The organism is Micromonospora sp. M42 (genome assembly GCF_000568915.1).
In the GTDB taxonomy this organism is placed as follows: Bacteria; Actinomycetota; Actinomycetes; order Mycobacteriales; family Micromonosporaceae; genus Micromonospora; species Micromonospora chalcea.
Genome location: NZ_KK037233.1, coordinates 3,881,791 through 3,933,866 on the forward strand (window position 1 = coordinate 3,881,791; position 52,076 = coordinate 3,933,866).

50 protein-coding genes, 1 tRNA gene and 1 pseudogene are annotated in these 52,076 nt (G+C 72.4%); 24 read left to right on the forward strand and 28 right to left on the reverse strand.

Annotated elements, in window-relative coordinates; translation table 11 throughout:
* Positions 1–413: 413 nt before the first annotated feature.
* From MCBG_RS17740 to ligD (MCBG_RS17750), 3 genes are all read right to left on the reverse strand, one after another.
* A complete protein-coding gene (locus tag MCBG_RS17740) occupies positions 414–1,127 on the reverse strand; it encodes a TIGR03089 family protein (RefSeq protein WP_043327184.1) in 714 nt (237 codons plus the stop codon).
* A gap of 77 nt (positions 1,128–1,204) precedes the next feature.
* Entirely contained in the window at positions 1,205–2,119 is a 915-nt protein-coding gene (gene ligD / locus MCBG_RS17745) for a non-homologous end-joining DNA ligase (RefSeq protein ID WP_043327186.1), read from the reverse strand.
* Positions 2,109–3,047, reverse strand: a complete 939-nt coding sequence (gene ligD, locus MCBG_RS17750; RefSeq protein ID WP_043327188.1) for a non-homologous end-joining DNA ligase — start codon at positions 3,045–3,047, stop codon at positions 2,109–2,111. Before ligD (MCBG_RS17750) ends, ligD (MCBG_RS17745) begins: the two co-directional genes overlap by 11 nt.
* Positions 3,048–3,133: 86 nt before the next feature.
* Between ligD (MCBG_RS17750) and MCBG_RS17755 the strand changes: the two genes are divergently transcribed.
* Entirely contained in the window at positions 3,134–4,153 is a 1,020-nt protein-coding gene (locus MCBG_RS17755; protein ID WP_043327190.1) for a non-homologous end joining protein Ku, read from the forward strand.
* Positions 4,154–4,203: 50 nt separating this feature from the next.
* On the opposite strand, the gene MCBG_RS17760 is transcribed toward MCBG_RS17755, so the two are convergent.
* Positions 4,204–4,596 carry a PPOX class F420-dependent oxidoreductase gene (locus MCBG_RS17760; protein WP_043327192.1) on the reverse strand — a complete coding sequence of 131 codons (393 nt, stop codon included), beginning with the start codon at positions 4,594–4,596 and terminating at the stop codon, positions 4,204–4,206.
* 63 nt (positions 4,597–4,659) lie between these two features.
* On the opposite strand from MCBG_RS17760, the gene MCBG_RS17765 reads away from it, so the two are divergent.
* The 5 genes from MCBG_RS17765 (at position 4,660) to MCBG_RS17785 (ending at position 9,371) form a co-directional block, all read left to right on the forward strand.
* On the forward strand, positions 4,660–5,415 hold the full coding sequence (locus MCBG_RS17765) for an FKBP-type peptidyl-prolyl cis-trans isomerase (RefSeq protein WP_043327194.1): 756 nt from the start codon (positions 4,660–4,662) through the stop codon (positions 5,413–5,415).
* Positions 5,416–5,554: 139 nt separating this feature from the next.
* Positions 5,555–6,403: an SCO6745 family protein gene (locus MCBG_RS17770; protein WP_198033349.1), complete on the forward strand. Its 849-nt coding sequence runs from the start codon at positions 5,555–5,557 to the stop codon at positions 6,401–6,403.
* A gap of 31 nt (positions 6,404–6,434) precedes the next feature.
* Entirely contained in the window at positions 6,435–7,088 is a 654-nt protein-coding gene (locus MCBG_RS17775; protein WP_043327198.1) for an HAD family hydrolase, read from the forward strand.
* Between the two features lie 41 nt (positions 7,089–7,129).
* Positions 7,130–8,266, forward strand: a complete 1,137-nt coding sequence (locus tag MCBG_RS17780) for a glutathione-independent formaldehyde dehydrogenase (protein WP_043327200.1) — start codon at positions 7,130–7,132, stop codon at positions 8,264–8,266.
* A 91-nt stretch (positions 8,267–8,357) separates the two neighbouring features.
* Positions 8,358–9,371, forward strand: a complete 1,014-nt coding sequence (locus tag MCBG_RS17785) for an NADPH:quinone reductase (protein ID WP_043327202.1) — start codon at positions 8,358–8,360, stop codon at positions 9,369–9,371.
* Positions 9,372–9,551: 180 nt separating this feature from the next.
* Here MCBG_RS17785 and MCBG_RS17790 read toward each other — a convergent pair whose 3' ends face one another.
* A complete protein-coding gene (locus tag MCBG_RS17790) occupies positions 9,552–11,186 on the reverse strand; it encodes a fatty acid--CoA ligase (protein WP_181373743.1) in 1,635 nt (544 codons plus the stop codon).
* 100 nt (positions 11,187–11,286) lie between these two features.
* Here MCBG_RS17790 and MCBG_RS17795 point away from each other — a divergent pair, with 100 nt between their 5' ends.
* Positions 11,287–11,778, forward strand: a complete 492-nt coding sequence (locus MCBG_RS17795) for an NUDIX domain-containing protein (protein WP_030503787.1) — start codon at positions 11,287–11,289, stop codon at positions 11,776–11,778.
* A gap of 7 nt (positions 11,779–11,785) precedes the next feature.
* Here the strand turns inward: MCBG_RS17795 and MCBG_RS17800 are convergent, their stop codons facing one another.
* Together MCBG_RS17800 and MCBG_RS17805 are read right to left on the reverse strand one after the other, a co-directional pair.
* Positions 11,786–13,453 carry an MDR family MFS transporter gene (locus MCBG_RS17800; protein ID WP_043327206.1) on the reverse strand — a complete coding sequence of 556 codons (1,668 nt, stop codon included), beginning with the start codon at positions 13,451–13,453 and terminating at the stop codon, positions 11,786–11,788.
* A gap of 56 nt (positions 13,454–13,509) precedes the next feature.
* Complete coding sequence (locus MCBG_RS17805) at positions 13,510–14,064, reverse strand: type 1 glutamine amidotransferase domain-containing protein (RefSeq protein ID WP_043327208.1); 555 nt, start codon at positions 14,062–14,064, stop codon at positions 13,510–13,512.
* 119 nt (positions 14,065–14,183) lie between these two features.
* Between MCBG_RS17805 and rfaE2 the strand changes: the two genes are divergently transcribed.
* Together rfaE2 and MCBG_RS17815 are read left to right on the forward strand one after the other, a co-directional pair.
* Positions 14,184–16,049, forward strand: coding sequence for a D-glycero-beta-D-manno-heptose 1-phosphate adenylyltransferase (gene rfaE2 / locus MCBG_RS17810; RefSeq protein WP_069088078.1), 1,866 nt, complete (start codon positions 14,184–14,186; stop codon positions 16,047–16,049).
* Positions 16,046–16,918, forward strand: coding sequence for a glycosyltransferase family 2 protein (locus MCBG_RS17815; RefSeq protein WP_043327209.1), 873 nt, complete (start codon positions 16,046–16,048; stop codon positions 16,916–16,918). Before rfaE2 ends, MCBG_RS17815 begins: the two co-directional genes overlap by 4 nt.
* On the opposite strand, the gene MCBG_RS17820 is transcribed toward MCBG_RS17815, so the two are convergent.
* Genes MCBG_RS17820 through MCBG_RS17830 form a run of 3 tightly spaced genes read right to left on the reverse strand, consistent with a single transcriptional unit; the run spans position 16,893 to position 19,100 of the window.
* Positions 16,893–18,053: a glycosyltransferase family 9 protein gene (locus tag MCBG_RS17820; protein ID WP_051611273.1), complete on the reverse strand. Its 1,161-nt coding sequence runs from the start codon at positions 18,051–18,053 to the stop codon at positions 16,893–16,895. The two genes, MCBG_RS17815 and MCBG_RS17820, sit on opposite strands and share 26 nt — an antisense overlap.
* Before the next feature lie 7 nt (positions 18,054–18,060).
* The gene (locus MCBG_RS17825; RefSeq protein WP_043327210.1) at positions 18,061–18,597 is read right to left on the reverse strand and encodes an Hsp20/alpha crystallin family protein; all 537 of its coding nucleotides are present in this window, start codon (positions 18,595–18,597) and stop codon (positions 18,061–18,063) included.
* Positions 18,594–19,100, reverse strand: coding sequence for a DUF2231 domain-containing protein (locus MCBG_RS17830; RefSeq protein WP_030503780.1), 507 nt, complete (start codon positions 19,098–19,100; stop codon positions 18,594–18,596). The genes MCBG_RS17825 and MCBG_RS17830 overlap by 4 nt, the downstream gene beginning before the upstream one ends.
* Positions 19,101–19,267: 167 nt before the next feature.
* On the opposite strand from MCBG_RS17830, the gene MCBG_RS17835 reads away from it, so the two are divergent.
* Both MCBG_RS17835 and MCBG_RS17840 read left to right on the forward strand, forming a co-directional pair.
* On the forward strand, positions 19,268–19,888 hold the full coding sequence (locus MCBG_RS17835; protein ID WP_030503779.1) for a pyridoxamine 5'-phosphate oxidase family protein: 621 nt from the start codon (positions 19,268–19,270) through the stop codon (positions 19,886–19,888).
* A 499-nt stretch (positions 19,889–20,387) separates the two neighbouring features.
* On the forward strand, positions 20,388–21,212 hold the full coding sequence (locus MCBG_RS17840; RefSeq protein ID WP_043327212.1) for a TrmH family RNA methyltransferase: 825 nt from the start codon (positions 20,388–20,390) through the stop codon (positions 21,210–21,212).
* 15 nt (positions 21,213–21,227) lie between these two features.
* Here the strand turns inward: MCBG_RS17840 and MCBG_RS17845 are convergent, their stop codons facing one another.
* Entirely contained in the window at positions 21,228–21,590 is a 363-nt protein-coding gene (locus tag MCBG_RS17845) for a winged helix-turn-helix transcriptional regulator (RefSeq protein ID WP_043327213.1), read from the reverse strand.
* A gap of 97 nt (positions 21,591–21,687) precedes the next feature.
* Between MCBG_RS17845 and MCBG_RS17850 the strand changes: the two genes are divergently transcribed.
* The 6 genes from MCBG_RS17850 (at position 21,688) to MCBG_RS32570 (ending at position 26,707) form a co-directional block, all read left to right on the forward strand.
* Complete coding sequence (locus MCBG_RS17850; RefSeq protein WP_043327215.1) at positions 21,688–22,569, forward strand: NAD(P)-dependent oxidoreductase; 882 nt, start codon at positions 21,688–21,690, stop codon at positions 22,567–22,569.
* Positions 22,570–22,593: 24 nt separating this feature from the next.
* Complete coding sequence (locus MCBG_RS17855; protein ID WP_223201259.1) at positions 22,594–23,343, forward strand: hypothetical protein; 750 nt, start codon at positions 22,594–22,596, stop codon at positions 23,341–23,343.
* Positions 23,344–23,685: 342 nt separating this feature from the next.
* Positions 23,686–24,090: a hypothetical protein gene (locus tag MCBG_RS17860; RefSeq protein WP_043327217.1), complete on the forward strand. Its 405-nt coding sequence runs from the start codon at positions 23,686–23,688 to the stop codon at positions 24,088–24,090.
* A gap of 117 nt (positions 24,091–24,207) precedes the next feature.
* Positions 24,208–25,323 carry an acyltransferase family protein gene (locus MCBG_RS17865; protein ID WP_043330717.1) on the forward strand — a complete coding sequence of 372 codons (1,116 nt, stop codon included), beginning with the start codon at positions 24,208–24,210 and terminating at the stop codon, positions 25,321–25,323.
* 35 nt (positions 25,324–25,358) lie between these two features.
* Complete coding sequence (locus MCBG_RS17870; protein WP_043327218.1) at positions 25,359–25,928, forward strand: RNA polymerase sigma factor; 570 nt, start codon at positions 25,359–25,361, stop codon at positions 25,926–25,928.
* A complete protein-coding gene (locus tag MCBG_RS32570; protein WP_069088066.1) occupies positions 25,925–26,707 on the forward strand; it encodes a hypothetical protein in 783 nt (260 codons plus the stop codon). The genes MCBG_RS17870 and MCBG_RS32570 overlap by 4 nt, the downstream gene beginning before the upstream one ends.
* A 44-nt stretch (positions 26,708–26,751) precedes the next feature.
* Here the strand turns inward: MCBG_RS32570 and MCBG_RS17880 are convergent, their stop codons facing one another.
* Positions 26,752–27,072: a hypothetical protein gene (locus tag MCBG_RS17880; protein WP_030503768.1), complete on the reverse strand. Its 321-nt coding sequence runs from the start codon at positions 27,070–27,072 to the stop codon at positions 26,752–26,754.
* A gap of 124 nt (positions 27,073–27,196) precedes the next feature.
* Positions 27,197–27,270 (reverse strand) — tRNA-Thr (locus tag MCBG_RS17885).
* Between the two features lie 134 nt (positions 27,271–27,404).
* On the opposite strand from MCBG_RS17885, the gene MCBG_RS17890 reads away from it, so the two are divergent.
* The gene (locus tag MCBG_RS17890) at positions 27,405–29,135 is read left to right on the forward strand and encodes a metallophosphoesterase family protein (protein WP_043327222.1); all 1,731 of its coding nucleotides are present in this window, start codon (positions 27,405–27,407) and stop codon (positions 29,133–29,135) included.
* A gap of 30 nt (positions 29,136–29,165) precedes the next feature.
* Here the strand turns inward: MCBG_RS17890 and MCBG_RS17895 are convergent, their stop codons facing one another.
* The 6 genes from MCBG_RS17895 to tmk form a co-directional block, all read right to left on the reverse strand.
* On the reverse strand, positions 29,166–30,008 hold the full coding sequence (locus MCBG_RS17895) for a PSP1 domain-containing protein (RefSeq protein WP_043327224.1): 843 nt from the start codon (positions 30,006–30,008) through the stop codon (positions 29,166–29,168).
* Between the two features lie 259 nt (positions 30,009–30,267).
* On the reverse strand, positions 30,268–30,936 hold the full coding sequence (locus MCBG_RS17900) for a hypothetical protein (RefSeq protein WP_043327226.1): 669 nt from the start codon (positions 30,934–30,936) through the stop codon (positions 30,268–30,270).
* The gene (locus MCBG_RS17905; RefSeq protein ID WP_030503764.1) at positions 30,936–31,241 is read right to left on the reverse strand and encodes a hypothetical protein; all 306 of its coding nucleotides are present in this window, start codon (positions 31,239–31,241) and stop codon (positions 30,936–30,938) included. The genes MCBG_RS17900 and MCBG_RS17905 overlap by 1 nt, the downstream gene beginning before the upstream one ends.
* A gap of 1 nt (position 31,242) precedes the next feature.
* Positions 31,243–31,572, reverse strand: a complete 330-nt coding sequence (locus tag MCBG_RS17910; RefSeq protein WP_013473591.1) for a YbaB/EbfC family nucleoid-associated protein — start codon at positions 31,570–31,572, stop codon at positions 31,243–31,245.
* Between the two features lie 135 nt (positions 31,573–31,707).
* Entirely contained in the window at positions 31,708–33,006 is a 1,299-nt protein-coding gene (locus tag MCBG_RS17915) for a DNA polymerase III subunit delta' (protein WP_043327228.1), read from the reverse strand.
* Entirely contained in the window at positions 33,003–35,228 is a 2,226-nt protein-coding gene (gene tmk / locus MCBG_RS17920; protein ID WP_223201260.1) for a dTMP kinase, read from the reverse strand. The genes MCBG_RS17915 and tmk overlap by 4 nt, the downstream gene beginning before the upstream one ends.
* A 148-nt stretch (positions 35,229–35,376) precedes the next feature.
* On the opposite strand from tmk, the gene MCBG_RS17925 reads away from it, so the two are divergent.
* Complete coding sequence (locus MCBG_RS17925) at positions 35,377–36,585, forward strand: amino acid deaminase/aldolase (RefSeq protein ID WP_043327230.1); 1,209 nt, start codon at positions 35,377–35,379, stop codon at positions 36,583–36,585.
* Positions 36,586–36,649: 64 nt separating this feature from the next.
* Here MCBG_RS17925 and MCBG_RS17930 read toward each other — a convergent pair whose 3' ends face one another.
* Positions 36,650–37,225 carry a TetR/AcrR family transcriptional regulator gene (locus tag MCBG_RS17930; RefSeq protein ID WP_030503760.1) on the reverse strand — a complete coding sequence of 192 codons (576 nt, stop codon included), beginning with the start codon at positions 37,223–37,225 and terminating at the stop codon, positions 36,650–36,652.
* 219 nt (positions 37,226–37,444) lie between these two features.
* On the opposite strand from MCBG_RS17930, the gene MCBG_RS17935 reads away from it, so the two are divergent.
* Both MCBG_RS17935 and MCBG_RS17940 read left to right on the forward strand, forming a co-directional pair.
* On the forward strand, positions 37,445–38,761 hold the full coding sequence (locus MCBG_RS17935) for a D-arabinono-1,4-lactone oxidase (protein WP_043327232.1): 1,317 nt from the start codon (positions 37,445–37,447) through the stop codon (positions 38,759–38,761).
* Positions 38,762–38,872: 111 nt separating this feature from the next.
* Entirely contained in the window at positions 38,873–39,793 is a 921-nt protein-coding gene (locus MCBG_RS17940) for a DUF559 domain-containing protein (protein WP_043330719.1), read from the forward strand.
* 46 nt (positions 39,794–39,839) lie between these two features.
* Here the strand turns inward: MCBG_RS17940 and topA are convergent, their stop codons facing one another.
* From topA to MCBG_RS17970, 6 genes are all read right to left on the reverse strand, one after another.
* Positions 39,840–42,665: a type I DNA topoisomerase gene (gene topA / locus MCBG_RS17945; protein ID WP_043327234.1), complete on the reverse strand. Its 2,826-nt coding sequence runs from the start codon at positions 42,663–42,665 to the stop codon at positions 39,840–39,842.
* Positions 42,666–42,934: 269 nt separating this feature from the next.
* Complete coding sequence (locus MCBG_RS17950; RefSeq protein WP_043327236.1) at positions 42,935–43,543, reverse strand: hypothetical protein; 609 nt, start codon at positions 43,541–43,543, stop codon at positions 42,935–42,937.
* Positions 43,534–44,076, reverse strand: coding sequence for a hypothetical protein (locus MCBG_RS17955; RefSeq protein ID WP_043327238.1), 543 nt, complete (start codon positions 44,074–44,076; stop codon positions 43,534–43,536). Before MCBG_RS17955 ends, MCBG_RS17950 begins: the two co-directional genes overlap by 10 nt.
* A gap of 102 nt (positions 44,077–44,178) precedes the next feature.
* Positions 44,179–46,527, reverse strand: a complete 2,349-nt coding sequence (locus MCBG_RS17960) for a sodium-translocating pyrophosphatase (RefSeq protein WP_043327240.1) — start codon at positions 46,525–46,527, stop codon at positions 44,179–44,181.
* 305 nt (positions 46,528–46,832) lie between these two features.
* Positions 46,833–47,270 carry an ATP-binding protein gene (locus MCBG_RS17965; protein ID WP_043327241.1) on the reverse strand — a complete coding sequence of 146 codons (438 nt, stop codon included), beginning with the start codon at positions 47,268–47,270 and terminating at the stop codon, positions 46,833–46,835.
* Positions 47,270–47,620, reverse strand: a complete 351-nt coding sequence (locus MCBG_RS17970; RefSeq protein ID WP_013283649.1) for an STAS domain-containing protein — start codon at positions 47,618–47,620, stop codon at positions 47,270–47,272. The genes MCBG_RS17965 and MCBG_RS17970 overlap by 1 nt, the downstream gene beginning before the upstream one ends.
* A 133-nt stretch (positions 47,621–47,753) precedes the next feature.
* Here MCBG_RS17970 and MCBG_RS17975 point away from each other — a divergent pair, with 133 nt between their 5' ends.
* From MCBG_RS17975 to MCBG_RS17985, 3 genes are all read left to right on the forward strand, one after another.
* On the forward strand, positions 47,754–50,249 hold the full coding sequence (locus MCBG_RS17975; protein WP_043330721.1) for a DEAD/DEAH box helicase: 2,496 nt from the start codon (positions 47,754–47,756) through the stop codon (positions 50,247–50,249).
* Between the two features lie 243 nt (positions 50,250–50,492).
* On the forward strand, positions 50,493–50,699 hold the full coding sequence (locus tag MCBG_RS17980; protein ID WP_043327245.1) for a hypothetical protein: 207 nt from the start codon (positions 50,493–50,495) through the stop codon (positions 50,697–50,699).
* 141 nt (positions 50,700–50,840) lie between these two features.
* Positions 50,841–51,419 (forward strand): LURP-one-related/scramblase family protein, encoded by a 579-nt coding sequence (locus tag MCBG_RS17985; protein WP_043327247.1) that lies wholly within the window; start codon positions 50,841–50,843, stop codon positions 51,417–51,419.
* Between the two features lie 72 nt (positions 51,420–51,491).
* Here MCBG_RS17985 and MCBG_RS17990 read toward each other — a convergent pair whose 3' ends face one another.
* Positions 51,492–51,875, reverse strand: a complete 384-nt coding sequence (locus MCBG_RS17990; protein ID WP_083296979.1) for an Rv3654c family TadE-like protein — start codon at positions 51,873–51,875, stop codon at positions 51,492–51,494.
* Positions 51,872–52,076 (reverse strand): annotated as a pseudogene (locus MCBG_RS17995) (mucin-associated surface protein); the annotation flags it as partial. The pseudogene MCBG_RS17995 and the gene MCBG_RS17990, both read right to left, overlap by 4 nt.

A 52,076-nucleotide genomic window follows, 5' to 3' on the forward strand; every position in this document is an offset into this window, starting at 1 on the left:
CCGACCCCACGGCCCAGCACTCCGACGCAGTAGGCCAAACCCCGTCCCTCACGGTCAACCGGATTCCCCACCCACCCACCCACCCGCCCACCCCCCGCGTCGATCTTGGAGTTGTGGCGCCTCAGATGCCCGCTTCGCGGCTTACGCGAGGCACCACAACTCCAAGATCGGCGCGAGCGCGTGGGCAGCGCAGAAGAGGGCCGCGCGACTACCCCGCGCGCCCGCAACATGAGACGAGCGTTTCGCTCGCTGGGACTCGCGGAGATCTTGGAAGGAGAGGGCCCTCATGACGACCGCTTCCTTCCAAGATCTCTGCGTGGATCGACGCGAAACGCCAGGAGTGCCGTTGATCATGCAGTTGCGGCCCGGGCAAGAGCCGCAAAACGGGCACCCGAGGGGCCGCGACTGCAAGATCAGCGAGGCGAGGAGGCGGAGGCGGAGTTGGCGTGGATCAGGACCGTGGCACCCGCGGAGAGGGGGGCCAAGAGCCACTTCAGGGGCTGCTCGTCCTCGGTCGGGTCCACCCGGAGGCGGTCGCCGGGGTGCAGATCGAGCTGGGTGGCGATCTCGGCGGCCAGGCGACGCCAGGCCCCGAAGCTGGTGCCGTCCGCCGTGGCCGGCCCGGACGGGTCGACTGCCGTGTAGTCCGGCGGGTCGGTGGGGTGCCGCAGCACCTCGGCCGACCAGTCCAGCCAGCCCGGCGGCACCTCGCCGAGCGGCCCCGGACCGGTGCCCACCAGATAGCGGTGCGTCCCCTCGGGTACGTCCTCCAGCCAGTCGTCGAGGCGTTCCGGCGTCACGAACACCGCGTCGTACGGCCGGTCCGCGCCCGGTTCCAGCACCGGCAGGCCGGCCAGCGCGCGGGGACGGAACGACACCGTCAACCCGACCGACCAGGCCCCGAGCAGCACCGCCGCGGTACGCCAGTGCGGCGGCAGCAGCACCGCCACCCGGTCACCGGGGCGCAGCCCGCACCCGTCGCGGAGCAGCCCGGCGCTGCGGGCCGTCCACTCGCCGAGCTGCGCGGCGGTCAGGTCGGTGCGTTCGCCCGTCCCGTCGTCGTGGTAGCTGAGCAGCGGGTACCCGACCGCGTCGGGCGCGACGGCGACGGCTGCCTGGTGGGCCATGCGCGAAACTCCTGTCTGCCGGTCCGCTCACCCTAACCGTCCGAGCCGCCCGTCCGGAGCAACCGAAGCAGCCCGGATCAGCGCACGGGCAGCTCTGGACCACCGTCGAGCAGCGGCGCCAGCAGGTCACCCTGCTTCTCCACCCGCTTGAGCACCTCCCCGGCGGTGTACGGCCGCGTCGACGGCCGCTTCCCGGCCGCCCCGGCCTCCACCTCGTCCCAGGTCAGCGGCGTCGACACGGCCGGCACCGGCTGGGCCCGCAGCGAGTACGGCGCCACTGTCGTCTTCGCCGCGTTGTTCTGGCTCCAGTCGATGAAGACCTTGCCGGGCCGAAGGTTCTTCGCCATCTTCGACACGACCAGCTTCGGGTGCGCCTGCTCCAGTTCCTGCGCGATCCGCTTGGCGTAGTCGGAGACGATCTCGGCGTCCTGCGTACCGGCGATCGGGCAGCACAGCTGCATGCCCTTCTTCCCGGACGTCTTCGGGAACGAGGAGATCCCGTCGGAAGCCAGCCGGTCGCGCATCAGCAGCGCCACCTGGCAGCACTGCTTGAGCGCGGCCGGGGCGCCCGGATCCAGGTCGACCACCATCATGTCCGGGTGCGCGCCGATCTTCCACTGCGGAGTGTGCAGCTCCAACGCGGCGAGATTCGCCAGCCACACCAGCGTGGGCAGCTCGTCGCAGACCACGTAGTCGATGGTTTCCCGCCCCTTCGTAGAGCCGGGGGCGGGCAGGTTCTCGGTGCGTACCCAGCCGGGGGTCGCGGCGGGTGCGTTCTTCTCGAAGAACGAGCCGCCGTCGACGCCGTTGGGAAACCGGATCCGGGTGAGCGCGCGGTCGTGCAGGTGCGGCAGCAGCACCGGGGCGATCCGGGTGTAGTAGTCGATCACCTCGCCCTTGGTGAAGCCGGCCTGCGGGAAGAGCACCTTGTCCAGGTTGGACAGCTCCAGCGAGCGCCCCTCGACCTCGACCTTGAGCCGGTCAGCCGGCATCGTCGACCTCCTCGGGCGGCTTGTCCGGGCGCAGGCGCAGGATGCGCGGGAAGCGCAGCCTCCCGTCCGGCGTGCGCTGGCCGTACTTGACCTCCACCACGATCCGGGGAGTTACCCAGATCGCGCCGCGGGCATCCTCGCGCGGCACCCCGGCGGCGAACGGCGACGCGGTGGCCCGCAGCGGTTCCAGCTCACGCAGCAGTTCCCGTTCGATGGCCGCGCCGATCCCGCCGCCGACCCGCCCCCGGTAGATCAGCCGCCCGTCCGGGCCGGGCACGCCGACGAGCAGACCGCCGACGCGCCGCGCGCCGGGCCGCCAGCCGCCGACCACGAAGTCGCCGGTGACCTCCAGCTTGACCTTCACCCAGTCCGGGGAGCGCACGCCGGGCCGGTAGAGCGAGTCGACCCGCTTGGCCATCACCCCCTCCAGCCCGTGCTCGCCGGCCGCCGCGTAGGTGGCCGGGCCGTCGCCGAAGACCGGCGGCACCGCCCACCGGGCGGCGCCGAGCCCGAGCGACTCCAGCGCCGCCCGCCGCTCCCGCCACGGCCGGGCGGTCAGGTCCTCGCCGTCGAGCCGCAACAGGTCGAAGATCATGTACGTGACGGGCACGGTCGCCGCCAGCCGAGCCGCCTTGGCCGGGTTGCGCACGTGCATCCGTTCGGCGAGCGCGGTGAACGAGGGCTGCCCGTCGGTGAAGAGGACCACCTCGCCGTCGAGCAGCGCGTCACCTACCTGCTCGGCCAGGTTGAGCAGTTCCGGGTACGCGGTGGTGATCTCGACGCCGGAGCGGGCGTAGAAGTGCCGGTCGCCGCGGGAGATGTCGGCGAGCGCGCGGACGCCGTCCCACTTGAACTCGTACGACCAGGCAGCGCCGGCCGGGAGCTGCCCGGTCGTCGCGAGCATCGGCTTCAACGGCGCGCCGGGCACGTTCCGACTGTAGTTGGGTGCGGAAGCGCGTGCGTCCCGTTCGATCGTTTGCGATTCTGGTGGTCAACCGGGGAGAGGAGCGCGAAATGCGGGCGATCTGGAAAGGAGCGGTGTCGTTCGGCCTGGTGTCGATCGGGGTGAAGGTCTACTCGGCCACCGAGGAGAAGGACATCCGTTTCCACCAGGTGCACCGTGAGGACGGCGGCCGGATCCGCTACAAGCGCACCTGCTCGGTCTGCGGCGAGGAGGTCACCTACGACGACATCGCCAAGGGGTACGACATCGGTGGTGGCGAGATGGTCATCCTCACCGACGAGGACTTCGCCGACCTGCCGTTGAGCACCTCGCACGCGATCGACGTGCTGGAGTTCGTACCGGCCGAGCAGGTCGATCCGATCCTCTACAACAAGGCGTACTTCCTGGAGCCGGAGGGCTCGGCGACGAAGCCGTACGTGCTGCTGCGCGACGCGCTGTCCGACTCGGAGCGGGTGGCGATCGTCAAGGTGGCGCTGCGCCAGCGGGAGCAGCTCGCGACGCTGCGGGTCCGCGAGGGCGTGCTGCTGCTCAACACCATGCTGTGGCCGGACGAGATCCGCCGGCCCGACTTCGGTTTCCTGGACGAGGACCTGAAGGTACGCCCGCCGGAGCTGGCGATGGCCAGTTCACTGATCGACTCGATGGCCGGCGAGTTCGAGCCGGACGCCTTCACCGACGACTACCGGGCGGCGTTGCAGGAGGTCATCGACGCGAAGGTCGAGGGCCGCGAGGTGGTGCAGCCGGAGGAGGAAGAGGCCGCGCCGGCCGCCGCGGTGGACCTGATGGCCGCGCTGAAGGCGTCCGTGGAGCGGGCCCGGGCGGCCCGGGGCGAGGCGCCGTCCGGCGGTGGGGCCGAGCCGACGCCGATCTCGTCGGCCCGATCGGCGAAGAAGGCCGCGAAGAAGGCCCCGGCCCGGAAGCCGGCCGAGAAGAAGGCCGAGCCGGCGAAGAAGACGGCCGCCAAGAAGACCCCCGCGAAGAAGACGGCGGAGAAGAAGACCGAACCGGCCAAGAAGACCGCCGCCAAGAAGACGACGGCGAAGAAGGCCGCCGCGAAGAAGAGCGCCTGACGCGCGTACGGCCGGGGCCCCGCCCTCGGTGGAGGGCGGGGCCGGGCCGCTCAGCCTCGCCCGAGCTTCTCGGTCGGGGTGACCCGGACGATGACGCGCTCCTCGCCGGGGCGCCGCCACGGGTACGTGTCCTGGCCGAGGTACTTCTTCGCCAGCCGGTCGATGTGCTCGTCGGCGCCCTCGGTGACGAACTCGACGGTGCCCTTGATCCAGAGCGTGCGGAAGTCGTCGGCCTTGTCCGCCACCGACACCGCGACCACCGGGTTGCGGGCCATGTTCAGGTACTTCTGCCGCCCCTTGGCCGTGTTGAACACGATGTGCTCGCCGTCGGTGTCGACCCAGACCGGGGTGACGTGCGGGGTGCCGTCGGCCTCGATCGTCGCCACGTGCGCGAGCTGCGGCTCGCCGAGCAGGGCCAGGTCTTCTTCGCTGAGGATCGCCATGCCCGAAACGTACCCTGTGCGGTGCCCCCGTATCGGTCTCCGTGTCCTGATCGGTGCGGGCGTATGGGCACGCTGGGGCTCCGGGCGGGTACCGTGTGCGCTGGCCTCGGCGGCGGCCCGCCGGGGGCGCACCCACCCACCCTGCAGGGAGTCGACGTGAGCGAGCGTGTGGAGAACCGGTCGGAGGGCCAGGCCGCCCCGGCCACCAAGGCAGGGCGGCGGCTGGCCGCCCAGCTGGCCGAGAAGAAGGCCGCCGAGGCGCGTCGCCGCCGGCAGTCGATGCTCGGCGCGGCTGTCGGCGTGCTCGCCGTGGTGGCCCTGGTCGGTGGCCTGGTCTGGCTGAACAGCGGGGACGACGACAAGGCGGCCACCGCCGGCTCCTCGGCCAGCCCCACCGCCCCGGTCGAGCCCACCGAGATGCCCGCTCCGGAGCTGCCCGCCGGCATCGACCCGGCGCTGAAGACCAAGCCGACAGTGCAGGCCGGCACCGGCGAGCTGACCAAGCTCACCGTCACCACGCTGGTGAAGGGCACCGGGCCGGCGGTGAAGGCCGGGCAGAACATCACCACCAACTACGTGGGCGTGTTCTACTCCGACGGCAAGCAGTTCGACGCGTCCTGGGACAACGGCCAGCCGGCCACCTTCCAGATCGGCGTGGGCCAGGTCATCAAGGGCTGGGACCAGGGCCTGGTCGGCGTGCCGGTGGGCAGCCGGGTGCAGCTGGACCTGCCGGCCGATCTGGCGTACGGCAACGACGCCGCCGGTGGCCGCCCGGCCGGGCCGCTGCGCTTCGTCGTCGACGTGCTGGCTGCGCAGTAGCTCACTCCAGGCTTCCGTCCGGTCACCCTGCGGCAGTAGGTTCATGGTCACCGCGGGCGGCACGTCCGTCCGCGGTGATCTGCTCACCGACGCGGAGGTGCACGTGGCGGCGCTGGACGGGGCCGGGGCGACCCGGCAGATGTGGACGCTGTACGAGCCGGTCCACGCGGTGACCTACTTCCACCCGCGGGCCCGCACCGCGTTTGAGGCGGTCGGGCTGCGCGGCTACTGGCGCGGCTACTTCGCGGGGCGGGCCGCGCCGCTCGGCGCGGTCGACGCGCCCGCCGTGACCGCGGCGTTCTTCAGCTTCGCGCCGGCCATGGTGGCCCGCGCGCTGCCGTCGGTGTGGCGTCTGGCCACCCCGGAGGAGGCGCTGCGGGCGCGGCTCACCGGTGGTGTGCAGGCGCTCGCCGAGTTCACCTACGAGCTGCCCGAGTCGCATCTGGTCGAGGCCGCCGACCTGCTGGAGGAGGCGGCCGCGCGGGTGGACGTCGCCGGCCGGGTGCTCGGCGCGGTGAACGCCGCCCTGCCCCGGGGCGAGTACCCGCTGGCCCGGCTCTGGCAGGCCGCCACCACGCTGCGCGAGCACCGCGGTGACGGCCACGTGGCGGCGCTGGTGACGACCGGGCTGGAACCGGCCGAGGTGGTGGCCTGGCGGTGCCGGGTCGACCAGTCCCGCGAGTTCCACCAGCCCGCCCGGGGCTGGACCGACGAGCAGTGGACCGCGGCCGAGGAGCGGCTGGTGGAGAAGGGCTGGCTGACCGCCGACCGGACGGCCACGCCGTACGCCACGGAGACGTTCCGCGCGGTCGAGGAGGCCACCGACCGGGCCGCTGCGGGGCCGTGGCGGGCGCTGGGCGCGGAACGTACCGCCCGGCTGCGGGACCTGCTGGAGCCGATCGCTACCCGCTGCCGCACGATCATCCCGGCCAAGGCGCCGATCGGCCTGCCGGCGCAGCGGTCGGTCGGAGCCGCGCTGCCACGGTGAGCCGGGCCGCCGGCTGGGGCAGGATGGCGGCATGGTGGACGCGGTGCTTTTCGACCTGGACGGCGTGATCGTGGACTCCGAGCCGGTCTGGGAGGAGGTCCGGCGCGCGTACGTGGCCGAGCACGGCGGCGTCTGGCAGCCGGACACGCAGCGCCGGCTGATGGGCATGAGCACCGGCGAGTGGGCCGAGTACCTCAGCGGTGAGCTGGGCGTCGGCAGGTCGGCCGAGCAGGTCGCCACCGAGGTGGTGACCGAGATGGCCCGCCGGTACGCGCAACACGTACCGCTGATCGACGGCGCCGACGAGGTCGTGCGCCGCATCGCCGCGCGGTGGCCGCTCGGGCTGGCCAGCTCCTCCCCGACCCGGCTGATCGCGGCGGCGCTGGACGCGACGGGCCTGGCCGGCTCGTTCGGCGCGACGCTGTCGACGGAGGAGACCGCCCGGGGCAAGCCCGCGCCGGACGTGTGGCTCGCAGTGGCCGGGCGGCTGGGCGTCGACCCGGCCCGCTGCGTGGCCGTGGAGGACTCGTCGAACGGGGTCCGTTCGGCAGCTGCCGCCGGGTGCCGGGTGGTGGCGGTGCCGCACGGGTCGTACCCGCTCGATCCGGACGCCGAGGCGCTCGCGACCGTGCTGCTCCCCTCGATCGGCGCGCTCACGCCCGCTGTGGTGGCGGGGATCGACTGAACCACCCACCCGCCGCCACCACCCGGCCTACGGTCGGTGACATGAGGGCTGTGGTGTACGAGGGGCCGCACGAGGTGGCCGTCAACGAGGTCGACGACCCGCGGATCGAGGATCCGAACGACGTGGTCGTCCAGGTCACGACGACCGCGATCTGCGGTTCGGACCTGCACATGTACGAGGGACGGACGGCCGCCGAACCGGGCATCGTGTTCGGCCACGAGAACATGGGCGTGATCGTCGAGACCGGGCCGGGCGTGACGAGCCTGCGCGTGGGCGACCGGGTCTCGATGCCGTTCAATGTGGCGTGCGGGTTCTGCCGCAACTGCCGGGAGCAGCGCACCGGGTTCTGCCTGACGGTGAACCCGGGCTTCGCCGGCGGCGCGTACGGCTATGTGTCGATGGGGCCGTACCGGGGTGGGCAGGCGGAGTACCTGCGGGTGCCGTTCGCCGACTTCAACTGCCTGAAGCTGCCGCCGGGCACCGAACACGAGAACGACTACGCGATGCTCGCCGACATCTTCCCGACCGGCTACCACGGGGTGGCGATGACCGGGCTGCGGCCGGGCGAGAACCTGACCGTGATGGGCGGCGGGCCGGTCGGGCTGATGGCGGCGTACTCGGCGGTGCTGATCGGGGCGTCCGAGGTGTTCGTGGTGGACCGGGTGCCGGACCGGCTGCGGCTGGCCGAGTCGATCGGCGCCACCCCGATCGACTTCAGCGCGGGCGACCCGGTCGAGCAGATCCGGGACCGGACCGCCGGGGTGGGGACCGATCACGGCGTGGACGCGGTGGGATACCAAGCGTCCGCGCCCAGCGGCGAGGAGCAGCCGGCGCTGGTGCTGAACACGCTCGTGGAGGTGGTGCGCGCGACCGGGGCGATCGGCGTGGTCGGGCTCTACCTCTCGGCGGACCCGGGCGCCCCGGACGAGCACTCCGCCCGGGGTGAGCTGCTGTTCAAGGTGGGCAAGCTGTTCGAGAAGGGCCTGCGGATCGGCACCGGGCAGGCGAACGTGAAGACCTACAATGCGTACCTGCGAAACCTGATCATGGCGGGGCGGGCGACCCCGAGCTTCGTGGTGAGCAAGGAGTTGCCGCTGGACGCGGCGCCGGAGGCGTACCAGCGCTTCGACCGCCGCGAGCCGGGCTACTCGAAGGTCGTGCTCAAGCCGGCCGCCTGACGAGCCGTCGTACGGTGGCCGGGTGCGCCCTGGGCCGCATGTTCGGGCGGCTGCCGGGTAGCGCACCCGGAAGGACGGCGGAGGGACGGCGATGAAGGCGATCGTGTACGAGCGCAGCGGGGACGCCTCGGTGCTCCAGGTGGTCGAGCGGCCCGTGCCGGAGCCCGGCCCCGGCGAGGTGCTGGTGCGGATGGCCGTGTCGGGGGTGAACCCGACCGACTGGAAGGCCCGCCAGGCGTGGCCGCTGCCGGCCGGCTGGCAGATTCCGCACCAGGACGGCGCCGGGGTGGTCGAGGCGGTCGGTGAGGGCGTGGACCGGACGCTGATCGGCGAGCGGGTCTGGGTGTGGGAGGCGGCGTGGCAGCGGCCGTGGGGCACCGCCGCGGAGTACACGCTGGTTCCGGTCCGGCACGCGGTGCCGCTCGGTCCGGCGTCGTTCGATCTGGGGGCGGCGCTCGGCATCCCGTTCATGACGGCGCACCGCTGCCTGACCGCCGGTGAGTACATGCCGGACAAGCTGCACGCGGGCGCGCTGAGCGACCATGTGGTGCTGGTGCAGGGCGGCGCGGGCGCGGTGGGCAACGCGGCGATCCAGCTCGCGAGCTGGGCCGACGCCTGTGTCATCGCGACTGTGAGCAGCCCGGAGAAGGCGCAGCTCGCGGCGGCGGCCGGGGCCGACTTCGTGATCAACTATCGCGAGCAGGACGTGGTCGAGGAGGTCCGCAAGGTCGCGCCCGACGGGGTGCACACGATCGTCGAGGTCTCCGCCGCCCGCAACGCCGCCGCCGACGTGCGGATGCTGCGTACCGGCGGGGCGGTCTGCGTGTACGCAGACGACGGCGGCGACGAGATCACGTTGCCGATCCGGCCGCTGATGGTTCCGAACGCGCGCTGGCAGTTCGTGCTGATCTACACCGCGCCGAAGGTCGCCAAGGCGCAGGCGGTCACCGACATCGCGGCGGCGGTGGCGCAGGGCGCGATCCGGGTCGGTGAGGACGCCGGGCTGCCGCTGCACCGGTATCCGCTGGCGGACGCCGCTGCCGCCCAGCAGGCGGTGCAGGACAGCGTGGTGGGCAAGGTGCTGGTCACCACCGCGGACGAGTAGGTGACCGGATTTCCCCGACAGCCGGACAGACGCGAACAAGTTTCGCAACAATGACGGTGCGGGTCAGCCCGTAACGGACGGGCGGCCCCGGCGCGGTGCGAACGCCGGGGCCGCCCTCTGGGAGGAATGCCCGTTGGAAACGTGTTCCTGCCCGTGTAGGCGACGGTACGCCCCGAAACGTTACGACGCGGTCAGTTCCCGTACGTCGAGCCCGCCGTCGGCGTACCGCGAGCGCACCACCTTCTTGTCGAACTTGCCGACGCTGGTCTTGGGCACGGCGTCGATGAACGCCCAGCGTTCCGGCAACTGCCAGCGGGCCACCGAGCCGGCCAGGAAGTCCCGCAGCTCCTCGGCGGTCACCGAGGCGCCCTCGCGAACCACGACGGTGGCCAGCGGACGCTCGTCCCAGCGCTCGTCCGGTACGCCCACCACGCACGCCTCCAGCACCGCCGGGTGCGCCATCAGGGCGTTCTCCAGCTCGACCGAGGAGATCCACTCCCCGCCCGACTTGATCACGTCCTTGGCGCGGTCGGTGAGCGTGATGTAGCCGTCCGGCGAGAGCGTGCCGACGTCACCGGTCCGCAGCCAGCCGTCCCGGAACTTCTCCTCCTCCGGCACGTCGTCGCCGATGTACCGGGCGGTCACCCACGGCCCGCGCACCTCCAGCTCGCCCACCGACGTCCCGTCCGCGGGCAGCGGCTCACCGGCCGGACCGACGATCCGCGCGGTCACGCCCGCCGGTACGCGGCCCTGCGTGTAGCGGTAACGCCAGGCGTCGTCGCCGGTCGCGCCGGCCGGCGCCCGGGACACCGAGCCCAGCGGCGACATCTCGGTCATGCCCCAGGCGTGGATGACGTCGATGCCGTAGCGGTCGTGGAAGGCGTGCATCAGCGCCGGCGGGCACGCCGACCCGCCCACGATGACCTCCTTCAGTGAGGAGAGGTCCACCTCGTGCGCGTCCAGGTAGGCCAGCAGGTCGGTCCAGATGGTCGGCACCGCCCCGGCCAGCGTGGGGCGCTCGGCGGCGATCATCGCGGCGATCGGCTCGGCCTGGAGGAACCGGTCCGGCATGATCAGCGAGGCGCCGGAGAGGAAGGCCGCGTACGGCAGGCCCCAGGACATGGCGTGGAACATCGGCACGATGGCCAGCTCGCGGTCGTTCGGCCCGAGCCCGAAGCCCTCCGGCATGCAGACCTGGAGCGAGTGCAGGTAGATCGAGCGGTGCGAGTAGGCGACGCCCTTGGGGTGGCCGGTGGTGCCCGAGGTGTAGCAGAGCGCGGCCGCGTCCCGCTCGTCCACCTCCGGCCAGTCGAAGTGGTCGGGGCGGTCGGCCAGCAGCGCGTCCCAGTGGTGCACGGTGATCCGGTCACCGGCGGCGGCCAGCAGCGGGGCCGGGTCGCCGCCGCCGACCACCACCACGTGCGCGACGGTCGTCATCTCGCCGATCACCCGGGCGAGCAGCGGGATGAGCGTGGTGTCGACGAGCACCACGCGGTCCTCGGCGTGGTTGGCGATGTAGGCGACCTGGTCGGGGAAGAGCCGGATGTTGAGCGTGTGCAGCACCGCCCCCATGCTCGGCACGGCGAAGTACGCCACCAGGTGCTCGTTGTTGTTCCACATGAACGTCGCGACCCGCTCGTCGCTGGTCACGCCGCACTCGTCGCGCAGCGCGTGGGCCAGCCGGGCGGCGGCGCGGCCGACCTCCGCGTACGTCATCCGGCGCGGTTCGGCGCCGGTCCAGGTGACCACCTCCGCCGCGCCGTGCACGGTGGAGCCGTGTTCGAGGATCCGGGCGACCTGGAGGGGGGCGTCCATCATCGTGCTACGCATGGGTAACAACGTAGTGGCGGCGGTCACATCTACGGAACCCCCCGGAACCACCGAGGTGATCACGGATGATGCGTAGATTGTCCGGGTGAGCATCTCGTGGGCCGACTCGTACGTGGGGCAGCTCCGCGCCCTGGCCGGTGACCGCACCCTGATGTTCGTCGGCGCCCGCGCCGTGGTGCGCGACAACGCCGCCCGGGTGCTGCTGATCCAGCGCTCCGACAACGGCCAGTGGGCGCTGCCGGCCGGCGCCATGGAACTGGGCGAGTCGATCGCCGACTGCGCGGTTCGCGAGGTGCGGGAGGAGACCGGCCTGCGGGCGCTGCGGGTCAGCGCGTTCGCGCTCTACACCGGCCCGGACCGCACCCACACCAACATGTACGGGCACACGTACCAGGTCTTCACCACCGCGTTCCGCGTCGACGAGTGGGACGGCGAGCTGGACCGGTTCACCGACGAGACCACCGACGCCGCCTTCTTCCGTCCGGCGGACTTCCCGCACCCGCTCTCGTCGAGCGTCCACGAGACACTCGCCGACCTGGACGTGTTCGAGCAGACCAACCGGCTCATCCTCAAGTAGCCGCCGGTCACAGCATCGTCTGCGACTTCGCCTCCATGTCGGCGGCGGCCTCCTCCTTCGACTCCTTCGTCAGCGGCTTGCCGCCGGGCGCGGGGGCCTTGCCGCCGATCGGGTCGGCGCCGCCGGTGGCGCCCTGCGGACCGGTGCCGCGCAACTGGTGGTTCGGCATGGCCAGCGTGACCAGCACCGCGACGATCGCGATCAGCCCGGTGGTCAGGAAGACCAGGTGCAGCGACTCGACGAACGAGGCCTGGACGGCGGCGCGTACCGGGGCGGGCAGGGCCAGGATGGCCGCCGGGTCGTTGATCGAGAAGTTCCCGCCTGCAGACACCGCGGCCCGCTGCTCCGGTGGGAGCTGCGCGAGCGCGCCCGGCAGCCGGCCGGCCAGCTCGGTGGTGAGCCGGGACGACAGCACCGCGCCCAGGATGGCCACGCCGAACGAGCCGCCGAGCGACCGGAAGAACGTGGCCGAGGACGTGCCCGCGCCCAGGTCGCGCACGCTCACCGCGTTCTGCACGGCGAGGATCAGCGACTGCATGCACAGGCCCAGCCCGATCCCGATCACCACCATGTAGCCGAACGCGGCCCAGAGCGAGGTGGCCACCCGCAGCTGCTGGAACAGCAGCATGCCGACCACCAGCACGGCCGCGCCCGCCACCGGGAACCACTTGTACCTGCCGATCCGGCTCATCGCCCGGCCGGTGACGATCGAGGTGATGATGACGCCGGCCATCATCGGCAGCATCAGCAGACCGCTGCGCGTCGGCGAGGCGCCCTTGACGATCTGGAGGTAGAGCGGGATGAAGATGATCGACCCGAACATCACCAGACCGAGGACGAAACCCGCCGCGTTCGCCAGCGCGAACGTGGCGCTGCGGAACAGCCGCAGCGGCAGGATCGGCTCCTTGGTCCGCGCCTCCTGGACGACGAACAGCACGCCCAGCACCGCGCCCGCGGCGAACAGGCCGACGATCACGCCGGAGCCCCAGGCGTACTCGGCGCCGCCCCAGCTCAGCGCCAGCAGCAGGCAGCTCACGCCGGCCACCAGCAGCGCCGCGCCGATCCAGTCGACCGTGTGCTCCCGCCGCTCGAACGGCACCAGCCGCATCACGTGCCAGCAGACCACGATGGCGAGGATCGCCAGCGGCACGTTGATGTAGAAGATCCACCGCCAGTTGGTCTCCGCGAAGTAACCGCCGACGAGCGGCCCGGCCACCGAGGAGACGCCGAACACCGCGCCGAACAACCCCTGGTAGCGACCGCGCTCCCGGGGCGAGACCACGTCCGAGATGATGGTGAACGCCAGCGTCATCAGCCCACCCGCGCCGAGACCCTGCACGCCGCGCGTGACGATCAGCTGGGTCATGTCCTGCGACAGCCCGGCCAGCAGCGAGCCGAGCAGGAACATGCCGATCGAGAACAGGAAGACCGGCCGGCGTCCGTACAGGTCGGCCATCTTGCCGTACAGCGGCGTCGAGGCGGTCGACGCCAGCAGGTACGCGGTGACCACCCACGAGTAGTGGTTGATGCCGCCCAGCTCCCCCACGATCGTCGGCAGGGCGGTGCCGACGATGGTCTGGTCGAGCGCCGCCAGCAGCATCCCGGTCATCAGACCGAACATCAGCAGGCGGATCTGGCGGACGGGCAGCGCGGGCGGGGCGGTCTGGGCGGTCATCCCGCTTCCTATCCCACCGGGGGCGGATCATGCCCCCGGTGGGCCTGTGACTTTCCTCAGGCGGCGTGCCGGCCCTCGGCGAACTCCTCCACGATCTTGGCGCAGAACGCCGGCAGGTCGTCCGGCTTGCGGCTGCTGACCAGCCCGTTGTCGGTGACGACCTCCTTGTCGACCCAGTTCGCGCCGGCGTTTGTGAGGTCGGTGCGCAGGCTCGGCCAGGAGGTGATGGTCCGGCCCCGCACCACGTCCGCCTCGACCAGCGTCCACGGGCCGTGGCAGATCACGCCGACCGGCTTGCCGGCGTCGAAGAACGACTTCACGAACCGGACCGCGTCCGGGTCCGCGCGCAGGAAGTCCGGGTTCGCCACGCCACCGGGCAGGACCAGACCGTCGTACGCGCCGGCGTCCGCTTCCTTGACGGTGACGTCGACCCGGTACTGCTTGCCGTGGTCCAGGTGGTTGAAGGCCTGGATCGAGCCGGAGTCGAGGGAGACCAGCTCGACCTGCGCGCCGGCGTTCTCCACCGCCTCCCGGGGCTGGGTGTACTCGACCTCCTCGACGCCGTCGGCGGCCAGGAAGGCGATGCGCTTGCCCTGAAGTGTCGCTGCCATGCTCTTCTCTCCTCTCCGGGGTATGTCTGCACCGTTCCCCCGGCCGATGCGGCGAAACCGGGCGCACCGGGTGGCCCGCGTCGCGTTTGGCCCGACGGCGCGGGGGGATCCGCAGAGGCATGGCAGGAGCAGCAGCGGAAGAGCGCCGGCTGGCCACCGTGGTGGCGAGCTGGCAGCAGCGTCCCGTGCTGGTCGTCGGGGACGCCATGCTGGACGAGTGGCGGTTCGCCGAGTCGGAGCGGCTCTGCCGTGAGGCGCCCGCGCCGGTCCTCACCCTGCGGCGGCGGATCTCCGCGGCCGGGGGCGCCGCCAACACGGCGGTCAACGTGGCGGCGCTCGGTGGACGGGCGGCGCTCGTCGCCCCGGTCGGCGCCGACGTGGCCGGTGACGAGCTGCACGACTGCCTGGACCGCGCCGCGGTCTGGGACCGTACGGTGAGCCAGCCCGGCCGGCCCACGCCGGTGAAGCGGCGGATGCTCGCCGGCAACCAGATCCTGCTCCGTGAGGACTCCGGCGGCCCGGAGGACGCGCTGGACGACGACGGGGTGGCACGGCTGCTGACCGCCCTGCACTGCGCCACCGAGGAGCTGCGCGCGGTGGCCCCGGGACAGCCGCTCACGCTCGTGGTCTGCGACTACGGCCTGGGCGCCCTGCCCTCGGCGGTACGCGCCTGGCTGGTCGCCAACCGGGACCGCTACGGCACCGTGGCGCTGGACGCGCACGACCTGGCCGACTGGCGTGGACTGAACCCGACTGTGGTGACGCCGAGCTTCGCCGAGGCCACCCGGCTGCTGGCCCGCGCCGCCGCCGGTTTCGCACACGGCGAGCGCAACGCCGTACCCAATGGGGGTGACCTGCACCTGGACCACCCGGCGGAGGCCGACGGCCCGTCCGAGCTGATGGTCGGCGCGGCGCCCGGCGGGTCCGGCGACCGCGCGCCGGGCAGCCCGCACCCGACCTCGGGCGCGCCCGCCGCAGCGACGTCCGGCGGCTCGACCGGCCCGACCGGCGAGCCGACGCCCGGCGAGGAGCGGGTGGCGCTCACCGGGGACGGGCTCAGCGTCACCGGCACCGGCGTGACGGTGAGCGCGACCGCCGGCACCGGCGTGGACCGGGCCGTGCTCGCCGAGTCGCGCCTGCCCGAGCTGCGCGCCCACACCGGCGCGGACGTGGTGGCGGTGACCCTGGACACCGAGGGCGCGGTGGTCGGCGGCGCCGAGGGCGAGCCCCGGCGCAGCCACAGCACCCCGGTCCCGGCCAGTCACGCGGTGGGCGCCGGGGACGCGTACCTGGCGGCCATGACGCTGGCGCTCGCCGCCGACGCCGGCCTGCCCACCGCCGCCCAGCTCGCGCAGCTCGCCGCCACCATCACGGTCGCCGACACCGGCACCTGCGTGTGCCGCCGCGAGGACCTCCTCGCCGCGCTCGGCACCGGCCCGGACGACGGCGGGCACCCGGCGCTGGTCGGCGCCGACGAACTGGCCGCGCTGGTGGACGAGCACCGGCAGGCCGGCCGGTCGGTGGTGTTCACAAACGGCTGCTTCGACGTGCTGCACCCGGGGCACGTCCGCTACCTGACCCAGGCCCGCGCGCTCGGTGACCTGCTGATCGTGGCGGTCAACTCGGACGGCAGCGTCCGCCGGCTCAAGGGCGCGGACCGGCCGGTCAACCCGGTCGAGGACCGGATCGCGTTGCTGGCGGCGCTGGCCTGCGTCGACCACGTGGTGGTCTTCGAGGAGGACTCGCCGGCCCGGCTGATCGAGGCGGTCCGCCCCGACGTCTACGTCAAGGGCGGCGACTACCCGCCGGAGATGGTGCCGGAGGCGCCGCTGGTGCGGCGGCTGGGCGGGCAGGTGCGCACGCTCGGGTACGTGCCGGACCGCTCCACCTCGGCGATCATCGACCGCATCCGCGCCCAGTCGCTCATGAGCGAACGCACCGAGCGGAGCGAGGACAGCCCCGTGGGCGAGGGCAGGCCGGCGTGACGCGACCGCTCGACCCGGGCACGCCCGGGCAGTTCCGGCAGCGCCGCCGCCTCGACGTGCTGATCCCCACCCGCAACCGGCCCGCCGAACTGGCTGTCACGCTGTCCGGGCTGGCCGCGCAGGAGGGCGTACCCGGGTTCGGGGTGGTGGTCAGCGACCAGTCCGACGGCGAGCCCGCGTACGCGCATCCGGCCGCCGCCACCATGGTCCGGGCGCTGCGGCACCGGGGGCATCCGGTGCTGCTGACCCGGCGGCTGCCCCGTCGCGGCCTGGCCGAACACCGGTGCTACCTGCTGGCCCAGTCGGCGGCCGACGCGGTGCTCTGCCTCGACGACGACGTGTGGCTGGAGCCGGGCACGCTGTCCCGGCTGATGACCGCGCTGGACGAGCTGGGCTGCGGGTTCGTCGGCAACGCGGTGCACGGGCTCTCCTACGCCGACGACGTCCGCCCGGAAACGCACCAGCACTACGAGGAGTGGGCCGGACGGCCGGTGCCGGAACGCATCATGCCGGGCACGCCGGAGTGGCATCGGGCGTCGATCCACCCGGCCGCGAACCTGCTGCACGTCACCGAGAAGCTGAACCTGCCGCCCGGGCAGTGGCGGGCGTACAAGGTCTCCTGGATCGGCGGCTGCGTGCTCTACGACCGGACGAAGCTGGTCGAGTCCGGTGGCTTCGACTTCTGGGAGCGGCTGCCCGACCGGCACCAGGGCGAGGACGTCGCCGCCCAGCTCGCCGTGCTGGAGCGCCACGGCGGCGCCGGCGTGCTGCCCAGCGGGGCCTACCACCTGGAGTCGCCGACCACAGTCACCGAGCGGGACGTGGAGGCGTGGGAAGTGGTGCTCAGCGAGTCGACGGCGGAGGTGTGAGCAGCTCGCGGGCCGCCTCGATCACCTCGGCCGCCGGCACGTCGGCCACGAACGACACCCGGTGCGGGCACTCCCCGTCGCCGGGCCGGTGCGGGTAGATCCCGGGTGTGCAGTCGACGCCGCAGACCGGGCAGTGGGTGGTCCAGGCGGCGATCGGGCGGTGCCGCCCACGCAGCGGCGACGCCCCGTTGATCAGGTTGCCGACCCAGAACACCCCGACGGTCGGCGCGCCCACGGCGGCGGCCAGGTGCAGCGGGCCGGTGTCGTTGGAGACCACGAGCGCGCAGTCCGCGTACGCGGCGGCCAGCGCGCCGAGGCTGAGCGTGCCGACCTGCGGACGCACCGGCACGCCGGCCGCCGCCACCACAGCGTCCACCGTCTCCTGCTCGGCGGGGGTGCCGGTGACAAGCACCTCGTACCCGTCGCCGGTGAGCGCGCGGGCGACCTCGGCGAAGCATTCCGGCGGCCAGCGGCGTCGCGTGTCGGTGGCGCCCGGGTGCAGCGCCACCCGGGGCTGGGTGGGCGGGCCGAGCACGGCGGCGGCCTCGGCCCGGTCGGCGGCGGTGACCGCCAGCGACGGGGTGATCGTGGTGGCGGGCGCGCCGACCAGCGCGGCGACCTCCAGGTAGCGGATCACCTCGTGCTGGTAGTAGACGTAGCGCAGCCAGCGGTCGAGCGGCGGCGCGCCCTCGGCCCGCAGGCCGGCGGTGACCCGCGCGCCCAGGCCCGCCACCAGCGGGTTGGAGTTCGCGCCACCGCCGTGCACCTGCAACGCCAGGTCGAACCGCTCGGCGCGGGCCGCGGCCAGGAAGCCCGGCACGTCGCCCGGCGACTCGCCCGGGCCCGGATCGCGGATGCCGGGCGCCGCCGGCACCACCAGCACCCGGTCCACCGGGCCGGGCCGGTCGCGCCAGAGCGCCGCGTGCCACGGCGCGCCGAGCAGCACGATCTCCGCCGACGGGTACGCCGACCGCAGCGCGTCCAGCGCCGGCAGCACGAAGATGAAGTCGCCGAGCGCGTTGGCGCGCAGCACGGCGATCCGCTCGACGTCGGGCACACGCTCGCCGACCGGGCCGAGCAGCGACGGCTCCGGGTCGCGGCGCGGCGGGTCGGAGTCGCCCGACGGGCTGGTCACGCGGCCCCTACGGCCTGTCGATCTCGTCGAGCGCGGTGTCCGGGTGGTGCAGCTCCCGGTCCGCGGCCGGGTCGGCCGGCATCGGCGTACGGTCGACGCCCGCGCGCGGGCCGGTGCGGCCGACGGTGATGGTGCGCGGCGCGGGCCGGGCCGCCCGGGGCAACCGCACCCGCAGCAGGCCGTGGTCCATCACCGCGTCGATCCGGTCCGGGTCCACCCGGGACGGCAGGTCGACGCGGTACTCGAAGCCGCGCGTGGTGAACCCGCCCGGGATGCCGTGGTCGGCGTTGACCTCGGCTTCCGACCGGGCGCGTACGCACAGCTCCCGGTCGTCCAGCTCGACGGCCACCTCCTCCGGCGCCACACCGGGGAGCCGGACGACCACCTCCCAGCCGTCCGCCGTCTCGGCCAGATCCACGTCCTGGCTGCCGGAGCGTCCGCCGACCAGCCGGCTCAGCTCGGAGCGCAGCGACTGGAGCTCGCCCATCGGGTCCCAGCCCTGCTGGCGGCCACGCCAGCCCCGTCCGCTGCCCTGTTCCGTCATCGCGCGTCTCCGATCCGCTGGGTCGCCGAGGGGGGTCGCAGCGAGCTGGGCGCGTTGAGATCGTGCTCCGGGTCGACGCCGACGCCGAGGCGGTCCACCAGTTCACCGCCGAGCCACGCGCTGACGCCGAGGATCGCCAGGGCGACCACCTCGATGGCGACGAGCGCGCCCCCGGCCGCCCGCGAGTCGGCGTTGAGCCGGACCACCCAGACCGCGGCGAACAGCAGGATCACCGCCACGTTGGCGGCGGCGTGGGTGACACCGACCCGCTTGGCGCGGGTGCCGGCCGGCAGGGCGAGCAGGTCGAACGCCCCGGCCGCCGCGGCCAGCAGGCCGCCGATCAGACCGACGGTGATGTTCCAGTACGCGACTTCGGCCAGGAAGCCGGGCCCGCCCACGGTGTCCACCACGTCGAAGATCACGGCGGTCACGAAGAGCGCCACCGGAAACATCACGAGCATCGGGTGCACGGGATGGCCGAGCACCTTGAGCCGGCTCTCCATCTCGGCCTCCATCCGTCACGTCCGGCCGCACGCTGCGAACCGGTCCCTACCCGCCGGCCCCGGGGGCAAACCCGACGCTCGACGCGCTCTCCTAGGCTGACCATGGCGGAACGCGGCCCGTCGCGGGCCGGAACCGTCGTGACGATCAACGGACGGGGGAGGAAGACGTGACGACCCGGGAGATCACCAGCGAGGCCGAACTACGCGAGCTGATCGGCACGCCGATGCCGCGCGCTGCCGCCAAGGACCGCCGTACGCTGCACGAACGCGACCGGGAGTGGCTCGCCGCGTCACCGTTCTGCCTGATCGCCACCGCTGGCGCGGACGGCACCTGCGACGTCTCCCCCAAGGGTGACCCGCCCGGCTTCGCGCTGGTGCTCGACGACACCACGATCGCGATTCCGGAGCGGCCCGGCAACCGGCGGGCCGACGGCTACCGCAACATCCTGGCCAACCCGCACGTCGGGTTGATCTTCCTGATTCCCGGCCGCACCGACACGCTGCGGATCAACGGGCGCGCCCGGCTGATCGCCGACGCGCCGTGGTTCGCCGACATGGAGGTCAAGGGCCACCGGCCGGTGCTGGCCGTCGAGGTCGCGATCGAGCAGATCTTCTACCACTGCGCGAAGGCGTTCCTGCGCTCCGAGCTGTGGCAGCCGGAGACCTGGCAGCCGGACGTGCTGCCGACCCGGGCCCGGCTGATCAAGGAGGTGGAGGCGCCGGCGGAGAGCCTGGCCGACCTGGAACGCCACTACGGCCCGGCGTACCTGGAGACCCTGTACCGCTGAGTCCCGTGGTCAGGGCCGGACGTTGCGCTTGCGCTTGCCCCGGCCCACGTACCCGCGACCGCCCGTCGCCGGCTCCACCCGGCGCGGCCGGTCGCGGCGCGGCGGGGTGACACGCCGGGTCCGCCGGGTTCACCCAGATCGACACCTCCGCTCCGGCGGCCCGGCACACCTCGAAGCAGGCCACCTCCTGCGCGTGCGTCCGGCCGTCCACCTCGTAGCTGAAATACATCGTGCTCGACGAGGGACTCCGGTTGCCGCCGCTCTCCGTCACCTGGTCGACGACGACCGCCCGCGCGGGCGTACCCCGCTCGCGCAGCGTCACCGCCCAGTCGTCCAACTCCATCTGGGTGTGGAACGGCAGCCACAGCAACGCGCCGCCGCCGACCACCAGCAGTACGCACGCGAGGCGGATCAGGAACGGCCGGCGGTTGATCACCCGGCCATCGTCGCCGGGGCCCGCAACCCCGGGACCGGCACCGGATGGGGTTGAATCGGCTGCGTGGCGAAGACCTTGACGATCACCACCCGGAACGCGAGCTTCCAGCAGTGGCAGGCGCTGCTGACCAACCGCAACAAGCGCCAGCGTGCCGGGGAGTTCCTGGTCCAGGGGGTACGCCCGATCACCGTCGCCCTGGAACAGGGCTGGGAGATCCGGGCGCTGCTGTACCCGGACCGGCAACAGTTGTCCCGCTGGTGCCGGGAACTGCTCGACCGCACCGACGCCCGGCGGGTGGCCCTCGCGCCCGAGCTGATGCGGGAACTCAGCGGCAAGGAGGAGGAGTCCCCCGAACTGCTGGCCGTGGTGGCGCAGCCCGATGACGACCTGGCCCGCATCCCGGTCGGGCCCGACATGCTCGTGGTGGTCTTCGACCGCCCCAAGACCCCGGGCAACATCGGCACGCTGATCCGGTCCGCCGACGCCTTCGGCGCGTCCGGCGTGGTGGTCACCGGTCACGCCGCCGACCCGTACGACCCGAAGGCGGTACGGGCCAGCACCGGGTCGCTGTTCGCCGTACCGGCCGTGCGCGTCCCCAGCCACCACGCCGTCCTCGACTGGGTCGCCGCGATGCGGAAGGCGGGACCACAGATCCAGATCATCGGTACGGACGAACACGGCGACGTGGACGTAGCGGAGCACGACCTGACCGGGCCCACTCTCCTGCTCGTCGGCAACGAGACGCACGGACTCAGCAAGGGCTGGCAGGAGGCGGCCGACCGGATCGTACGCATTCCGATCGTCGGTGCGGCGAGTTCGCTGAACGCGGCGGCGGCCGGGACGGTGGCGCTGTACGAGGCCGCCCGCCAGCGCGCGAAGCAGCGGTGATGCCTGGGCCCGCCGCTACGAGGCGGCCGTGCCGGTAGCGGTCCTCGACGGCCGCTCACGTCCCCAGGCGGCCAGCGGTTCGAGCGCGTCGTTGAGGCGTACGCCGTCCTCGGTCAGCGAGTACTCGACGCGGGGCGGCACCTCGTCGTAGGAGACCCGGTGCACGACGCCGTCCGCCTCCATCTCGCGCAGGTGGGCGGCCAGCACCTTCTCGGTGATCCCCGGCAGCAGCCGGCGCAACTCGCCGAAGCGGCGGTACGGGTGCTCGTGGAGTGCCCAGAGGATCAGCACCTTCCACTTGCCCCCGATCACCTCCATCGCGGCGTCGATCCCGCAGACATGGCCGTCCGGTGCGCCCGGCCGGTTCAACGTCGTCATGCCCCCGCCCTTCCGACCTGCTCGCTCACCACAGGGTAACCACCTACTCCGAAGTGCGTACTTGATCGCCTGCGGGCCTGCGACCAGCCTTTTCGGCATGGCACCCGACACTGTGGAGAAGACGCCCGTGACGCTGCTGGGCCTCGGCGCGATGGGCGCCGCGCTGGCCCGCGCCTGGCTCGCCGCCCGCCACCCGCTCACCGTCTGGAACCGCACCCCGACCCGCGCCGCGGCGATATCCGCCGAGGGAGCGACGGTCGCCGACAGCGCCGCCGAGGCCGTCGCCGCGAACACCCTTGTCGTCGTCTGCCTGCTGGACGACGCCTCGGTCGAGGAGGTGCTGGCCGGCGCCGACCTGGCCGGCAGGGATCTGGTCAACCTGACCACGGGTACGCCCGCCCAGGCCCGCGCCCGGGCCGACTGGGCCCGCGAGCGCGGCGCTCGCTACCTGGACGGCGGAATCATGGCCGTCCCTCCGATGATCGGCGTCCCGGACGCCGGCGGCTACGTCTTCTACAGCGGCTCCCGCGAGCTGTTCGAACGGCACCGGGAGACGCTCGCCGTCCCCGCCGGCACCACCTACGTCGGCCGGGACGCGGGCTTCGCCGCCCTGCACGACGTGGCCCTGCTCAGCGCCATGTACGGCATGTTCGCCGGGGCAGCGCACGCTTTCGCCCTGATCCGCCGGGAGGACATCGACCCCGCGTCGCTGGCCCCGCTGCTCGCCGACTGGCTCGTCGCGATGGCCCCGACCGTTCACCAGACCGCCGACCAGCTGCGCAGCGGCGACTACACGAAGGGCGTCGTCTCCAATCTCGCCATGCAGGTGGCCGGCACACCGACGTTCCTGCGCACCGCGGCAGAGCAGGGCGTCAGCCCGGAACTGCTCAGCCCCTACTTCGAGCTGATGCGCCGCCGCCTGGCCGAGGGCAGCGGCGAGGAGGACCTGACGGGCGTCATCGACCTGCTGGTGCGCTGACCGCCGCGGACCGAGACAACCCACGTGGACCGCCGATACGCCGATGGTGATCCCGGCTGTTCCCCTGATGAGAATTCCCAGCGACGCAATGACGATCGTGCGATGCGACAGAAGCATCCGCAGCGCGTACCCGATCGTGCCGGCCCGACCGGCGTCGAGGGCAAGTTGCCGGTCGCCCGCTGGCGGCGCGTCCTGGCGGTTCTCGCGCCGGTGATCGCGGCAGTGCTCGGCGCCGCGATGGCCACGCAGTGGGAGGTCGGCGGCGGCCGAGCCGTCAGCTCCCTACCCGCTCCGTCGCGATGGATGGCCGAGAACCTGCCGTTGTTCGACGGTGGGGAGCCGGCGTGGATCTGGCGCGGGCCCTTCTTCGTGTCCGTGCTGCTGGCGCTGCCGCTCGTCCGGACGGTCACCGGCCACGCCACCGCGATGCCCCGCCGCCTCACGAGGTACGGGCTCCTCACCGCAGGCATCGCGATCGGCCTGGAATACAGCACCCCCGGGTACGGGTGGTTGTTCGACCTCGTGGCCCTGTTGACGGCGCTGGTGGGCACCGTCTGGTGCGGGCTGCAGGGGCTGCGTCGCGGCGTGCTGCCGCGCCGCGTCGCATGGGCGCTCGTCGCGGCACTGCCGTTGACGCCACCAGCCGGCTTCCTCACGTTCTGGTACCTGCCGCCCGGCCTGACCATGGGCTTGCTGCTGGCCTGGGCCGCTGCCGCCGTCTTGTCCGGCTCCCCCGCACCATCACTTGGAGGTGTACGTGGCTCTGTTCGGTGACGACCTGGACGCCGTCGCCAACCGGCTGGGCAAGGCGGTCGCAACGCGAGATGCGGATTGGATGCGGGCCGCTCACCTCGGGCTCGTGGGTCTGCGTGGGGTTGCTCTGACCGGCCAACTGCGGCGCACCGTAACAGGCGGTTACGACATGGGTCGGGTGCCGTCAGCGCCTGCGGCTTTCCTTGGCTGCACGGATGGCTAGGGAGCCATCGGCCGCCGCAACGATCCGCTGACACGTTGTCGCTCCCTCCCCGTAGCCTGCCCGGCAGAGTCCGTACGACGGAGGGTGCGTTGTCTGCTGTCGCGTCACTGACCCTGGTTCCCAGGAGAAGCATCCCCGAGTTGGCCCACCTCGCCCGCACATCGTCGTCGTCACTCGGCTCCTACCTCGCCGAACACGGACGCGAGCCGCGGGAGGAGTACGACTGGTCCGGGTACTGCATGCTGCACGTCTTGAGCTATCTGGAGGAGCGCGACGTAGACCTGGAGCAGTCGGAGTTCGATGCCGAGTCGGCGGCCATCAACAAGGTGCACGACCTGACCGTGCTCATCACTCCCGCACACAAGCGGTTCCTGGATCAGCTCGACCCCGCCGGGCACCGCGAGGCGGAGTTGGCCGCCCACTTCGAGGAAATGGGACTGGACTTCGAGGAGAGCGGCACGGCCGGTTTGGATGGGCTGAGGCTGTTGCGCGACAGCATCTCCGAACTCCGCGACGACCAGGTATTGCTGCTACGCATCGGCTGAGGCCAGAGGCGCCAGATCCGGTCGAACCACCCGTGACGGTGATCACCTGTAGCACTTGACGCGGTGCTGCACATGTCTGTCCTGGATGCAGTCGTGTATCCAGGACAGGAGCAGAGTATGACGACCGCGGTGCTCGACCGCGCGCCGACGCCGCCGCCCGTCAGCAGCCCTCCCGGGCGGGCGCCCCGGTTGTACGTGCTGGACGGGTTGCGGCTGATCTGTGCTCTTGCGGTGGCCGGATACCACTTCGGCGACTCATGGAGGTTGGACGGCGTGCGCCCGCCGGCATACTTCCTGCCGGACGCGGCACCGGTTCTGATCTATGGCTTCCTCGGAGTCGAGACGTTCTTTCTGATCAGCGGATTTGTGATCCTCATGAGCGGCTGGGGGCGTACCGTTCGCGAGTTCGCTGCCTCCCGCGTCGCGCGACTCTATCCGGCGTTCTGGGTGTGCGTGCTGACCACGACAGCCGTGGCGGCAGTGCTGCCGATCAGCGGCGGGCTGCCTTTCCCACCTCTGCCGGACGGGTGGGGCGTGCTGGTCAACCTGACCATGTTGGCGGAGCCCCTCAACACGCCGCTTGTCGACACCGTGTACTGGACCCTCTGGATCGAGCTCCGGTTCTATCTGATCGCGGCGTGCATTCTTGCGGCCAAGCCGACCGAGCGGGGAGTAAAAATATTCGCTGCCGTGTGGCTGGCAGTCGCCGTGGTCATGCCCGTCTTCCGGGGCGCCGCCCTGGACGAGGTCGTGATGTCCGACTTCGCGCCGTACTTCATCGCCGGAATCACCCTGTTCCTGCTTCGCCGCAACCGATCCGATCCATGGCTGTGGGTGCTGCTACTCGCCACGTGGCTGGTCAGCCTGCAGCGCGTGTACGGGCGGACCCTGGAGTTGAAGCCCGGCTTCGAGGTGCCCGTCTGGCCGGCACCGGTACTGCTCACCGGGGTGTACCTTCTGATGCTCGTCATCGCGCTCGGCTACACCGACCGGGTGAGAATGCGCTGGCTGGCCATTGCGGGTGCCATCAGCTACCCCTTCTACCTCTTGCACCCGCGCATTGGATACAGCGTGATCCGCAACGTGTACGAGGAAACCAACCTTCCCGCGTCGATACTGATCGGCGGCACCGTGCTTGGGCTGCTGGCGGCAGCCTGGCTTGTCCATCGCTTCGTCGAGCGCCCACTCGCACCCTTGATCCGCGGCTTCGTATTGGACCGGCGACGACAATGAGCACCAGACGCCACGCGCCGAACACGAGGAAGGGTGTGGATCCGACGACCGCGGAGGCCGATTCCGCCTTCCGCGAGCTGTTCGAGGCCGCGTATGACGATTTGCTGCTCTTCGTCGAACGCCGTGCACACCTCGCCGTTGCCGAAGACGTGGTCGCCGAGACGTTCTTGATAGCGTGGCGCCGCTTGGACGAAGTACCGAAGTCACTCGGCGAGGCCCGCGCCTGGCTGTTCACCGTCGCCCGCAATGTTCTGCACAATCGGCAGCGCAGCGACCAGCGGCAGCAGAGCCTCGCGCTTCGCGTCCTCCAGGAACCCGATGCTCCGAGCAGCGCCGAGGCCGACCTCGCGGCTACCCGCGTCGACCTGGTGAAGGCTTGGCAGCGCCTGTCATCGGCCGATCAGGAAGTGCTGACGCTGACCGCGATCGAAGACCTCACCGGGCCGCAGGCAGCACACGTACTGGGCATTTCCCGGCCCGCGTTCAGTTTGCGCCTGCTGCGCGCCCGTCGCCGCCTGCGTCAGCATCTTGGTCAGCGGCCGATCAGCGAACCCACAAACGTCCCTGCACCGGCCGGCCCTTCACGACGCGGAGGCTCCGCATGACCCACGACGACGTCCTCGCCCGGACAATCCGCTCTGCCGCCGTCCCGGTGCCCGCACGCGTCGCGCAGGAACCCGCGCGAGAATTGCTCGAGCGGATCGTCGCCACTGATCGGCGACCGCGCCCGGCACCAGCGCGCACACCGCACCGTCGGCCTCGCCTGGCGATCGCCGGCGCGGCCGGAGCGCTCGCCGCCGCTGTCGCCTTCACCCTGACATTTCTCAACGCTGGTCCCGCGTTTGCGTCGTGGACGCCCGAGCCGAGTCCGATCTCGGATACCGAGGCACGCGACATCGCCGGCAAATGCCTGCCTGCCCAGGACGCGAGCGTCGCAAGGGTGGTCATCGGTGAAAAACGCGGCGAGTACGCATACGTGAACGCCGTGTCGCCGGCTGGAAGCCAGACATGCTTCCGCGATCGCAACGGGGACGTGACGAATACCAGCATCCTGACCGTGCTGACCAGCACCGAGCGGCTCGGCGCCGGGGGTGTCGAGCTGTACTCGTGGGGTCAGCTACGCACCGACGAAGGCTACGTCCGGATCATGGCGGGACACGTCGGCTCACAGGTGACGAGCGTGGAGATCAACTTGCGGACCGAGGATGGCGATTCGTCACGGACGGCGCGGGCAACCGTTCGCGACGGTTACTTCGGCGCCTGGTACCCCGAAGGCCTCGATGAGTCGAGCAGCAACACCACCACACTGACCGTCCGCCTCGCAGACGGCAGCGCGGTGATCCTGTCCGCCCGCGAACTGTACGAACAACCGAAGCTGGACTGAGGGTGGCTCGGCAGGCCCCGCCCGCCCACGTGCTGGCCGGTTTGCTACCGATCAGTGACGGGCTCATCACGCCACCGGAAGCGCGCCTCGTCCCCTTCGATGACCAAGATGAACCATGGCACTTCGCGCCCGGTCGGGTCAGTCATCGTCACGGCCGGATAGATGGCCTCGTGCGCCTGGCGCAATGCCTCAACATCCCCGGAGTTCACGGCCTCGATCCATGCCGCGAAAATCGGTCGCAGTGGTCGGAAAGCAGGCTCTGGCCGAAAGCGGCCGCGGATCCAGGGGAAGTCGAGCTCCCGCTCATCGACCTCACCGACCAACTCGCTGCGGTGGTGCACTCGCCAGACCCTGCCCACCTTCATTCCGGCAGCGTAGGCCGCGCTGCCGCCAACCACTCCTCTTCCTGAAGCCCATCTCCGTCGAAGGGCGCTGTTGTCCGCCCCGGAAACGGCGAATCCCAGGCCGATGACCTGGGATTCTGTACCGAGCCGCCTGACGGAATCGAACCGTCGACCTACGCATTACGAGTGCGTCGCTCTAGCCGACTGAGCTAAGGCGGCAACGATCGTAAAGTGTACGGCACTCCCCGGCCGAAGCCGAACCGGATCCCCCCGCCTCCGAACCCCGGACACCGAGCCACATCCGCCCCGTCACGGGAGAGACTTCGCGCCGCGTCCCGACTACCCTGCGGCGGGTGACCGACGAACCGCCGCGGCCAGCGGCCCCCGAGGCGCATCCCGGCGAGCGCGCCACCCGCCGCCCCCGCAAGATCGACCCGCAGGAGTTGGGCTTCACCCCGCGCCGGCCGGTGCCCTGGCTCGCGCCGCTGCTGTTGATCAGCACCGGCCTGCGTACGCTGCTGGCGATGCTGTTCGGGGCGTACCTGGACAAGCGCGAGCTGCAGAACGCGTTCGGCGACGGCACGTTCCGGCAGGTCGGGCCGGACGGCGGGCTCTGGCTCGACTACGTGGCCGACCTGGGTGACGGCTTCGACGCCACGTACTCGGTGGCGTACCTGCTCGCCCAGCCGGAGCTGACGGTGGACGGGCACCGGCTTCCGCGGGCGCAGACGCTGGTGATGGGTGGTGACCAGGTCTACCCGGCGGCGGGCTACGAGGCGTACGAGGACCGCTGCAAGGGCCCGTACCAGTCCGCGCTGCCGGTCGCGCCGCCGGAGCAGCCGACGCTGTTCGCGGTGCCGGGTAACCACGACTGGTACGACGGGCTGACCGCGTTCCTGCGGCTGTTCGTGCGTACCCGGGACCGGCACTTCGGCGGCTGGGGCACCGGCCAGTCCCGCTCGTACTTCGCGGTCGAGCTGCCGGCCGGCTGGTGGCTGCTCGGCCTCGACGACCAGTCCGGCTCGTACCTGGACGACCCGCAGCTCACCTACTTCGACGAGGTGGCCCGCAAGCTCACCCCGGAGTCGAAGGTGATCCTGGCGGTGCCGGCGCCGACGTGGGTCAAGGCCGTGGACCACCCCAACGCGTACGACTCGATCGACTACTTCATCCGTACCCTCGTCGCGCCGACCGGCGCGCAGGTGCGGGTGCTGGTCTCCGGCGACCTGCACCACTACGCCCGCTACGCCGGGGCGGACCGGCAGCTCGTCACGTGCGGAGGTGGCGGCGCCTACCTGTACCCCACGCACCGGCTGCCGAAGAAGCTGGAGGTCCCGCCGCGTGACACGCTGACCCGGCGGGCCAGCAACACCCAGGAGTACGACCTGGCGGCGCGCTACCCGGACAAGGCGCGCTCCCGCCGGTACGGCTGGGGGATCTTCGCCCGGCTGCCGTTCCGCAATCCGGGCTTCACCACGCTGCTCGGCACCCTGCACACGCTGCTGATGCTGGCCATGGCCGGCGTGGCGGTGCAGCGGGTGGGCACCACCGAGCAGCGCCTGTTCAGCGTGCCGCTGGCGATCATGCTGGTGGTGGCGATGATGGGCGCTGTGTTCTTCGCCAAGCCGCCCACGGCGGGCGGGAAGCGGCACGCCCGGCACTGGATCCTCGGGGTGGCGCACGGACTGGCCCAGATAGCTCTCGCCGCCGGCGGCACGTGGGTCTGGTTGCAGCTGCCGTTCTACGACTGGCCGTGGCCGCTGCCGGCGGTCGCCGCGGCGGTGCTCTACGGGCCGGTGAGCGGTCTGGTCGCCAGCCAGCTCGTCGCGCTGTACCTGCTGGTGGCCGGCGCGTTCGGGGTCAACCTGAACGAGTTGTTCGCCGCCCAGGGCATCGAGGACTCGAAGGCGTTCCTGCGGTTCCGGATCGACCCGGACGGCACGTTGACGATCTACCCGATCGCCGTGGACAAGGTGTCCCACGACTGGCAGCTCAACCCCGACCAGTCCCCCACTGCCTCCTGGCTGACCCCGAAGACCCCGCTGACCCCCCGCCTGGCCGAACCCCCCATCGTCATCCGCTGACCCCTGATCGCCGCCGAAGGGGCGGGAGGGTCAGGGCTGGGGGTAGTGCTGGTCGTGGGCCTGTCTGGGGCCGCAGACCGACGCGCGGGAGCACATCGAGCGGGAGCCGTCGGCGTCCAGGCGGACCGTCACCGCGTCGCGCGGGACGCTGTGGCCGACCACCTTGCCCTCACCCTGCGGCGTGGACACCCGGCTGCCGACCGCGGGGGCCGTCTCCTGGAACTTCTGGTACAGCGGGTGCTCGTACTTCAGGCAGCACATCAGCCGCCCGCACGCGCCGGAGATGCGCAGCGGGTTGAGCGGCAGGTCCTGGTCCTTCGCCATCCGGATGGTCACCGGCTCGAAGTCGGTCAGGAACGTGGCGCAGCACAGGTCACGCCCGCAGGAGCCGATGCCGCCCTGCACCCGTGCCGAGTCGCGGGCGGACAGCTGCCGCAGCTCGACCCGGCAGTGCAGGGTGGCGCCCAGGTCACGGACCAGGGAACGGAAGTCGACCCGGTGCGGCGCGGTGAAGTAGATGGTGGTGCGGTCGCTGCCGTTCTCCGGCGTGGCCAGGACGTGGTCGACGGCTACCACCTTCATCGGCAGGCCGTGTTCGCGGATCAGCCGCTTGGCGGCCACCTTCGCCTCGGCCTTGCGCCGGCGCAGCATCTCGTCGCGGCGCAGATCGTCGTCCTCGGCGAGCCCGGCGAGTTTCGGGAATCCGTCGGTGTCCTCGGTGACCCACTGGGCCGCCCAGACGCACTCGGCCACCTCGGGCCCCTCGTCGGTGGGCACCAGCACCCGGTCGCCCACCTGCGGGCGCAGCTCGCCCGGGTCGAGGTAGTAGAGGCGCCCGTACCGGTTGAAACTGACCGCGCAGAGCATGCCCATGCGCCCCACCCTACGCGGATCGGGGCCCGCCGTACGGCGGGCGGTCGCCGTACGGTCACCGACAGCGGCGATCGGCTCCGTCGACCCGGCCGAATCGCCCCTTCGCCTCGCCCGGACGGCTGAAACCTCGCCCGCCGCCGGGACAAGCGTCTGCCGACAGCGTTGAGTGAAGACATACCTGCGGGGGGTGCAGGGGAAGTCCACGGCGTCGCCGCCGTTGCCCGGCCACGGCCGGTCCGGCGCGCGGCGCCGTGGACCGTCAGTAGCCGATTCGGGTGGTGCCGCCGTAGTGCGGCGCGACCGCCGGCCGATCCCGCCAGACCGTCTCGGCGAGGCTCGGCCCCCACTGACGCAGCAGCGTCTCGGCGCCGTCGTAGGCGACTCCGAGCACGCCCAGGATCCGGGTGGCGATCTCGGCCGCGGCCGACGCCCCGGCCGGTCCGGCGTGGACGCCGGGCCGGGTCGCCGCGTGCACGGCGACCGCCTCGGACGAACCCAGCACCTCGGCCAGCGCGCGGGCCAGCGCGACCCGGCTGCCCTCCACCCAGCCGGCCAGCGCGTCCGCGAAACTCGCCGTCGACTCCAGCCGCCCGACCAGGCTCTCCGGCCCCTCGTCCAGGTGCCGGAGCAGTGTTGCGCGCGCCTCGTCGTACGCCGACGCGGCGGCGCCGGACCAGGCGACCTGGTCGCCGAGCAGGGCGCAGGTGTCGTCGTACCCCCGGACGAGCCGGCGCACGGCGTGGCCGGCGTCGGTCAGCGGCGCGGGGTGCAGGTCGAGGAACTCGCGCACGGCCGCGCCGGGGAGCACCTGCATGCGGCGCAGCAGCGGCCAGAGGCGGTGGCCCTCGGGCGCGCCGGCGGCGAGCAGCGTGTCGACGCGGGCGAGCAGGTCGAGCCCCGGCTCCGCGAGGCGGTCGAGCGCGTCCATCAGGCCTCCCGGGCCAGCCGCCGGGCCACGCCGTCGTCGGCGGCGGCATAGCGGTCGGCGGCGCTGCGCAGCGCGGCCGCGGCGGCGGCCAGCCGGACGGCGGCAGCCTGTGCCTCGCGCGCCCGGTCGGCGGTGGCGGCGGTCCACTGCCGGTGCAGCGCGCGGCCCACCTCACCGGGCCGGCCGGCGGCGTGCGCGCCGAACGCGGGGTGCGGCGGGTCGGTGGCGGTGACCGTGCGGGCCAGCGTGGCGAGGGTCGCGCCGGCCTCGTCGAGGCGGGCGGCCAGGGCGCGCAGCGTCTCCATGTCAGGCTCCCGCCAGCGGCCGGTAGGCCGCGAACGTCTCGTTGTGCAGCTTCTCCCGCGCCCACTGCGCCGCGTCGGCGGCGGCGGTGACCGCCGCCTGCACCGACCCGGCCACGTCACGTGGGCTGCGGTGGTGCAGCGGCCCGAGGAAACGCACGTCGGTGATGCGCCCACCGGCTGTCACCACCACCTCGACAAGGCCGTCGGGCGAGCGGACGGTGACCTCGACAGTGGCCACCGCCTGGTCGAACTCGGCCTGCAGGTTCTCGATGCGGCGGTAGCGCCGCACCGCCTCCTCGATCCAGGCCTCGTCGATCTCGCCCCGCGGCATCGGCGGACTCCTCCCGGCCGGTCGGCCCCAACATCACTGAGCGTGCCGCCTCGATCACGGCGGCATCACCGGGGACCGTACCGCACGCCAATCGCGCGTGTCGATGCCCTGTGGACAGCGTGGTGCGGGCGTGGGTCAGCCGCGCCAGAGGGCGAGCATCATCGCCTCCACCGCGATCCGCGGCTTGACGTTCGCCTCGATCGCCGCCCGGCACTCCAGCACCGCCTCCAGGCGGCGCAGCGAGCCCTCGGCGTCCCACTTCTGCGCGCCCGCGCCGGCCAGCGCCGCGGTGTCGGTGTGCACCGGGGCGACCGGCGCCCGCAACGCCATGGTGAGCGCATCGCGGTAGAACCCGGCCAGGTCGACAAGCGCCCGGTCGAGCGCGTCCCGCTGAGCGCGGGTGGCCCGCGACTTCTGCCGCTTCTCCAAATCCTTGAGCTGGCCGGCCGCGCCGCGCATGGCGCCGGCCGCGCCCCGGCCGGTGCCGCCCGCACCGAGCGCGGTCTGCAACGCCGTACGCTCCGCCTCGTCGATCTCGACGACCGAGGCGGCGGCCTCCGCCTCGGCGGCCTCGATCAGCGCCGAGGCGGCGTCGAACGCCGCGCCCACGCCGGTCAGCCGGCGCGGCACGGCCAGCACCGCGTCGCGCCGCTGCCGGGCCTCCGGGTCGCGGGCCAGCCGCCGGGCCCGGCCCACGTGCCCCTGCGCGGCCGCCGCGGCCCACTCGGCCACGTCCGGCGCGATGCCGTCCCGGCGGACCAGCACCTCGGCCACCGCGGCCGGCGGCGGCTGGCGCAGCGGTACGACGCGGCAGCGCGACCGGATGGTCACGGAGATGTCGTCGGGGTGGGTGGACGGGGCGCAGAGCAGGAAGACGGTACGCGGCGGCGGCTCCTCGATCGCCTTGAGCAGCGCGTTGCCGGCGGCCTCGGTGAGCCGGTCGGCGTCCTCGATGATCACTACCTGCCACCGGCCACCGGACGGCGTGCTCGCCGCCCTGAGCACCAGCGCGCGCATCTCGCCGACACCGATGGAGAGCCCGTCCGGAACGACGAGGCGCACGTCGGCGTGCGTGCCGGTGAGCGTGGTGTGGCAGCCGGGGCAGCTGCCGCATCCGGTGCCGTGCACGCACTGCAGGGCGGCGGCGAACGCGCGGGCGGCCACCGACCGGCCGGATCCGGGCGGCCCGGTGAAGATCCAGGCGTGGGTCATCCCGGCACCGGGATCGGCTTCAGCGGCGGGCGCCGGAGGCGGATCGGCGTCGGCGCCGTCGAACTCCTCGGCGAGCGCGTCGAGGTCGTCGTACCCGCCCGCCGGCGCGCCGGCCGCGACGGGCACGGCGGCGCGCAGCAGCGCGGCGGCCGAGGCGGCGGCCCGCCGCAGCGTGTCCACCGCCTCGTCCTGCCCGACCAGATCGCCGAAGACGTCGGTCATCTTCGGGGTTGCTCCATCGTCACCAGCTCCGCGTCGGATAACTCAGGCTGGACCGAGGTGTCCGGACCCTGCGCCGGACGCGGGTGCACGATCCCGGCCGGGTCGGCGAGGAACTCACCCACCCGGCGGGCCACCGCGTCGGCGATCTCGTCCACCGGCCGGGACGCGTCGAGCACGAGGTAACGCTTCGGGTCACCGGCGGCCAGGTCGAGGAAGGCGTACCGGACGCGCTCGTGGAACGTCAGCGACTCGGCCTCCAGCCGGTCGGCCCCCTCGTTGCGCGTCTCCACCCGGCTCAGGCCGGTACGCGGCTCGACGTCGAGCAGCACCACCAGATCGGGCTTGAGCCCGCCGGTGGCCCAGGACGAGAGCCAGGAGACCTCGTCCACCGGCAGTGTCCGGCCGGCGCCCTGGTAGGCCAGTGACGAGTCGACGTACCGGTCACTGATCACCACCGCGCCGCGCACGAGCGCCGGGCGGACGACGGTCGCGACGTGGTGCGCCCGGTCGGCGGCGTAGAGCAGCGCCTCGGCGCGCGGCGACGGCGCCTCGGCCGTGCCGGTGTCAAGCACCAGCGAGCGGATCCGCTCACCGACCGGTGTGGCGCCCGGCTCGCGGGTGACCACCACGTCCCGCCCCTGCGCGCGCAGGCGCTCGGCGAGCACGGCGAGCTGGGTGGACTTGCCGGCGCCCTCGCCGCCCTCGAAGACCACGAAGAGACCGCTGGAGACGAACGGCTCGGCCGGCATCAGCGGGCGGCCCCGGATCGAGCCCCACAGGTCGGCGAGGACCGGCACGCCCTTCTTGTCGTCCATCTGGCCGAACGCGCTGATGCCGGCGATGATGCCGGCCGCGCCGGCGGCGAGCAGCAGCAAGCGCGTCGAGGAGATGGAGATGCCCAGGTCGGCGATGGTGAGCTGGCGGGAGCCGCCGACACCGACCAGGAGGCTGCTGAGCGCGATGGCGAGGATCAGCACCAGCCGGGTGCCGATCTGCACCACCGCGAAGACCCGGCCGCGTACCTCGTCGGCGACCTCGCCGCCGAGCAGCGTGGTGCCGGCCAGGAACGCCATGCCGGCGCCCGCGCCGACCAGGATCGCGCCGAGGATGGCCATCGACAGGTGGATGGCGAACGCGAGCACCAGCACCGAGGCGCTGGCGAGCACGATGCTCATGCCGAACCAGCGGCGGCGGGACATGTCCCGCACGATCATCGGACCGAGGCCGATGCCGAGCGCCAGGCCGACGAAGATCGCGCCGAAGAGCAGCGAGAACGCGGCGTCACCGGCGCCGAGCGAGTTGGCGAAGAACTTGGCCGTGCCGACCACGATGCCGCCGCCGGCGAACGCGCCGAAGATGCCCAGCACCAGGCCGCGGACGAGCGGGGTCTGGCCGATGTACTTCCAGCCCTCGGAGAACTGCCGGAACATGCTCTGCTCGGAGCGCTCGGCCTCGCCGCGCTGGGCGTGGCTGATCTCCTTGATCCCGAACGCCACCACGAGCGCGGTGGCCAGCCGGGAGAACGCGTTGAACCAGAGCGCGAGCTGGGCCGGCTCGGCCCAGTTCGGCAGGTCGCCGCCGACCGCGCCGCGGACGCCGCGGTCCAGCACGGCCAGCGCGATGGCCGCGGCCACCGGCGTGAGGCCGTACGTGGTGATCAGCGTGAGCTGGTTCGCCGCTTCCAGCCGGGTACGCGGGATGAGGTTGGGAACCGCCGCTTCCTTGGCCGGGATCCACATCAGCGTGATCGACTCGATCAGGAACGTGGCGATCAGCGCCCAGCCGACCACCAGCCCGCCGGCGGCACCGGTCAGCGCGTAGAGCGGGATCGAGGCGAACAGCACGAAGCGCAGCAGGTCGCAGATGACCATCGTCCACCGGCGGTCGAACCGGTCGGCGAACACGCCCGCCACCGGGCCGAGCACCAGCGCCGGGAGCAGCCGGATCGCTGTCACACCGCCGAACGCGGCGCCCTGGGCGGTGCTGCCGGAGACCTGGGAGGCGGCGAACAGCGCGGTGGCGAGCAGACCGAGCCAGTCGCCGAAGGAGGCGGCGCTGAGGACGATCCACAGCCTGCGGAACGGCCGGATGCGCAGCACCGAGCGGATGGCGGCGACGCCGGAGTGGTCGGCGGCTGTCCCGGGCGACGACACGCCGGGCGACTCGCCGTTGTTCTGGCTTTCGATGGCCGTACCTCCACGTGCCGGCCCAGGTTTGGGCATCCCCGGTGGAACACTCTAGTCGCGCGGGAGGAGCAGGCCTGCGCGACATTCACCTGCTCGCTGAGCCTAGGCCGCCGGGACCACCGCCCGCAGCCCGGACAGACGCGAGGGTATTTCGCATTCTCGCCCAGACAGTTAGCGTGCAGACGTGGCCATCGACCGTGACAAACTTCGCGAGCGTCTCGACCGGGCGACCGCTCACCTCGACCCGCCGTACGCGGTGGTCGACCTCTCCGCGTTCGACGCCAACGCCGGCGCGCTGACCGGCCGGGCCGACGGCAAGCCGCTGCGCGTGGCGAGCAAGTCGGTACGGGTCCGCGAGCTGCTCACCCGCGTGCTCGGCCGCCCCGGCTGGCAGGGCGTGATGGCCTTCACCCTGCCCGAGGCGGTCTGGCTCGCCCGCTCCGGCGTCAGCGACGACGTGCTGGTGGCGTACCCGACGGCGCACCGGGCCGGCCTCGCCGAACTGGCCGCCGACCCGGCGCTCGCCGACGCGGTGACGCTGATGGTCGACGACCCCGCCCAGCTCGACCTGATCGACCAGGTCTGCCCGCCCGCGCGCCGCCCCGCGCTGCGGGTCTGCCTCGACCTGGACGCCTCCTGGCGGCCGCTGCGGGGCCGGGTGCACGTCGGCGTGCGCCGCTCCCCGGTGCACAGCGCCACGGCGGCCGGCGCGCTCGCCGCCGCCGTCGCCGCCCGGCCGGGCTTCCGGCTGGTCGGCCTGATGTCGTACGAGGCGCAGATCGCCGGTCTGGGCGACGCGCCACCCGGGCAGGCGGTGCTCGGCTCGGCGATCCGGGTCGCGCAGCGCGGGTCGTACCGGGAACTGCTGGCCCGCCGCTCGGACGCGGTCGCCGCGGTACGCGAACACGCCGACCTGGAGTTCGTCAACGGCGGCGGCACCGGCAGCGTGGCCGCCACCAGCGCCGACCCCGCGGTCACCGAGGTCACCGCGGGCTCCGGCCTGTACGGGCCGACGCTGTTCGACGCGTACCGTGCCTGGCGGCCGACCCCGGCGGCGTTCTTCGCCTGCGCGGTGGTCCGCCGCCCGGCGCCCGGGTTGGCGACGGTGCTCGGCGGCGGCTGGATCGCCTCCGGCCAGGCGGCGAGCAGCCGGCTGCCCCGGCCCTGGCTGCCGGACGGCCTGAAGCTGCTCGGCGCGGAGGGCGCCGGTGAGGTGCAGACGCCGCTCGCCGGGGACGCCGCGGACGGCCTGCGGGTCGGTGACCGGGTGTGGTTCCGCCACGCCAAGGCCGGCGAGATGTGCGAGCACGTCAACGAGGTGCACCTGGTCGACGGGGACGCGGTGGTCGCGACGGTGCCCACCTACCGGGGCGAGGGCCACGCCTTCCTCTGACCCGCCGCCGGCGTGACGACGGCGGGCCCCGGCGCACCCGGGAACCCGCCGCTCGGCGTGCCGCTCAGCCCTGGGACACGGCCTCCGTGGGAGCGTTGACCTGCCGGTGCAGGTACTCCCGGATGAGGGCCTTCGCCTCGACCAGCACCCGCTCGTCGCCGTCGGTGCGGCGGCGGAAGGCCAGCTTGATCAGGGCGTCGGCCGCCTCGACCGCGACCTCCAGGTGGAACCGCAGGTCGGGCACCCCGGCCAGGCCGAAACGCTCGGTGAGTACGCGGGCGAGCTGCTCCGCGATGACACCGTTGTTGTCCCGCTGGTCGTCCAGCAGATGCAGGTCGACCACGTCGCCGAAGTGCAGGGTACGGAAACCGGGGACGGTGCGGTGCATCGAGATGTACTCGTCGATCGCCGCGTCGACGCCGTCCCACCAGTGCGTCAGATCGTCCGACGCGAACCGCTCGTCGAGCCGCTGGAGGTAGGACTCCATGGTCCGCAGCGTCAGCGCCTGCACGATGGCCCGCTTGTCCGGAAAGAACTGGTACACCGACCCGATCGCCACCTCGGCGCGCTCGGCGAGCAGGGTCGTGGTCAGCCCTTCGTACCCCACCTCGTCGACGAGCTCGGCGCAGGCGTCCAGCATCCGCTGGACCCGCGCGACACTTCGACCCTGCACCGGTACCCGACGCAGCGGCCCGGTCGTGGCGGCTGGTGTGGACACTCGGCGCCACCCCCCTTCGACGGATGAACATATCTGCACGTCACGAGTCTGTGACTACCGGTACAACGAGCCGGGCTCGATTGCGGTATTTACCAGGCACAACGTTCCTGATATGAATTCAGTTCATATTCATGTCGAGGAGTGGCCGCGATGACCGGTACCACCGCCACCTGGTCCAACTGGGCCGGCAACCAGCACAGCTCCGCGCTCCTCACCGTGCGCCCGCGTAGCGTCTCCGACGTCGTCGAGGCGGTCCGTCAGGCCGCCGCGGCCGGCCGGACCGTCCGGGCCACCGGCAGCGGCCACTCCTTCACCGCCACGGCTGTGGCCGACGGGCACCGCATCGACCTCGCCGAACTGGAGACAGACGTCACCGTCGATGTGGCGCGCCGCCTGGTCACCGTACCGGCTGGAATGACGTTGCACACGCTCAACGAACTGCTCGCCGGGCACGGGCTGGCGATGCCGAATCTCGGCGACATCGACGCCCAGACCATCGCCGGCGCGCTCTCCACCGGCACCCACGGCACCGGGGCGAAACTGGGCTGCCTGTCCACCTTCGTGGCTGGGCTGACGCTCGTCACCGGCACCGGCGAGGTGCTGCGCTGCTCGGCCGAGGAGAACCGCGACGTCTTCGACGCCGCCCGGGTCGGGCTCGGCGCGGTCGGCGTACTGGTCGAGGTCACGCTGCGCTGCGTCGACGCCTTCGTGCTGCGCGCGCACGAACGCCCCGCCCCGCTCGCCGAGGTGCTCGACGACCTGCCCGGCCTGTACGAGGCGCACGACCACGCCGAGTTCTACTGGTTCCCGTACACCGACCGGGTGCAGGTCAAGACCAACGACCGGGTACCCGCCGACGACCAGCCGCTGCCCGGCTGGCGCGGCTGGCTCGACGACGAGTTCCTCTCCAACACCGTCTTCGCCGGCGCCTGCCGCCTCGGCCGCGCCGTACCCGCCCTCGCCCCCACGATCAGTGCCGTCTCCGCCCGCGCGCTCACCGAACGCACCTACACCGGCCGCTCCGACCAGGTCTTCTGCACACCACGCCGGGTCCGCTTCGTGGAGATGGAGTACGGCCTGCCGCGCGAGACGCTGCCGACGGCGCTCACCGAGCTGCGCCGGATCGTGGAGCGGCTGCCGTTCAAGGTGCTGTTCCCGGTCGAGGTGCGGTTCACCGCCGCCGACGACATCTGGCTGTCCCACTCGTACGGGCGGGACTCCGCGTACATCGCCGTGCACCAGTACGTGGGCATGCCGTACGAGCCTTATTTTCGCGCGTTCGAGCAGGTGGCGACGGAACTGGGTGGTCGCCCGCACTGGGGCAAGCTGCACTGGCGCGATGCGGAGTCGCTGGCCACCGCCTACCCGAGATTCGAAGACTTCCGATCCGTCCGCACCCGCCTGGACCCCCACAACCTTTTCCAGAACCCGTACTTGACCCAGGTCCTGGGCTCCTGAAGATCTTGGTACGAAGACGCCCATCGAGGGGCGTCTTCGTACCAAGATCTCGGCGGTTGTCCACAGGGGCAGCGTGACGGGTGCTGTTCGGGTGGGGTTGCCGGTGTGGAGATGCCGGGGGACGACGCGGGGGAACTGAGCTGGTTGCTCTTCCGTCAGGCGCGAGTGCTGGGTACGGCGCAGGCTCGGCGGTTCCTGTCCGAGAAGACGATCCGGCACCGCATCGCCAGCGGGCGCTGGCGGCAGGTGCACCCCCGGGTCTACGTCACGCACGACGGTCCCGTCGGCCCGGATGAGCGGCGCTGGATCGCGGTGCTGGCGGCTGGACCGGCCGCGACATTGGGCGGGCTCACCGCAGCCCAGTGCTGGGGGCTCAGGCGCTACGAGAGCCGACTCATCCATCTGCTGCTGCCGGCCCGGCACCAGACCCGGGCGATACCACCTGGCGTACGGGTCCACCGCACCACAGTGCTACCGCCGGAGGACGTGCTCGCGATCGGCCGGCCCCGCCGGACCATGCCGGCCCGCTCGCTCGTCGACGCGGCGCAGTGGGCAGCGACCGACGAGGAGGCACGGGCCGTCATCGCGGCGGGCTTCCAGCAACGCCTGGTCTGGGGCGACGACCTGCACCGGGTGCTGGAACGGCTTCCCCGGGCGCGTCGCCACCGCCTGATCCTGACGACCGCCACCGACGCGGCGGGCGGCGCCCACTCCCTCGCCGAACTCGACTTCCTCGATCTAGTCCGGCGGGCCGGGCTACCCGAACCGTCTCTCCAGGTCGTGCGGCGAGACGCCACCGGGCGGCGGCGCTACCTCGACGTCTGGTTCGAGCGGTGGCGTGTGCACGTCGAGATCGACGGCGGGCAGCACTTCGACCCGAGGACCGCCTGGGCGGACATGCAGCGGCAGAACGACGTCTGGTCCACCGGTGACCGGGTGCTCCGCTTCCCCGCCTGGGCCGTCCGCAACGACCCCACCCGCGTGATCACCCAGTTGCGTGCCGCCCTGCGATCCGCAGGCTGGCCCGGCTGAGATCTTGGTACGGAAACGCCCTTCCAGGGGCGACTCCGTACCAAGATCACTCGTTCGGGGTTGAGGTCGCCTTCTTGGGGGCCGCCTTCTTCGCGGGGGCCTTCTTCGCCGCGGTCGTCTTCTTGGCGGCCGTCGTTTTCTTGGCCGCCGTTGCCTTCTTGGCCGGGGCGGCCTTCTTCGCGGCCTTCTTCTTCGGCGCCGGGCCCTTCGCACGCTTCTCGGCGAGCATCTCCGACGCCTGCTCCAGCGTCAGCTCCTCCGGCGTCTGCCCGCGCCGCAGCGACGCGTTGAACTCGCCGTCCGTGACATACGGCCCGAAGCGCCCGTCCTTGATCACCAGCGGCTTCTCGGTGAGCGGGTCGTTGCCCATCTCCCGCAGCGGCGGCGCGGCGGCCCGGCGCTGGCGCGTCTTCGGGGCGGCCAGCAACGCCAGCGCCTCGTCCAGCGTGACGGTGAACATCTTGTCTTCCGAGTCCAGCGAGCGGAACTCGTCACCGCGCTTGACGTACGGGCCGTAGCGGCCGTTGTTGGCGAACACCTCGGTGCCGTCCGGGGCCACGCCGATGAGCCGGGGCAGGCGCAGCAGCTGCAACGCCTGCTCCAGGGTGAGGCTGTCCGGCGACTGCGAGCGCAGCAGCGACGACTTGCGCTCACCGCTGGCCACGTACGGGCCGAACCGGCCGGACTTGAGCAGGATCGGCTCGCCGGTCGACGGGTCGTCGCCGAGCTTGCGCTCACCGCCGCCGCCGAGGAACAGCTCGTGCACCTTCTCCGGGGTCAGCTCGTCCGGCGCGAGGCCCTCCGGGATCGGCGCCCGGTCGCCCTGCGAGCCGCCCTCCTCGCCCTCACCCTCACCCGAGGCCGAGCCCGAAACCGAGGCCGTGCCCGAAACCGAGCCGGGGAGCGCCCGCTGCAGGTACGGCCCGTACCGGCCGACCCGGACGACGACCTCGCGGCCCTCGTCGTCGGTGAACAGCGGGATCGAGTTGACGCTGCGCGCGTCGATCTCGCTGAGGTTCTCGGTGACCAGCTTCTTCAGGCCACCGGCGTGCGCGATGGCCTGGTCGCCGGCGCCGTTGGTGCTGCCGAAGTAGAAGGAGGTGAGGAAGTCGACGGCGGCGTGGTCGCCACCGGCGATCTCGTCCAGCTCGTTCTCCATGCTGGCCGTGAAGTCGTAGTCGATCAGGCGCGGGTAGTGCCGCTCCATCAGCCCGATCACCGCGAACGCCAGGAACGTGGGGATCATGGCCTGGCCGCGTTTGGTCACGTACCCGCGGTCCTGGATCGTCTGCATGATCGACGCGTACGTGGAGGGCCGGCCGATGCCCAGCTCCTCCAGGGCCTTCACCAGCGACGCCTCGGTGTAGCGCGACGGCGGCTGGGTGTGGTGGCCCTGCGCGGCCAGCTCGTCGGCGGTCAGCGGCTGATCCTTGACGAGCGTGGGCAGCCGCCGCTCGGCGTCCTCCGCCTCGGCGTTCTCGTCGTCGCTGGACTCGACGTACGCGCGCAGGAAGCCCGGGTCGGTGATGGTCTTGCCGGTCGCCCCGAAGTCGGCCTCCTCCTGGGCGGAGGAGACGGCGCGGATGCGCACCGACACGCTGGAGCCGACCGCGTCGGTCATCTGCGAGGCGATGGTGCGCCGCCAGATCAGCTCGTAGAGCTTGTACTCCTCGGCGGACAGCTCCTTGGCCACCTCGCCCGGGGTGCGGAAGTTGTCGCCCGCCGGGCGGATCGCCTCGTGCGCCTCCTGCGCGTTCTTCACCTTGCCGGTGTAGCGGCGCGGCTCCGGCGGCACGCTGCGCTCGCCGTACAGCTCGACGATCTGTCGGCGGGCCGCCGCGATGGCGGTCTCGGACAGGTTCACCGAGTCGGTACGCATGTAGGTGATGTAGCCGTTCTCGTACAGGCGCTGCGCGGTGCGCATCGTCTGCTGCGACGAGAACCGCAGTTTGCGGGCCGCCTCCTGCTGGAGCGTGGAGGTGATGAACGGCGCGTACGGGCGGCGGCGGTAGGGCTTCTCCTCGACCCGGGTGACGGTGAACGGCCGGTCGGCCAGGCGGGCGGCCAGCCCCCGGGCCCCGCCCTCGTCGAGGTGGACGACACCCGCGCCGGCGCGAACACGACCCGTGGTCGGCTCGAAGTCCTTGCCGGTGGCGATCCGGTCACCGTTCAGCGCGACCAGCGTGGCGTTGAACGTGCGCGGGCCCTCGCCCGGCTTCGCCACCGCGAGCGTGGCCAGGATGTCCCAGTACTCGGCGGTGCGGAACGCCATCCGCTGGCGCTCCCGCTCGACCACGATCCGGGTCGCCACTGACTGCACCCGGCCCGCCGACAGCTTCGGCATGACCTTCTTCCACAGCACCGGCGATACCTCGTACCCGTAGAGGCGGTCGAGGATGCGCCGCGCCTCCTGGGCGTCGACCAGGTCGCGGTCGATCTCCCGGGGGTTGGCCACCGCGGCCTGGATGGCCGGCTTGGTGATCTCGTGGAAGACCATCCGCTTGACCGGCACCTTGGGCTTGAGCGTCTCCACCAGGTGCCAGGCGATGGCCTCGCCCTCGCGGTCCTCATCCGTCGCCAGGAAGATCTCGTCGACCTCCTTGGCCAGCTTCACCAGCTTGCTGATCTGCTGCTTACGGTCGGGCGACACCACGTAGAGCGCGTGGAAGCCGTTGTCGACGTCGACGCCGAGACGCGCCCAGGGCTCACCCTTGTACTTCGCCGGGACGTCGGCGGCGTTGCGGGGCAGGTCCCGGACGTGGCCGAAGCTGGCCTCCACGACGTACCCCGGGCCGAGGTAGCCCGAGATCGTCTTGGCCTTCGCCGGAGACTCGACGATGACCAGACGGGTGGTTCCAGCGTTGCTCGGCACGTCTCTCCCCGACCTCACTCCTACGCCATGCCCGCTTCGGGCCGTGTTGCGCCACCCGGACCACGGGCGGTCCGGATGTCCAACGTAACGCGCCGTCCGCGTTCCGGGTTTCGTGGGCGGCAAACGGGCCGCTCTCCCGGCGACCGCCGGCCGCACCCTGCCGGACGGCGTCACGGTACACCGTGGGTAGGGCGGCAGGCGTGTCACTGTGACGATCGCGTACACCCGGCGGAGCCGTCGCCGGGTGTCCGGGTTCGGACACCGGACGGTCAGCCGGGCGCGCCCGGCCACTCCGCCGCCGGCGCCGTGACCGGCCGTTCCCCCACCAACTCGGCCAGCCGCGACATGCGCCGCCCGCCGACCCGGAACGCGGGCCCGCCCTCGTCCGGCTCCACGAACGCGGCCGGCAGGCCGACCGCCGCCAGCGCGGCGCGCACCACCGGCCAGCACGGCTCGTCGGCCGGTCCGAGCCGCAGCCGGAACCCGGCCGGCTCGGCCGTGCCGGCCGCGGCCGCCCAGAGCCGCAGCCGCCGCCCGTCCAGGTGGAATCGGGCCGGTGGCCGCTTCACCGCCCCGCGCAGCCAGGCCCGCGCGAGCGGCGCCAGCATGCTCGTGTACGCGGTGCGCACCCGGTGCCGCCCGTCCTCGGTCGGCTCCCAGCTCGCCGGCACGCCCCGGGCGCCCAGCTCCGCCACCAGCACGTGCACCCGCCAGGCGGCGTCCACCACCACGGAGATCCGGGCCGTGCCGCCCATCCGCCCCACCTCACCCGGCCCGGCGAGCAGGCCGGCGAGATCCGCCAGCACGGGATCGGCCGCCTCGGTGGAGAACAGCGAGGGCTGGCGGGCCGGTTTCGGGGTGGGAGGGGTCAGCGACACTCCGGGACCTCGTCGAAGGCCTCTTTCAGCTCGGTCGAGTTGAGCTTGCTGGTGTCCAGCGCGCTCGCGTCGTACTCCTTGTTGAGCGTGTCCACGGCGGCGCGCACGCCGTCGTAGAACGGACCGGCCTGGGCGGTGTCGAGCCCGTCGATGGCGGACCGGGCCCGGCCGTACGCGTCGCGCATCTTGCTCAGCGACCCCAGGAACCCGGCGGACACCTCGGCGCCGCGCTCGGCCTCGGGCACGCCCGCCTCCTCGACCTTGCGCCGGGCCGTCTCGCTGGCCTGCTCGGCGCCGGCGAAGAGCCGGACCAGGTTCTCCTTGGCCTGCGCCGGAGTGGTCTGCGCGGTCATCTGCTGCTGGGTGCTGCTGGTCAGCTTGGAGATCTCCGCGCGCCACGGGGTGAGCGCCTGGCACACCGACGCGGCCCAGACCCGGGGGCTCGGGCCGCCGCCGCACCCGGCGACGACGAGGACCAGCGTGGCCAGGACCACCGTGAGCTTTCCGGCGGTTGCCGCCCGGCGCGTACGCATGCGTTGCAGCGTACGACCTCCGGGCGGAACCGCCACCGCTCAGGTTTGCCGGGCACGGGGCTCCCGGCCGGCCGGGACCGGCCGGGAGCCGTCGCGTGGACCTCAGGCGTTGACCGTCTCCGGGCGCTGGTCCGGCTTGCCGGCGTCGCTGTCCGAGTCGGTCATCGCCACGCCCTTGCGCTTGCTGAACACCACGGCCCCCGCGATGATCAACGCGGCGACCACGGCGATCGTGATGCGCAGCGGGTTGTTCTGGTCGTTGCCCACGCTCCAGGCCACCACGGCCGGCGCGATCAGCAGCGAGACCAGGTTCATCACCTTGATCAGCGGGTTGATCGCCGGGCCGGCGGTGTCCTTGAACGGGTCGCCGACGGTGTCGCCGATGACGGTGGCGGCGTGCGCGTCGGAGCCCTTGCCGCCGTACGCGCCGTCCTCCACCAGCTTCTTGGCGTTGTCCCAGGCGCCACCGGAGTTGGCCAGGAACACCGCCATCAGCGTGCCCGCGCCGATCGCGCCGGCCAGGTACGCGGCCAGCGCGCCCGGGCCGAGGCCGAAGCCGACAGCGATCGGGGCCAGGATGGCCAGCAGGCCGGGGGTCAGCAGCTCGCGCTGGGCGTCCCGGGTGCAGATGTCCACGACCTTGCCGTACTCGGGCCGCTGGGTGCGGTCCATGATGCCGGGCAGCTCACGGAACTGGCGGCGTACCTCCATCACCACGGCGCCGGCCGAGCGGGACACCGCGTTGATGGCCAGGCCGGAGAAGAGGAAGACCACCGCGGCGCCGATGATGAGGCCGACCAGGTTGCGGGGGTTGGCGACGTTGAGCGAGTTGAGGATCTCGTTGCCGACGTCGTTCACGCCCGCGTCCTCGTACGAGGAGCGCAGCGTGTCGGTGTACGAGCCGAACAGCGCGGTGGCGGCCAGCACGGCGGTGGCGATCGCGATGCCCTTGGTGATCGCCTTGGTGGTGTTGCCGACGGCGTCCAGCTCGGTGAGCGTCCGCGCGCCGTGCTCGTCGATGTCGCCGGACATCTCGGCCACGCCCTGCGCGTTGTCGGAGATCGGGCCGAACGTGTCCATGGCGACGATGACGCCGACGGTGGTGAGCAGGCCGGTGCCGGCCAGCGCGACGGCGAACAGCGACAGCGTGATCGAGCTGCCGCCGAGCAGGAACGCGCCGAACACGCCGGCGCCGATCAGCAGCGCCGAGTAGACGGCCGACTCCAGGCCGACGCTGATGCCGGCGAGGATGACGGTGGCCGGGCCGGTCTGCGAGCTCTTGCCGATGTCCTGCACCGGGCGCCTGTTGGTCTCGGTGAAGTAGCCGGTCAGCGCCTGGATCGCGGCGGCCAGCACGATACCGATCACGACCGCGCCGATGGCCACCAGCCGCGGGTTGCGGTCGACGTCGGTCAGCCCGCCCTCCAGCTCGGCGAACGTGGCCGGCAGGTAGGCGAACGCGGCGATCGCGACGAGCACCGCGGCGATGAGCGCGGAGAGGTAGAAGGCCCGGTTGATGGCGGTCAGGCCGTTGCGGTCGCTGGCGCGCAGCCGGGTGATGAAGACGCCGACGATCGCGACGAGCACGCCGATGGTGGAGATGATCAGCGGGAAGACCAGGCCGGTCTCACCGAACGCGGCCCGGCCGAGGATCAGCGCCGCGACGAGCGTGACCGCGTACGACTCGAACAGGTCGGCGGCCATGCCGGCGCAGTCGCCGACGTTGTCGCCCACGTTGTCGGCGATGGTGGCGGCGTTGCGCGGGTCGTCCTCCGGGATGCCCTGCTCGACCTTGCCGACCAGGTCGGCGCCGACGTCGGCGGCCTTGGTGAAGATGCCGCCGCCGACCCGCATGAACATGGCGAGCAGCGCGGCGCCGAAACCGAAGCCCTCCAGCACGGTCGGGGCGTCACCCCGGTAGATCAGCACGACGAGCGCCGCGCCGAACAGACCGAGGCCGACGGTGAGGAAGCCGACCACGCCGCCGGTGCGGAAGGCGATCTTCATGGCGCCTTCGCGTCCGCCTTCGCGCTCCCGCGCGGCCGCTGCCACCCGCAGGTTGGCGCGGGTGGCCAGCCACATGCCGGCGCCGCCGATGAACGCGCTGAACAGCGCACCCACCACGAAGAACGCCGAGCGGCCGAGCTTCACCAGCGTTTCGTTGCCGTCGGTGTCGTGCACCGGCAGCAGGAACAGCAGCACGACGGCGATCACGACGAAGATCGCCAGCGTGCGGAACTGCCGCAGCAGGTACGCCGACGCGCCCTCCTGCACCGCGCCGGAGATCTCCTGCATGTTTGTGGTTCCCTTACCGGCCGCCAGGACCGCCCTGGTGAGGGCGGCCGCGAAGACGAGCGCCACCAGCGCGATGACCGCGGCGATGACGACGTACGTCACGTTGGCTCCGGTAAGGGACAGTGCGCCGCCGTCAGCGGCCAAGGTCCCGGACATCTATGTCCTCCTGTACCGAACAACTCGCGCCGGCCGGTGGAGACGCACGGGCCGACGCCTGGATGCGGACTCGCAAGCGCGCGCCACCCACTCCGGCGGACCGTTCCCGCTGGCTACGGGACGGGATCACTTGCTGACAACCCGGGTACTGTAGCCCTCCGGCGTGGCGAGGGTCACAGGCAGGGGGCACCGTGTCTCGATGATCTTCGTAACTGTGTTATACGAAGAAATCTGATATATGGCCCGGTCAACACGACGAGGCCGCGCTCCCCGTGCGGGGAACGCGGCCTACGTGAACGGGAAGGTCAGGCGCGTCCGGCCGGCCAGGTCATCCGGACCTCGGTGCCGACGCCCTCGTCGACCGGGCGGACCTGGAGGTCCTCCACGAAACCGGCGAGCAGCGCGAAGCCCACCCCGGTGGTGAGCGCGTCCTCGCTCAGCGACTCCTTGGCCAGCTCGTCCGGCCCGAGCGCGGCCAGGCCGAGGCCCGCCTCGATCGGCGCCCGGTCCACCACCCGGACCGTGTAGCCACCGGTGTCGGACATCTCCACGTACACCGGATCCGCCAGGCCGTACTGCCGGTGCAGCGCGACCGCCCGCGTGCACGCCTCACCGATGGCCAGGCGCACCTCGTCCAGCAGGTCCTCGCGTACGCCGGCCCGCCGGGCCACCGCGACGCCGACCAGGCGTGCGGTACGCACGTGCACCGGGGCCGGAGAGAAGGAAAGCTTGACGGTGGCCATCACGCGCCGGTGGAGTCGGCGGCGATGGCCGCGTCGACCGTCGGATGCAGCGGGAAGACCTGGTCCAGGGCGGTGATCCGGAAAATCTTGAGCAGCGGCTCCTTGTCGCAGACCAGGGCGAACGAGCCGCCGGCCGAGCGCAGCCGCTTGAGCGCGCCGACCAGCACGCCCAGTCCGGTCGAGTCGAGGAAGTCCACCCGGCCCAGGTCGACCACCACGTGGCGGGCCCCGCCGTCGATCAGCTCAAGAAGCCGTTCCCGCAGGCGGGGGGCGGTGTAGACGTCCACCTCACCACCGACCTCGAGCACCGTGTGCTCCCCCACGGCGCGGGTCGCCAGCGACAGCTCCATCGGCCCCTCCTCGGTAAACTCTCCAGGGCATCTAACCATCCCCCGTGCGGCCCTCTCGGATCACCGGCCACGCCCCTCCCTTACCCCCACCCTGCGGTTCCCAATTCCGAACACCAGTGCGAGAGTGCAGGACGTGACCGACCACAGCCCCGGCCCGCGGCGTGCTCCGGGTGAGCTGCTGCGCCGGCTGCGGCTGCGGCACCCCACCGACCCGGTCACCCACGTCGAGCGCGTCCCGGCGCGGGCCGGCGAGCCGGTCGGGTGGCCCGGCTGGGCGCCGGAGGAACTGCGGGCGGCGTTCGCGCGGCGCGGCGTCACCGCCCCGTGGCGGCACCAGGCCGAGGCCGCCGAGCTGGCGTACGCCGGCAATCACGTCGTGGTGGCCACCGGCACGGCGTCCGGCAAGTCCCTGGCGTACCAGCTGCCCGCGCTGAGCACGCTGCTCGCCGACCCGCGCGCCACTGTGCTCTACCTGGCGCCGACCAAGGCGCTCGCCGCCGACCAGCTCCGCGCCGTCGCCGGTCTCGACCTCGACGGGGTACGCCCCGCCACCTACGACGGGGACACGCCGCGCGCCGAGCGGGAGTGGATTCGGCGACACTCCCGGTTCGTGCTGACCAACCCGGACATGCTGCACCACGGCATCCTGCCCGGTCACGCCCACTGGTCCGGGTTCCTGCGCCGCCTCGCGTACGTGGTGGTCGACGAGTGCCACACCTACCGGGGCGTCTTCGGCTCACACGTCGCGCACGTACTGCGGCGGTTGCGGCGGCAGTGCGCGCGCTTCGGGCGTACCCCCGTGTTTCTGCTGGCCTCGGCCACGTCGGGTGACCCGGCGACGGCGGCCGGGCGGCTCACCGGTCTAGCAGTCACCGCCGTCACCGAGGACACGTCGCCGCGCGGCGGCGTGACGTTCGCGCTCTGGGAGCCGCCGCTGCTGCCGCCCTCCGACTCGGCTCCCGACGCCGACCTCGTCCAGGTCCGGCGCTCCGCGCTGCGGGAGACCGCCGACCTGCTCGCCGACAGCGTGGTCGAGGGGGTACGCACGCTCGCGTTCGTGCGGTCCCGCCGGGGCGCCGAGGTGGTCGCCGCGAACGCCCGGCGGTCGCTGGACGAGGCGGTGCCCGGCCTCGGCGAGCGGGTGGCCGCCTACCGGGCCGGCTACCTGCGCGAGGAACGCCGCGAGCTGGAACGGGCGCTACTGCACGGCGACCTGCTCGGGCTCGCCTCCACGAACGCGCTCGAACTCGGCGTCGACCTGGTCGGGCTGGACGCGGTGCTGATCTGCGGCTGGCCCGGCACCCGCGCGTCGCTGTGGCAGCAGGCCGGGCGGGCCGGGCGTTCCGGCGACGAGGCGCTCGCCGTGCTGGTGGCCCGCGACGACCCGCTCGACACCTATCTGGTGCACCACCCGGAGGCGCTGTTCGGGCGGCCGGTCGAGGCGACGGTGCTCGACCCGGCCAACCCGTACGTCCTCGCGCCGCAGCTCGCCTGCGCCGCCCACGAGTCCCCGCTCACCCCCGCCGACCTTGACCTGTTCGGTGAGGGCGCGAAGGAGGCGGTGGACTCGCTGGTCGAGGCGGGAGCGCTGCGGCAGCGGCCCACCGGCTGGTACTGGCGGCACCGGGAACGCCCCGAGGTCGACCTGCGCGGCGAGGGCGGCGCCCCGGTGTGCGTGGTGGAGGAGTCCACCGGCCGGCTGCTCGGCACTGTCGACGGCGGATCGTCGCACTTCCTGCTGCACACCGGCGCGGTCTACCTGCACCAGGGCGTCTCGTACGTGGTCGACTCACTCGACCTGGCCGACGGGTGCGCGCTCGTGCACGCCGAGGAGCCGGACTGGTCCACCCACGCCCGCGACGTCACCTCGCTGTCGGTGGTGTCGGTCCGCTCGTACTTGGACGCCGGCCCGGTCGGGCTCTTCCTCGGCGAGGTGGACGTGACCAGCCAGGTGGTGTCGTACCAGCGGCGGCGCATCGCCACCGGCGAGGTGATCGACACCCGCCCGCTCGACCTGCCGGCCCGGGAGCTGCGCACCGTCGCGGTGTGGTTCACGCTCTCCCCCGAGTCGCTGACCGCCGCCGGTGTCGAGGCGGCCGACGTGCCGGGCGCGCTGCACGCCGCCGAGCACGCCGCCATCGGCCTGCTGCCGCTGATGGCGACCTGCGATCGCTGGGACATCGGTGGGCTGTCCACCGCCCTGCACCCGGACACCGAGGCGCCCACGGTCTTCGTCTACGACGGGCATCCCGGCGGGGCGGGTTTCGCCGAGCGGGCGTACGGCACCGCCGCCGCCTGGCTGCGCGCCACTCGGGACGCGATCGCCGAATGCGGGTGCGAGACCGGGTGCCCGTCCTGCGTCCAGTCCCCGAAGTGCGGAAACGGCAACAACCCGCTGGCGAAGGCAGAGGCGGTGAAGGTCCTCGACGTGGTGCTGGCGAATCTCGCCACGGTCGGCGGCCCGGACGCGGTGTCTGACCCGGACCCGCCCACCTCTGGCCCGGAGGCGGACGGCCCGGAGGCGGGTGCCGGCCCGGAGGCGGGCGGCCCGGGGAGCGGCGAGGTGTTGCCCCGGCAAGGCGACCGGGTGGCCCGCCCAGCTCAGACGGCCGGTGGCCCACCCGCCTGACCTGGTCCGCACCCGTCGGGTGGGGCCTCCCGCCAGATCGGGGTGGTTGCTGTATAGGCGGGTGCTGGACCCCGCCACTTCGCCGAACTGGTGTCGATCAAGATGGGCCGTGCCCCGGGGGTCTGGTTGGTGGGACGGGTGCATGAGGGCAGGGCTCTCGGGGCATTGATGTATGGGAGCGCTTCCATGCATCATTTCCAGTAGCGCAGGTGACCCCAGACCCGTCCCGCCGGAGGTGCCGCCGTGGCCGACACGATCGCCGAGACCGTCGAGTTGCTCTACACCATCGACCAGGAAAACCTAACCCCCGACCAGCAGATCGCGCTGGGCACCGCGCTGGCCACGCTCGCCCAGGCGGAGCGGCTGGAGCAGATCAACGAGCGCCTGCGCGGCATTCACCAGGTGCTGAACAGTTGGGCGATGAAGGCCACGGTCGACGGCGGTCGTTGACCTTTCGTCGTCGTTCGCCTTGTGGGGTGGGTGGGTGCCCGGACGCCGGAGGCCCTCGCGAGCGGTGATCCTGGCGCGAGCGGGGGCAAGCGGCGGCGGGCCTGCTGTGCGAGACTCCGGCGACCCCTCGAAGGAGATCTGATGTCGCTCGACAACCTGCAGGCCCATAACCGGTTCATCGTCCGACAGCGGATCCGGATGATGGTCAACCAGTACGAGGTGCACGCCGCGGCACCCGACGGCTCCGAGGCCGGGCTGCTCGCGTTCGCGCAGCAGAAGCGGCTCGCCTTCAAGGAGCAGGTGACCATCTACACCGACGACTCCAAGCAGTACCCCCTTCTCGGGTTCAAGGCCCGGCAGCGGCTCGACCTCGGCGCCACATACGACGTGACCGACCACGCCGGCAACCCGATCGGGCTGTTCCGCAAGGACTTCGCGCAGTCGCTGCTGCGCTCGACGTGGCACGTCGAGCAGCCCGGGCTGCCGCCGGCCACCGGGCAGGAGCGCAGCCTGCCGGTCGCGCTGCTGCGCCGGTTCGTCGACTCGCTCTCCTGGCTGCCGTACCACTTCGACTTCGTGGCCGGTGGCCAGCCGGTGTTCTCGGTCGACAAGAAGTGGGGCCTGCGCGACCGGTACGTCGTCGACATCCCCCACCCGCAGATCGACCGGCGCCTGGTCATCGCGATGGCCGTCGGGTTGGACGCGCTCCAGTCCCGCTGACCCCGCGCCACCTTTTCCACCCGCCGGCCGGAGCCGGGAACGCCAGCGATCGACGCCCCCGGCTCGGCCGCCTCAACCGTCGGTGTCCCGGGCCGGCCCGGCCCGGGACGTCGCGGTGGCGTCCCGGGTCAGCCCGGGCAGCGGCTCGACACGTACCCGCGCCGTGACGATCAGATCGAGCCCGTCGATCCGGCAGCCGGTCATCCGGCCGCCGTTGGCCGCCACCAGCTCGGCCGCGCGAGCGCACGCGCCCTCGACGCCGTCGAGCACCCGCCCGGCACCGGCGAGCGCCCCGAAGTCCGCCGCGTTGCGGGCCTGGTGCCGAGCACAGCGGGCGGCCCCGAGCGCCGCGCCGAACATCCCGACCAGCACGAACACCAGCCCGATCGCGAGCAGGCACACAGTGGCTCCGCCCCGCTCGGCGGCGGTCTGGCGCGACGACCGGGCGACCGTCACGGCACCGGCCCCGGCGCGCCGGGTTCCACAGCCGCTGCCGCCTGCCCCGACACGCTCAGTCGCGGCAGCAGCGCGCCGAACGTCCGGACCGGCGCCCGAACCGTCGCCGTGACCCGGTCGCCTGCCACAGTCACCGACACCTCGGCGCCGTCGGGGGCGTAACGCTGGCCGGCGACCTCGCCGGACTCGCCCCGGGCCGCA

What these genes read in the sequence shown, in the direction of transcription:
- MCBG_RS17845 (WP_043327213.1), bottom strand. Translation starts at nt 21,590, where the DNA reads ATGACGACGTTGAACCGGCCGGGCGCACCGGACGGCCATGTCTGCGGG.
- MCBG_RS17800 (WP_043327206.1), bottom strand. Translation starts at nt 13,453, where the DNA reads ATGACCGCCCAGACCGCCCCGCCCGCGCTGCCCGTCCGCCAGATCCGC.
- MCBG_RS17960 (WP_043327240.1), bottom strand. Translation starts at nt 46,527, where the DNA reads ATGTCCGGGACCTTGGCCGCTGACGGCGGCGCACTGTCCCTTACCGGA.
- MCBG_RS17930 (WP_030503760.1), bottom strand. Translation starts at nt 37,225, where the DNA reads ATGCTGGACGCCTGCGCCGAGCTCGTCGACGAGGTGGGGTACGAAGGG.
- MCBG_RS17905 (WP_030503764.1), bottom strand. Translation starts at nt 31,241, where the DNA reads ATGGAGACGCTGCGCGCCCTGGCCGCCCGCCTCGACGAGGCCGGCGCG.
- MCBG_RS17825 (WP_043327210.1), bottom strand. Translation starts at nt 18,597, where the DNA reads ATGACGGAACAGGGCAGCGGACGGGGCTGGCGTGGCCGCCAGCAGGGC.
- MCBG_RS17790 (WP_181373743.1), bottom strand. Translation starts at nt 11,186, where the DNA reads ATGGACGCCCCCCTCCAGGTCGCCCGGATCCTCGAACACGGCTCCACC.
- MCBG_RS17760 (WP_043327192.1), bottom strand. Translation starts at nt 4,596, where the DNA reads ATGGCGATCCTCAGCGAAGAAGACCTGGCCCTGCTCGGCGAGCCGCAG.
- MCBG_RS17970 (WP_013283649.1), bottom strand. Translation starts at nt 47,620, where the DNA reads ATGGAGCTGTCGCTGGCGACCCGCGCCGTGGGGGAGCACACGGTGCTC.
- MCBG_RS17865 (WP_043330717.1), top strand. Translation starts at nt 24,208, where the DNA reads ATGACGACCGCGGTGCTCGACCGCGCGCCGACGCCGCCGCCCGTCAGC.
- MCBG_RS17765 (WP_043327194.1), top strand. Translation starts at nt 4,660, where the DNA reads ATGGGCACGCTGGGGCTCCGGGCGGGTACCGTGTGCGCTGGCCTCGGC.
- MCBG_RS17915 (WP_043327228.1), bottom strand. Translation starts at nt 33,006, where the DNA reads ATGACCGACGTCTTCGGCGATCTGGTCGGGCAGGACGAGGCGGTGGAC.
- rfaE2 (WP_069088078.1), top strand. Translation starts at nt 14,184, where the DNA reads ATGGCAGGAGCAGCAGCGGAAGAGCGCCGGCTGGCCACCGTGGTGGCG.
- MCBG_RS17880 (WP_030503768.1), bottom strand. Translation starts at nt 27,072, where the DNA reads ATGAAGGTGGGCAGGGTCTGGCGAGTGCACCACCGCAGCGAGTTGGTC.
- MCBG_RS17985 (WP_043327247.1), top strand. Translation starts at nt 50,841, where the DNA reads ATGTCGCTCGACAACCTGCAGGCCCATAACCGGTTCATCGTCCGACAG.
- ligD (WP_043327186.1), bottom strand. Translation starts at nt 2,119, where the DNA reads ATGCCGGCTGACCGGCTCAAGGTCGAGGTCGAGGGGCGCTCGCTGGAG.
- MCBG_RS17900 (WP_043327226.1), bottom strand. Translation starts at nt 30,936, where the DNA reads ATGGACGCGCTCGACCGCCTCGCGGAGCCGGGGCTCGACCTGCTCGCC.
- MCBG_RS17895 (WP_043327224.1), bottom strand. Translation starts at nt 30,008, where the DNA reads ATGGGCATGCTCTGCGCGGTCAGTTTCAACCGGTACGGGCGCCTCTAC.
- MCBG_RS17770 (WP_198033349.1), top strand. Translation starts at nt 5,555, where the DNA reads ATGTGGACGCTGTACGAGCCGGTCCACGCGGTGACCTACTTCCACCCG.
- MCBG_RS17910 (WP_013473591.1), bottom strand. Translation starts at nt 31,572, where the DNA reads ATGCCGCGGGGCGAGATCGACGAGGCCTGGATCGAGGAGGCGGTGCGG.
- MCBG_RS17805 (WP_043327208.1), bottom strand. Translation starts at nt 14,064, where the DNA reads ATGGCAGCGACACTTCAGGGCAAGCGCATCGCCTTCCTGGCCGCCGAC.
- MCBG_RS17780 (WP_043327200.1), top strand. Translation starts at nt 7,130, where the DNA reads ATGAGGGCTGTGGTGTACGAGGGGCCGCACGAGGTGGCCGTCAACGAG.
- MCBG_RS17830 (WP_030503780.1), bottom strand. Translation starts at nt 19,100, where the DNA reads ATGGAGAGCCGGCTCAAGGTGCTCGGCCATCCCGTGCACCCGATGCTC.
- MCBG_RS17740 (WP_043327184.1), bottom strand. Translation starts at nt 1,127, where the DNA reads ATGGCCCACCAGGCAGCCGTCGCCGTCGCGCCCGACGCGGTCGGGTAC.
- MCBG_RS17785 (WP_043327202.1), top strand. Translation starts at nt 8,358, where the DNA reads ATGAAGGCGATCGTGTACGAGCGCAGCGGGGACGCCTCGGTGCTCCAG.
- MCBG_RS17775 (WP_043327198.1), top strand. Translation starts at nt 6,435, where the DNA reads ATGGTGGACGCGGTGCTTTTCGACCTGGACGGCGTGATCGTGGACTCC.
- MCBG_RS17965 (WP_043327241.1), bottom strand. Translation starts at nt 47,270, where the DNA reads ATGGCCACCGTCAAGCTTTCCTTCTCTCCGGCCCCGGTGCACGTGCGT.
- MCBG_RS17955 (WP_043327238.1), bottom strand. Translation starts at nt 44,076, where the DNA reads ATGCGTACGCGCCGGGCGGCAACCGCCGGAAAGCTCACGGTGGTCCTG.
- MCBG_RS17755 (WP_043327190.1), top strand. Translation starts at nt 3,134, where the DNA reads ATGCGGGCGATCTGGAAAGGAGCGGTGTCGTTCGGCCTGGTGTCGATC.
- tmk (WP_223201260.1), bottom strand. Translation starts at nt 35,228, where the DNA reads ATGCCCAAACCTGGGCCGGCACGTGGAGGTACGGCCATCGAAAGCCAG.
- MCBG_RS17850 (WP_043327215.1), top strand. Translation starts at nt 21,688, where the DNA reads ATGGCACCCGACACTGTGGAGAAGACGCCCGTGACGCTGCTGGGCCTC.
- MCBG_RS32570 (WP_069088066.1), top strand. Translation starts at nt 25,925, where the DNA reads ATGACCCACGACGACGTCCTCGCCCGGACAATCCGCTCTGCCGCCGTC.
- MCBG_RS17940 (WP_043330719.1), top strand. Translation starts at nt 38,873, where the DNA reads ATGCCGGGGGACGACGCGGGGGAACTGAGCTGGTTGCTCTTCCGTCAG.